Genomic DNA, 57,671 nt, shown 5'->3' with positions numbered 1-57,671 from the left:
TTTTCAGACATTTCTTTGTAAATCCCTTCATTGAGGATAAGATCGCCGGTATTTTTGCTGAGATCTTCAGCTTTGATCAATAATTGAAGAGCAGTTTCATTTTCCTTCTTTTGTTTATACATTTCAGCCATTCCTTTCAAAGCAAATGCTTCAAGGCTTTTCGCCTTATTTTCCCGGGCATAGTTGGCGGACCGGATGAATGCCTGATGGGCTTTTTCAGATTGACCAAGGTTAAGATAGCAGTAGGCAATATTATAATAAACCACGCTCATGTTAGAATAAGTAGTCTGTGTATTTTTTATCTTTTCAAAATTTTGAATGGAGATTAGAAACTTTTCAAGGGCAATTTCAGGATTCGACTGGCTTTTATAGATCATTCCCCGGATGGCGTAACTTCTTGCTGTTTCAATATGCTTTTCAGGCAGATCATCCGGCAGTTTCGCCAGAAGCAGATCCGTTTCGTTAAGAGTTTCGAGACTTTTGCTGAAAAGTTCCATCTGCTGGTACTGTATGGCTGCAGAAATCAGTACACTGGTGCGGACTTTCAGGTCATTGGTTTTTTGAGCCGTTTCTTTAGCTTTTAAAAGATAGAGTAAGGATTGGTCAAAATCCCTTTTTGCAATATTGGCGGTAGAAAGCAACTGATAAATACTGATCTGCTTATGGATATCCTGTTCTTTTGTCAGAAGATTTTTTCCGATTCTGATGGCATTATCCGGATTGTCATAAATTTCAAGGCGGGCTTCCTTCATCAGAGAGTCAAAAGTAATTTTCTGTCCTGAGACCGAAATCTGAAGAAACAGAAGAATTGCGGAAATGATTTTTAATACAACTTTCATAATGTTCTGTTTTTACTGATTTTCTGAATATAAACATTTGGTGACATCCCGGTTACGGATTTAAAGACAGTTGTAAAGGCGCTGTGTGAAGAAAACCCTGAATATTCTGCCAGATAGCTTACCTTATAATTTAGATAGGCAGGATCTGTTTTCAATAGACGTGCAATATGGTTGATTCTTAATTCATTAATATAACCGTTAAAATTTTTCCCTTTGCTGCTGTTGATTACCTCGGAAAGATATTTTGTATTCACACCCATTTGTGAAGACAGCATGGAAAGAGTCATGCTTTTGTCGAGATAACGCTGTTGTTTTTCCCAGTCTTCCAGCTTCTGAAGGATTTCATCTTCCTTTTCTTTGGAAATTTTATTCGGATCTTTTTCAAGAGGTTTAATGGCCGCAGCTGTTTCTTTTGGAATATTCTGTGAGGCTAATTCCTGTTTTTTCTGTTTTTCAAAAAATTCAGACTGTTTTTTAAGGTCTTTATGACTGCTTTTTAGAAAAAGAAAGTAAGCCAGAAGTCCAATGATAATGATCAGGAAGCCTGCAGAAATCAAGCCTGTCTTTTTCAGCTGTTTCTGCTTCTGAAACTCCAGATTATTATTCTGATTGGTTTCCACAAGCTTTACAATATACCGGATGCCTTCCTTGGTATTTGAATCTATTTTGGTCCGGAGTTCAGTATAAAGTTTGTTGTACTGATGATATTTTTCATCATTGCGGAGTGCAAAATAATTTTTAGACAGAGATTCATAAATCTTTATCTTTAAACTGTTATAGGGAATATTTTCTATTTTTAAAAGTCCTTTTTCAAGAACTCCGGCGGCAGTGCTATAATCTTCTTTTAAAAAATAATACCGTGAAAGGTTTTCATAAGCCAATGCCTGAAGAAAATGATAATCTTTACTTTTTTCTGCCATTACAGCAGTAGTTTCCAGAATGATTTTGGCCTCCTCCAGTTTATTTTGTTTCATTAAAAAGGAAGCTCTGAAAATTCTGTTCTCTATTTTTAAAATGTGGTTTTCCTGATTATTAAAACTGAGATAATGATCACTTTTGATGAGGTTTTTCAAAGCATCATCATAATTCCTGTTAATGCCGGAATTAAGAGCCTGGAGCTGGTAAAGTTTACCTGTAATTACATTTATCTCCGGATTATCACCTTTTAATAATTTATAATCTGCTAAAAGGCTTGAAATAATCTGTTGGGACTGGTTGTAAAGGTCCAGATTCTGATACTGGTCAGCAAGATTATAATCACCTGCGATCTGCAGGAAATAAGACAGCTTTTCCTTTTCCCGGGAATCTTCTTTCTGGCTGTAGATATTAACGGACTGCACATAATCTCCTTTCATAGCATAAGCCTGGGAAATGATATTCTGCAGTACAATCCTGTGTTCCGGATTCTGATCACTGATGAGCAGGCTTTGGGAGTAGTTGATACATTCATCAGGATTCTGATATAATTTCTGAAAAGCTTTGTCAGCCAGAATACTGAAATCGGGTCCCGACTGTCCTTTGATAAAAACTGAACACAGAATAATGAACAGAAATTTGATGTTTTTACCCAAAGTGTTTTGGTAAAACAGTGATTTTTTTTTGTTTTTTCTTACAGCTTCGTTATGATCTGTCCTCAAAATAGATTTTTGTTATAGGGTTGTATTTTAATGATTTATATTTTTTACTCTTTTGAATTTCACGAATTGTGTAAGTCAAAGTCTTTTTAAAAGGTAAATATAATATTAATATTGTTTAAGCCAATTCAAAATATTAAACTTAAGTAATTATGAAAAAGATTTACAAAATTTCAATGAAAGCTTTATATACTTGCTTTCTGTTTGGGTTTGCAATAACCAATGCCCAGCTCACAGTAATGGCATTGGGAAATTATACAGTAGGCGGTATTTCTGATGGTGGAATTGTCAGCATGCACACAAGTGCCGGTCAGATCTATAAGTGGGATGAGCTCAATGGTTTGGTTCAAATAGGCTCTATATCCAACGGATATCCCGCGGCTGGAAGAACGCTGATCACTGCCGACGGAACTAAAATAGGTTCTTCCACCACTAATACCGTAACCGGTTTTAATGAAATTTCAACTTACAGCAATGCCTCATCGTCATGGAGTAATCATGGCGGATTGGTTCCTACCGGTTGGGACGGCCACGTAAGTTCTACCTGGGGAATGACTCCGGATGGAAATACCATTGTAGGACTGGGTTGGCTTACCGCGGGAACGGCTCACGCTGTAAAATGGAATGCTGCAACAGGAGTAACCGATCTTGGAAGCATTGTTCCCAACAGAAGCTCAAGAGCCAATGCCATTAATTCTGATGGTTCAGTAATTGTCGGTTGGCAGGATCAGGATACGGGATACAGAAGCGGTGCCAAATGGGTAAACGGGGTAGAAAGTTTTATTACAGACAATAACGGTGATTACGTAGGTGAAGCAGGAGATGTTTCTGCTGACGGAAGTACAATCATAGGTTCTGCAATGCCAAATCCATACGTATGGAACAGTGTTAGCGGCCTTACATACATAACCCATCCAAATTCCTCAGCCTTCTTCAGAGGCGGAGCTACCGGAATTTCTGCCGACGGTAAAAAAGTAGTCGGGTTTTTCAGACCTTTCGGGGGGCCTCCGATGTCCGGAGAAGGCTTTATATGGACAGCAGCAGGGGGACGTATCAACCTGAATGATTATGCTGTAAGTATGGGGATCAATACCCAAGGAGTTAGTATGGGGCTTCCTCTGGCTATTTCAGAGGACGGAAAGCTGATTGCAGGGGTAGGAACCAATGCGTCCAATCAGATGGTTGCATTCTATCTGGATCTTTCGAAAGTACAGCTTTCTACTAATGAAAGTACAAAACACAACAATACGATATCCGTTTATCCAAATCCTGTAAAAGATGTTCTTTATATCAAAGGCATCAGCAAGATTGATAGAGTGGAAATATACAATATGGTCGGTCAGAAAGTAAAAACAGACAGTGCTGTAGAAAGCAGGGTAGATGTTTCTTCTTTATCAAAAGGAGATTATATTCTGCAGATTTTCGTGAAGGGGGAAGCTTCACAAAGTTTTAAATTTATCAGACAGTAAAAATAAAATTAGAAACACTTAGAAGACTTGACCAAAAAACTCGCAGAATTTCTGCGAGTTTTGTTTTTATGAATTGAAATTATTCTTCGTCCTCAATTTGATCCTCATCTTCTTCATCCTCGTACTGCTCAAGGTAATAGGAAAAGCTGAAATCTTCTGTTTCATCTTCCGCATCTTCAAGAGTTGTAAGAAGATCTTCAAAAATTTCAAGCTGGTCTACCGTCATATTAACGAACTCAATGTGAAGTGGCAGTTCCAGTTCTCCTGTAATGACATCGGACAGCGCATCAAGATTATCTCCGAAATATTCAGGAAGGGTAATTTTTTCCTTTAATTGAGCGTAGAAATCTTCATAATCGCCGATGTCTGTAAAATCGATATATATTGTCTTCATATAGAATTAAATTTCCAGTTTTTATTGATCAAAAATGTTTTGCACTTGTTACAGAAATCTGTTTCCTCATCAGTAGGATTTCCGCCTTCTGCATCCCTCATAAAACATGTTTTTTCAGGACAGTGTTTCAGTCCTTGTGTATGGCCTAGTTCATGAATGGCTATTTTAAAGAACTGCTCATCAGTATTATTTTTGTTAAGCCTGAATTGAGAAGCTACACATGCTCTTCCGGGTCTGTAACCCAATCCCATGATTCCGTAGTCTTTTATTTTTCCTTTGGTGACGCTAATGTCTTTTGAAGTCAGTCCAATAGTTACAAAACCTTCTTTTGTCCTGTCATCCAGAAATTTAATGATAGAATCTGCTCTATAACGGTTCCTGTCTTTGTAGTAAGCATTTTTTGGAAGATCAATTGCATCAAGAATTTTTACATTCGGATAAATCTTCTTTATATCTTCCGCTGTTTCAGTTACATTTTCAGAGCTAAAATCTTTGAATGGCTGAATCAATATGGTTATGGGTTTACTGCTTTTTATAGATTGCGGTTGTTTTTCTGAACATGAAAATGCTAAGAATAACGTTCCTGTAAAAGCATAAAAACTACTGCTTTTCAAAACTCTTGTAATGGTTTTTAGTCAGGTAAACATCACCGTTCCGGGTAAAAATGATCCGGTCTGCATTTCTGTTTCCGCAGCTGTAATTAACATCGGCTTCATAATACTTTTCACCTTGGGGAAGTTGACTTTCCCGGTTTCCGAACTTATCACCACCAATCGCTCTGCCCGGTAATACTTCACAGAGATTTCCTTTTGAAGCATTCCAGCCTAGTTTTCTTGCTTCATTTTTAGTAATATAATAATCGGGAAGCCTGTGGTTCTGCTTCACATAATTAATGACCGTTTTCTCTTCTGTCAGTTGATCAATAGACTGTGAGGAAGAATTTTCATTAGTACTTTGAGAGCCCGGAGAAGCACTTCCATAACTGGTAGTTTCTGTTTTTACAGTCTCTGTATGCCCTTTTTTGTCCGCAATGAAATTATTGTAGATATACATCACAGACATTCCGAAAAGGAGTCCCAGACAAATAAAAAATACTGACCTTATTTTACCGTTCATATATAAAATTATTAAAACTGATCATTTCTCCATTCCTCGGGAATATCACAAACCGGGATAGGATCTATTTTATGTTTTGCTGCTTTGTGCATTCTATCGAAAATTAAAAACACCTCTTTATCGCGCCCCTCATAATTATCTGCAGTTTTGGTTCCGTATTCCTTCTGAATCTTTTCCAATTCAGGATAAGTAGCCCCGATTTGCTGTTCATCCGTTCTGTCTACATCCCAAAGTCCGTCTGTAGGAATTGCTTCCTGAATATTTTTAACCAGATTTAAAGCTCTTGCAAGTGCATATACTTCTGTTTTGTATAGATCTGCGATAGGGGAAACATCTACACCGCCGTCACCGTATTTTGTATAAAACCCGATTCCGAAATCTTCCACTTTATTTCCTGTTCCGCACACCAGAAGACCGTTGATCTGGCCGTAATAATATAAGGTAAGCATTCTGAGGCGTGCTCGTGTATTGGCAAAAGCAAGCTTTTCATTAGGATAAAGATCATCCTTAACATCAAATGTTTTGTAAAGTTCCTCAAAAGCAGGGGTAAGATTTACGGATATAGTTTCTACATTGGGAAACTTAGATTTCAGATCATTCATATGCTCCCACGCACGGTTTACCTGATCTTCTTTCTGACGTATCGGCATTTCAATCAGAAGTGTTTTTAATCCTGTCATGGCTGCCAGAGTTGAAACTACACCGGAATCCACACCTCCGGAAACACCTATTACGTATCCTTTTACATTAGCTTTTACAGCATAATCCTTTAACCAGCTTACAATATGATCTATTACTTTTTGAGTCTGCATTATTTATTTTTTTAGTCTATTCCAAATTCTTCAGGGTATTTTACTACGCCTTTTACATTTTTTAATCCGTCTTTTATCAGTTCTGCTGCCATTCCATTAACCTCCGGAATTTCAAACGGAAAAGTGATTCCAAAATTACTGGTTTTTTCGTAACCAAACTTAGGATAATAATTTTCATGCCCGATTAGAATAACCGAGCTGTAACCTAATTCTTTAGCAATTGAATGTCCATACAGGATAAGCTGTCCTCCGATTCCCTGATTCTGAAATTCAGGACGTACAGAAACAGGAGCCAGAGCCAGCGATTCGAAAGTTTCAGAACCGTTTTCTATCTTAAGTTTTGTAAACAGGATATGGCCGGCAATCTCACCGCTTTCAGTTTCGGCAACAAGAGAAAGTTCAGGAATGAAAGCATCAGATTTCCTTAATTTTTCCACAAGGAAATGTTCCTGATGGTCGCTGTGTTCCATATTTCTGAAAGCTTCTTCCGTAAGGGCGAATACTTTTTTATGATCTTTTTCCTCTTCCTGTCTTATCGTCAGCATGCTATTGAAGATATTTTTCACGCGTGAGTTCATACCAGTTACAAATTCCGTCAGGTTCTGTGAATTCACCTGTTTTTTCAAAGCCTAATTTCTTTAAAATATGATTGGAGCCTTCATTTCCGGAATGGGCATGTGCATAGATTATATCTGCTTTCATATCATGAAAACCCAGTTTCAGAGATGCTTTTGCAGCTTCCAGTGCATAACCTTTTCCCCATGATTCAGGTAAATAACGGTATCCAAGATCAAGCACATTTTTATAACCGTTGACAGCCTCCGTAAGCAGTTTAAGGCCGCTCCAGCCAATCAGAAGTCCGGTTTCCTTTTCAATTACCGCAAGCCTTCCTGTGCCATTTTCTTCATATTGTTTCTGAATCATTTTGATGACACCCAATGATTCACTTTGTTCCTTAAGTACCGGAACACCTATATATTTCATTACTTCCGGATTGGAATCCAGTAAAAACATACGTTCAACGTCTGTTTCTTCAAGTTTTCTTAAAATTAGTCTTTCTGTTTCTAGTCTCATGGTATTGGTTATTGTTCAGCCCCAAAAATGGTAACATCAGTTTTCATTCCTTTCTTAATATCTGACTCCTTCATTTTATTTCCACCTATATTCAAAGTTTGAAGGCCCGGGTTTCCGGAAATATCAAGTTTCTGAATCTTATTGTGTTCAACATTTAATTTTCTTAAATTTTTGAGCAGAGTGACATCAATTGTTTTTAATTGATTTAAAGATATGGTTAATTGGTCGATTCTTGGAGTTCCCTTTAACGAAATATTCTCCAAAAGATTATTGTCAAGATACAGGGAAGCTAAATTTTTAAGACCTTCTGCTTTGAAAGAAGATATCTTACATCCGGTACAGGAAAACAGTTCGAGACTGGGCAAACCTGTAACAGACACATTCGATATTGCGTTATCATCAAGTACAATCATCTTAGCATTGCTGAAAAGCAGCATATCATCAGCTGATGTGATGCCTTTCTGAACCAGAAACAGATTGGTAACCATATCTGCCTCCAGTTTTTCCAGTGAGCCGTTTTTGTTAAGATCAAAATTTTCAAGAACAGCTTTTTCAAAATTCTGGTCCTTAAAATTAAGTTTTTGGGCACAGAAAAGAGAAAATCCTGAAATAATAAGGCCTAGTGTTGTAAATATTTTAATTTTCATCATCGGTTGTGTTTTTAATCCTTATTTTTGTACACATTAATTTCATGTAAAAATAATGAAGATTTTTAGAATTATTGCCCTTTCTTCTATTTTAGTTCTCTCTTTGGATTCCTGCAAAAAAGAATCTGGAAACCAGTGGAAGGTAGAAGTGAAAGCTCCTGCTGAAAAAGTTGAATTGACGGATATTTCCAAAGAATTCTATAATCAGAACATTCCTTTGGATCAGTTTAAAGCTAAATTTCCATGGTTTCAGGGAACGGTTTCCGATGCGGATTTTAGCAAAAGGAGAGCTGATGCAGAAGAAATCAAGATCTATAAAGAAGCTGCCGGTAAAATAGATCAGGCAAAACTTCAGAACGAACTTCAGGATTTATTTTCTCACATCAGATTTTATTTTCCACAATTTAAAAGCCCGAAAGTTTACCTTTTTTCATCGGCATTGCAGATGGTTCAGGATCCTATTTTCTATGATTCAAAAGGGAATCTTCTTTTTATAGACATTACCGGATTTATGGGTGATGGTAATGCAAATTACAAGGGACTTGAACTGTATTTCCAGAAATCAATGAATCCGCAGAACATTGTTCCAAAAGTTTCCCAGATTTTTGCAGAAAGCATTGTAACCGAATCCCCGGACCACCAGAAATTCATTGATCAAGTGATTCTGAACGGAAAAATCATGATACTTCAGGATGCATTCCTTCCTGATACACCAGATTATCTGAAAATGAGTTATACCCAAAAACAATATGACTGGGCTGTAGCGAATGAAGCCAACATCTGGAATTATTTTGTAGAAAGCAACCTTATTTTCGGTGATGATCCAAGGCTGGTGGAACGTTTTATTTCTCCCGGACCATTCTCTAAATTTTATACAGAAATTGATAACGAATCTTCCCCTCAGATCGGAATTTTTACCGGATGGCAGATTTGCAAAGCCTATTTCAGACAAAAGCCGGAAACCAAGCTGGTGGATTTTTTAAAGCTTGATGCTACCAAGATCTTCAATGAAGCAGTGTATAAACCTAAAACACCGTAATAGTTAAAATAAATGATAACCTTCAACGTAATTTGGAGGTTATTTTTTTAATTTAATACCCTCTTTACTGATGAAGATAACTTCCCAGAAATTTTAGATAAGCTGTAAGAAGTATTAACTTTGCGGAAAAATTTTAGATTGATATGAGAAAAACTCAGATTACAATAGATGTAGAGCTGGATGAGAACCACATTCCCGAAAATATTACATGGAATGCTCAGGACGGTGGTGTGGAAAAGGAGGAGACAAAAGCTACAATGATCTCGGTTTGGGATGACAAAGCAATGGAAGCTTTAAGAATTGATCTCTGGACAAAAGAAATGCCGGTAGATCAGATGAAAATGTTTATCCACCAGATTTTAGTATCTTTAGGAAATACATACCAGAGAGCAACTGGAGAAGAAGATGTTGCACAGTGGCTTGAAGAGATTGCAGAAGAATTTGCTGTAAAATCTGCGATAAGAATGTAAAACCGCCGCACCAATCACAAAATACTTTCAAAGAGCCTTGATTTTTTAGGACAGGCTTATTAAAAATAAAAATATTATGAACTTTAATACAAAAGTAATTCACGGAGGGCAGCATCACGAGTCTGCAACAGGTTCTGTAAATGTTCCTGTATTTTTAACGTCTACATTTGCACAGAAAAGCCCGGGAGTACATTCCGGATATGAATATTCAAGAGCAGCCAATCCTACAAGACAGGCCTTGGAAGATTCTTTGGCAAGCATTGAAAATGGAGCGAGAGGTCTTGCTTTCGGTTCCGGACTTGCAGCTATCGACTGTGTTTTAAAATTACTGAACCCTGGAGATGAGGTAATAGCTGTAGATGATCTTTACGGAGGTACTTACAGAATGTTTACAAGACTTTTTGAAAAATATCAGCTGAAATTTACATTCGTGAATTTTGATGATGTTTCTAAAATTGCTGATGTTATTACAGACAAAACCAAACTGATCTGGGTAGAAACTCCAACCAACCCTTTGATGAAACTGGTAGATATCAAAGCCGTAGTTGAAATAGCAAAAGGAAAAGATATTCTGGTTGCCGTAGATAATACTTTTGCGACACCATACATCCAGAGACCTATTGATCTCGGAGCCGATATTGTAATGCATTCCGCTACAAAATATTTGGGCGGACATTCCGATGTTATTGCAGGAGCATTAATTGCAAAAGATGCTGAGTTGGGAGAAAAACTTCACTTTATCCAGTTTGCAAGCGGTGGTATTCTAGGACCTCACGATTCTTATCTTGTTTTAAGAGGAATCAAAACACTGGCATTAAGAATGCAGCGCCATTCAGATAACGGACTTGCTGTAGCAAAATATCTTGAAACTCATCCGGCAGTTGATAAAGTGATTTATCCGGGACTGGAATCCCATCCTCAATACGAACTTGCCAAATCTCAGATGAAAGAATCAGGAGGAATGGTTTCCTTCACTTTCAAATCAGGGAAGAAAGAAGATGCTGTTAAATTCCTTGAGAAAGTAAGAGTTTTCACTTTGGCAGAATCTTTAGGCGGGGTGGAATCTTTAGCAAATCATCCTGCATTGATGACACACGCTTCTATTCCGGCAGATAAACGTGAAGAGCTAGGTATTACAGACGATTTGGTTCGTTTAAGCGTTGGTATTGAAGATGCAGAAGATCTTATTGCAGATCTTGAAAAAGCCTTTTCTTAACCGATTAAAATAAATTATAATGAGAAAGATCCAATTTTTCCTGATCTTGAGTTTTTTCAGTCAGATTATATATTCTCAGGTAAAAACTACCGATGAACTGTATAAAACAGCCAAAAAGCTGGACAGCCTGATATTCGATGTTGGATTTAATAAATGTGATCTTTCTCATTATAAATCTATAGTCAGCAACGATCTGGAATTTTATCATGATAAAGGAGGAATCACTTCCGGAGAAAAAGCATTTACTGCTTCCATTAAAAATAATATCTGTGGCGGCCCTAATAAAGTAAGACGGGATCTTGTACCCAACAGTATGAAAGTTTATCCTTTATACAATAATAATGTCTTATACGCATTTGTACAGGAAGGGGAACATGATTTTTTCGAATTTTCCAATGGAAAATGGGTTCAGGGAAGCCGTGCAAAATTCAATATTTTATGGGTTTTGGAGGATAAACAATGGAAAATGAAAAGGGTACTTAGCTACGACCACCATTTATAAATCAATATGAAAAATACCAGAAAAGTCACTTTTGAAGATCTGAGTCAACTGGCGGAATTATTTGACCAATACAGGGTTTTTTATCACAAAGGATCTGATATCCCTTCTGCTGAAAATTTTCTAAAGGAAAGAATAGAGAACAAGGATTCCGAAATTTTTGTGGCAGAAAGTGAAGGTAAACTGACAGGATTTGTTCAGTTATATCCAATCTTCTCATCCACGAGAATGCAGCGCTACTGGCTGCTGAATGATCTCTACGTCAATGAAAATTACAGAGGAAAAGGTTATTCCAAAGAACTGATTGAAGAAGCAAAAGATCTTTGCAGATCATCCAACGCCTGCGGGGTTCTTCTGGAAACAGGAAAAGGTAATGATGTAGGAAATCAGCTTTATCCTGCGTGTGGCTTCGAGCTATATGATTCTGTAAATTTTTATGAATGGACGAATAAAGAGTAATTAAAAATGAAAAGAGAAAAACGAAAAATAAAAAGAGGATAGTCAGCTGTCAGAAATTTTTCATTCTTAATTTTTCACTTTTCATTCATCTATAACCAAAAAACAAAAATATGTCTGATTTTCAAAAATACATACAAAGATATTTAGACCAGATCCCTTCTGGAAACTGGATCGGGGAATTAAAAACTTCGGGAGATAAAACAGCAGAGCTGTATTCAAATCTTACAGAAGAGCAGTCTCTTTTTGCTTATGCTGAAGGAAAATGGTCCCTGAAAGAGCTTTTACTCCATTTATCTGATACCGAAAGGGTATTTCAATACAGGCTTTTAGCTTTTGCAAGAGGAGAAAAAGCCGGATTGCCGGGTTTTGATGAAGAACTGTATGCTTCCAATTCTTTTGCAGATAAAAGATCACTGGAGTCTTTACTGGAAGAGTATAAGCTTGTCAGAAAGTCTTCCCAGATTCTGATTGAAACGATGGAGCCATCTGCTTTGAAGAATATTGGGACAGCTAATGGAAATGAGCTGGTTGCAGAAACAATCGGAAAGTTGATTGTAGGGCACAATTATCATCATTTGAATATTATTGAAGAGAGGTATTTACCAGGATTGAAATAAAAGTATTTGAATAATCCGGATCCAAACTTAAATGATATATAAAATTTAACAAGGACGGGCATTAGCTCGTTTTTTCTTTACCTTTATACAAGTGGTTTACAACCCTGAAAAATTATGGAAAACATTATCGAGATATTAAAATCCGGCGGAACCATTCTTTATCCTACAGATACTATTTGGGGAATTGGATGCGATGCTACCAATATTGAGGCGGTCAATAAGATTTTTGACATTAAAAAAAGGGAAAAAAACAAATCGATGATTATTCTGGTGGAATCTGAAAAAAGACTTCAGGAGCTTGTGGATGTTCCCGAAATGGCCTGGGAAATTATTGATCTTAGTGAAAAGCCGGTAACGATTGTTTATGAAAATCCCCGAGGACTTCCAAAAGAACTTCTTGCTGAAGACGGAAGCATCGGGATCAGATTGATAAAAACTGATTTCTGCAAAAAGCTGATTACAAAACTGAACAAGCCACTGGTATCCACTTCTGCCAATTTCAGTGGAGACAAAAGCCCGCTGAAATTTTCAGATATTTCACCCGAAATTATTAAGCTGGTAGATTATGCTGTTGAGGAAGACAGAGAGAAAGTTTCAAAATATTCCGGTTCTTCAGTTATAAAAATATGGAATGACAACAGAATTAAAGTTCTTCGCGAATAAAATTCTGAAATAATTCTCTCAATTTAAAATCTTGTCAATGTATATCGGCAGGATTTCTTTTTTTTAATTTCTATCTTTGCATTCTTCAACTGATAAAAGACATGCCATGAACCACCAACAATTTGCTGAAGAATGGATCCGTGCCTGGAATTCCCATGATCTTGAAGAGATACTGTCCCATTACGCAGAGGATATTGAGATCACAACTCCAATGATTGTAATGGCTACAGGAGGAAAAGAAAGTACATTAAAGGGAAAAGAAGCCGTTCGGGAGTATTGGAGAAAAGCACTGGAAAAATTTCCAGATCTGCATTTCGAATTGATAAAATCAACAGCAGGTGTGAATTCTGTGGCATTGTTTTATAAATCGATTATGGATAAAGATGCTGTGGAAGTTATGTTTTTTGACGGTGAAGGAAAAATTAATAAAATGTATGCCCATTATGATTAATGGAAATATATTACTAGAAAGATGACCTATTATTAAGATGAAAATTAATCTTACTCAAAATAAAAATTTAAAATTATTCAAGATCATTGCTGAAGCTGCTGAAAAAAATAATCAATCAGTGTATATTGTCGGTGGCTATGTCCGTGATCTTCTGATGAAGAGAACAGCTTCCACAGACATTGATTTTGTGACGGAACAGAGCGGAATTGAGCTTGCACAAACTGTCGCAAAGGATATTGATCCGAAAATGAAGGTTTCAGTCTTCAAAACTTACGGAACAGCTATGATTAAATATAAAGATCTTGAGCTGGAATTTGTGGGTGCCAGAAAAGAAAGTTACACGGAGAACAGCAGAAAACCGGAAGTAGAAGGAGGAACACTGGAAGATGATCAAAAAAGAAGGGATTTTACTATCAATGCGATGGCAATTTCTTTAAATAAGACCAATTTTGGAGAGCTGATCGATCCTTTCGATGGAATCGAAGATCTTGAAAAAGGAATTTTAAGAACGCCTTTAGAACCTGCTCAAACTTATTCTGATGACCCGTTGAGGATGATGAGAGCGGTCCGTTTTGCTTCAACATTAAACTTTACTATAGAAGAAAAATCCTTGAATGCTATCAAGCAGGAAGCGGAAAGGATCAAGATTGTTTCCATGGAAAGAATCATGGTGGAATTCAATAAGATCATGATGTCTAAAAAACCTTCCGTAGGACTTGGATTAATGGAAGAAACAGGACTTTTAAAGCTGGTTATTCCTGAACTGATAGAACTGAAAGGAGTAGAAGAAGTAGAAGGACAGACTCATAAGGACAATTTTTACCATACTTTGGAAGTGGTGGACAATATATCTGAAAATACGGATAATTTGTGGTTGCGCTGGTCAGCATTATTGCATGACATTGGAAAGGCACCTACCAAAAAATTCGTAGAAGGCACAGGCTGGACTTTTCACGGACATGAGTTCTTAGGCTCAAAAATGGTGAAAACTCTTTTTCACAGACTGAAACAGCCATTGGGAAGTGATATGAAATATGTCCAGAAAATGGTAAAGCTTTCATCCCGCCCTATTGCTTTAATTACTGATGATGCTTCAGATTCTGCATTGAGAAGACTTCTGTTTGATGCAGGTGAAAATCTGGAAGATCTGTTTACCCTTTGCAAGGCAGATATTACAACCAAAAACTCTAAAAAACAGGAAAGATTCAAAAAGAATTTTGAATACGTAGCGGTGAAGATCAAAGAAGTGGAGGAAAAAGACCAGGTGCGTAATTTTCAACCGCCGATCACCGGAGAAGAAATTATGAAGATGTTTAATCTGCAGCCCGGAAAAGAGATCGGAATCCTTAAAGAAAAGGTAAAGGAAGCGATTCTGGAAGGGGAGATTGCCAATGATAAGCAGGAAGCTGAAAAATTTGTGATTGCTGAAGCTGAAAAATTGGGACTGAAGTATCATTAAACTTTTAATATATAAACGGCTACGGCGGGACAAAGTCCCGCCGTAGCCATTTCCCTTAATAAAATCAGGCCGCTTCTTCGAAGAAGCGGCCTGAAAAAAACACAAATGATGAAAAAAAATAAAAATTTATATATAATACCGAAGTATTAAATTTCTAGTTAGCATAAACTGAGTTTGAACCAATACCTGCAGTGAATGATCTGATCACAGATCCTGAAGTAGAATACACTACAATCTTACTGCCCTGGGTAAATCCATTTGAATCCGAAGTGAAAATTTTATCATTGATTACACTGAATCCATATAAAGGAGAATAATCATCAACCCCGTTAGCTACAGTGAATAAAGGAGATGCAGGCACTGTTGCAGCACTCATATCCATCCCGTATACTTTTTTTCCTGAAGTGAAATAAAATTTACCGTTCGCAATTTCAAGATTGGTAGCATTGGCAATACCTGTTAAAGTAGTGGTTTTTGTAATACTTCCTGTGCTTGAGATCTGGTAGATATAAGAATCAGAAGTTCCGGCAGCAATAGCATATACATTTTGATTGCTTGAAATAATCTTATTGATGTTTCCGCTTGGTAAAGTAATTGTAGACTGAACATCATTCGTAGAAGTATTGATATACGAAATCTTATTTCCATAACCGAATGAAGCATTCTGTACGAAGATATTGTTTCCGGCCTCTACAATTCTTTCAGCAGCATCTGTGAAAGATATTTTTTTGATGAAAGAGCGGTCTGAAGCTTTATAAATGCTTACAAACTTATCACCTAAATACTTATCGTTCGTTACATAAATGTTGTTATTGGCAAAAGCCATATAGCGGGGAGTGTTAAGCTCGGCTGTAATTTCACCGTTTGCTTTAAAATTGTAACGGTTTACAATTTGAATTTTGTTAGAATTATTCAGTAGCAGATAGGCATTTTCACCATTGAAAGCAATCATCTGTAAAACATCACCCAATTTCGCGCCTCCGTTATTCAGTGCAAAAACATTATCCTGCTTAAGGTTCAGGTCTGCGCTTACAAACGTTACGTCTCCTTCCGGTTTTCCGAAAGTACCTTCGTTAGCGATTAAAAAACCGTTGCCATAAAATATTTCCTGCTCATCATTATTATCACTGCTACAGGATACAATACCTAAAAGAAGTGTAAAAGCAAGAAGAAGATGTAGAAATTTGTTCAGTTTCATAATATTTTTAAGTTTAAAAATTAATTGTTGCATAAACACTGTAATTCCTTTTCGGCATCGGATAATAAGATACAGTTTGATAAACAGTGTTGGTGATGTTATTCACTTTAAACCCTAAAGTGTACTTTTTCAAAAGTGTGGCAGAAATACCTGTATTTAAAATAAAATAAGAATCAATCGCTGTGGATCTGTTCTCATCCGTAGAAGTATAAGTAAGACCATTGAATAACCCCTGAGCATATAACTTAAGGAAAGAATAACCATACTCAATATTTCCGACAGCTTTGTGAAGCGGAACGTACATCATCTGCATTTGTGTATCCTTGTTCACGGATTTTGAATATGTATAGCCCCCGTCCAGTTTCAAAGCATGCTTCCCGAATGTTTTGTTCCAGGTAATCTGAGATTCCAGACCATAATATTCAGCGCTGGATGTATTGAAAGGAGCCCAGTATCCATATGGAGTCGGAAGCCAGTTGATAAGATTTTTAATGTCCATATAATAAGGACTTAATACCACTTTAAAATCCCCGAAGCTGAACTCATTGTTCATATCAATATTCGTGGAAGTTTCAGACATTAAATCCAGATTTCCGCCCGGCTGCCAGTAGAGATCATTAAAAGAAGGATATCTGAAATTTCTTGAAAAACTTACCCCCACATGATACCATCTTAAAGCATCCCATTTTCCTGAAAAAGAATACAGAAGAGGTGACGAAATACCTTCTACAAAATCTTTTTTGATCCCCGCTTCGATACGAAGATCTTTTGTGGCAAAATACCTGATCATACCGGCTAAAGAACCTACATTCCTGCTGATAGTTCCCAACCCGGACTGATAACCTTCACCCTTATTCACCTGAAATTCCCCGATAGCATTAATATTAATCTTTGGAGTGATGAAATAGTTGAAATCATTTTTGAAAATATAATTTTTCCCTTCCGCTCCGCTGGTTTTAGGTAGATTAAGATCTGAAAAATACTGGAAATTATCCTCTGTGTAAGCAGCCTTTAGACTGTTGGAAAGATTACTTTTATTAATATCCCATGCAATCAGGCTTCTCAAAGTCTGTGCATTATATTTTGTTTTATTGCCGTTCTGCTCGAAAACAGGATAATGCTGTGAAGCATCAAACATCTGGTTCTGCCATGAAATGGTCTGGTGATCAGCGATTTTATAAGAAACGCCAATATTGAATGAAGTATTGTAGTACTTTCCGTTGATATTGCTGAACCCTGTACTTCCTACAACAAATTCAGGAACTTTATAATCATTTTGGCTCGTTAAATAACTTCCCGAAACCTTAACGCTTAACTTGTCATTACTGAAAGAAGCTTGGGCAAAATTATTATAAGTATCAAAAGAAGCCGCTTCCGAATAAACAGAAGCCTTAAATCCCCTGTTGAAATCCAGAATATTATTTAAATGAATACTTCCTCCGATAGCTCCGCTTCCATAAACAACACTTCCTCCACCGGCTTTTAAATCAATCTGGTCATATCCGAAAAGAGGTATATTATTTACATCTCCCTGTCCTAAAAAACTTGAGTTGATATTAATTCCGTTCCATACAAAAGCAGTTTGTTGGGCAGTCGTTCCCCTGAAAGAAGGTGAAGAAACAGCTCCACGTCCGTTTTCTTTAATGTAAATGGAAGATTGAAAGCGTAAAAGATCAGAAAGATTGGTTGAGTTTTTCTCGATGTCTTTTTGCGTAATTGTACGTACCGGATGAAAAAGCTTCACTTTGCTCATCTGGCTGTCAAAAATATAAATGGTATCAATCGCTTTCTCCTGTCCCAAAAGAAAGCTGCCATAAGATGTACAAAGCAGTAATAAAGACCTTTTTATATCCATACAATTTTACTTTTCCTCCGAAAGCAATCCGTTTTTAGTTATAATTCTGGCAGGTCTCCTGACTTTCGCTTTCTGTGCCTTCCCGTGTGAACAGTGACTTTTTACAGAAATTCTTATTGCGATCTACAGTTGCGGGGACAGTTTGGGAGTTACACCCAATTCCCTATTATTTCCAAAATGCTGGAAACCAAAATTTTTGCAAAGATAATGTTTTAAATGTATTTCACAAAAAGGGAAAAGTTAAAGGACAAAAGGGAATAATGAGTAGTGAATTTTGCTGCACACGACAGTCTATGAAAGATATTTACAGCTTTTCAAACTGACCACTCACTTGTGGAACAAAATTCACAATTGATGAAAATTCCTTTTACAAAAATGATGAATCAAAATAGAAAGGTAAAAGATCCTTGATGGAATGCACCTTCACCACTTCATCATTCATGCTTGAAAAATAAAGATCAATATTTTCGTCCTGTTTCGTTTCATATTCTATTAAACTTTGGCGACAGGCTCCACATGGCGGAATAGGAGGGTTTTTCTCATGGAATTCCTTAGGACCTCCCACTACAAAAATCTTTTTCACTTTTACATCAGGGAAGTTAGCTGCTACCCAGAAAAGAGTAGTTCTTTCCGCACACAATCCTGATGGATAGGCCGCATTTTCCTGGTTGTTACCCGAATAAATTTCACCGTTTTCCAGTAAAACTGCACATCCTACAAGGAAATTCGAATAAGGTGCATAAGCATTTTCACGGGCCTGTTTGGCACTTTCGAATAATTTTTGCTCTATATCATTCAGCTCACTGCTGTTTTTAAAATGCTCGTAACTGATCTGTATGTCTTTTTTCATATATTAGTCATGACTAAAAAAGGGGCGCTAAAATTACTCCTTTTTCACCAGTTGGGCAAGATTTTTATTCATCCATTAAATTGAAACTCAAAAACGTAAAATGTTATATACACCAATAAAATTCAGAAACGTAGAATTAAAAAACAGATGGGTAATGTCTCCGATGTGTATGTACTCGTGTGAAGATGGTTTGGCTAATGATTTTCATTTTGTACACTACGGGAGCAGATCTCAGGGAGGAACAGGACTTATTATGGTTGAAGCCACAGGAGTTGAGCCGAGGGGAAGAATTACCAATCACTGCATGGGTATCTGGAATGATCAGCAGGCAGAAGAACTCAGGAAAATTGTTGATTTTGTTCATTCCCGTTCGGAAAGTAAAATAGGAATTCAGCTTGCCCATGCCGGAAGAAAAGGATCTACCTGGAACAATCTGCAGATTCCTGTTGAAGAAGGCTGGGAAACTGTTGCGCCAAGTGCTGTTCCATATCATCCTACAGAAAGAATTCCGCATGTCCTGACTGTTGATGAAATCAAAGAACGGGTTCAGAATTTTAAAAACGCGGCAAAAAGAGCTGTAAAAGCAGGTTTTGATGTTATAGAAATTCATGGAGCTCATGGATATCTGGTTCATCAGTTTTTATCACCGCTTTCCAATATCAGAACAGATGAATACGGTGGAAACTTTGAAAACAGAATCCGTTTTCTACTGGAAATAATAGACGCTGTTAATGAAGAACTGGATGAGAATACAGCTTTATTTGTAAGAATTTCCGGTACTGAATATATCGAAAACGGATGGAATATATATGACAGTATAAAGCTTGCCCAAGTTTTAAAAGAACATTCCGTTGATCTGGTGGATGTTTCAAGCGGCGGGAATATTCATGGGGCAAAAATACCTGTATTTGATGGGTATCAGGTTCCTTTTTCATCCCACATCAGAAGAGAAGCCGGAGTAAAAACCGGGGCTGTGGGATTGATCACAAAAATAGAGCAGGCTGAAGATATTCTGGAAAAGGGTGATGCAGATCTTATATTTGTGGCAAGAGAGATTTTAAGAAACCCATATATTGCTGTTCAGGGATCATTTGACATGAAAGAAGACTGCTTCTTCCCCCATCAGTACGCAAGAGCAAAAATTTCATCATAACACGAAATGAAAGTGGAAGACTTTATGCTGACCTGTCCCAGCAAGAAATTTCTGGGAATAGAATGTTTGGGATGTGGTGCCCAGAGAGCAATTGTGCTTGTATTTGAAGGACGGTTTGCAGAAGCTTTTCATCTTTATCCGGCAGTTTATACATTGCTGCTGTTTTTTTGTACTTTAGGTCTGAGTTTTGTAGATAAAAAAAGGAGATACAGCAGTATTCTGATGATTATGATTGTAGTAAATCTGATTATTATGATCGCTTCCTATTATTATAAACATTTTTACATTCATTCTCATGGATGAAATAAAGCGATAAGCTATATTTTTTTAATGTTTAATTAAGAAGTGTAGTAGAAAAGTCGTAGAATTACTACAAAATGTAAAACTGTTTGATAAAAACTTTTTAAATTAGAGCATGAAGTCTATCTTTGTTAGACAAACTTTAGGAATTAGGAATAGTATAATCATTAATGATTAAAATATAAGAATATGGCAGGAAATTCAAGAGGAATTTTAAAATTCAATGGAGGAGAAGGGCAAAAGCTGTTAAAGCTTAATTACAGCGTATCAAGATCTACAGATGTTTCAGGACGTGTAGCGTCTGATCCATCGAATGCTTTGGTCAAAATAACAGTAGAAGCAACTGAAAAATCTGACATTCTTGAAAGTTTATTGAACAGTAAGTATAAGCCGACAAGCGGTGAAATTACCTTTAACAAATCCCATGAAGAAGGTACTTTGATTACTTTGAAATGGGAAAACGGATATGTGATCCAGCATGAAGTGGATTTTGATGCTGTAGACAGCAACAGTATGCTGGTTAGCTTTGTAGTAAGCGCGGAAAGCATTAGCTACGGAAATTCACTATATGACGGATTCTGGCCATTAAGCTAGGTCCGCAGTAGTACAAAATACAAAGAGACTGTCCCACCAAGACGGTCTTTTTTTACCTGTTGTGAATGCTATTTGCTGACAAGGACTTTTTGTTTATTTTCAAAAACTCCCGATTGGATGAATAATATACACATTTTAACGCAAATCACTTTATAAAATATGTCTAATACACCTGAAAAATCAAAAGGGAACAATTTTCGTCCGGCACAGAATGCAGACGGAGTGTCCGAAAATCATCATGCCGGAATCAACCGTCTGGTAAAGCTTTCCTTAGTCATAGAAGGAACAATTATCAAATTTTATAAACATTTTAAACTTAAACAGAGTACCCAAAATCATCACGAATTTACCCTTACCCTTGCCCATGATGCTTTAGGCGACCGCCAGACCCATTCGCTGGAAGATGCCAATAAATTTCTGGGAAAACGTCTTACAGCGGTTATTTCCTATAAAGATATAGATAACAGCCCGGAGAGAACTTTTGTAGGAATCATTACAGGAGTAGCCTTTAGCCAGGAAAAGATGAGCCTTGGAAATATTGTGCTTACAGGATGCAGTCCTACGATTCTTTTGGATGGTGCTTCGCATATTCAAAGTTTTGGTGGAAGTCAGCCGGTCAACATTGGAATTATTGCAGATGAAATTATCAAGCAGGGAATTGATAAAGGCCGATTTGATGTCAGGGTAGAAGCCAATAATTTTTCCCAGATCATATACAGCAGCCAATACGACGAAACCCACTATAATTATCTGGCAAGAATGGCTGAAGCGTATGGTGAACAGTTTTATTACGACGGTGAAGTTCTTCACTTTGGGAAACTGCCACCTCAGAACAAACCGATTATCCTTACTTACGGAAGCAGTGCCAACGATATTAAGGTTGAGTTGAAAGCAATGCATACCAAGCCACAGTTTTACGGATACAACAGCAATAAAAACGAAAAACTTACTTCCGGTTCTACACCTATCCAGCATGTAAGTGATATTGCCAAGACGGCTTATGACCATAACAACAATATTTATAAAACACCTGCACTTCAGATAGCTCCAATCAAAGCAACCACACACCTGGATGTAGAATATTCCCAGAAAAGTGCTTCAGGAAGTGTAGCCGTGAATGTTTTTTCTATTTCAGGAAATACAACAGTTCCATTCCTTCATCCGGGATGCATAGCTGATGTTCAGATGAGAAAACAGGATTCCAATGAAACCTCCTATTTTACGAGAATCATGATCACAGAAGCGGAACATGAGATTGATACGATAGGACATTATACAGGAAGTTTTACAGGAATAGCAGCAGATACAGGATTTCTTCCAAGACCGGAATACAAAATACCAAAAGCTGAACCGCAGACTGCAGTGGTAATATCAAATACAGATCCGGAAGGGCAGGGAAGAATACAGGTACAGTTTGACTGGCAGACAAATGATACCACTAATTTTATCAGGATGATGAGTCCTGATGCGGGAGGAACAGACCAGATTACACAAAACAGGGGATACGTTGCTATTCCCGAAGTGGGAGATCAGGTGATGGTCAACTTTGTTCACAGCCATCCGGACAGACCTTTCGTAATGGGAGGGATGTTCCATGGAGGAGTGGCTTTAGGCGGTGGAGTCAATAACCATCTGAAATCTATCCAGACGAGAAGCGGAATCAGAATTTTGATGAATGATGAAGAAGGAAGTGTAAAGATCATGGATCCAAGCGGAAATATCTATTTCATGGACGGTGCCGGAAATATCAGTATGAAAGCCCCTAAAAATTTCAGCCTGAACGCTGGAGATAATATCAATATGACTGCCGGAAAAGAAATTTCCATCAGTGCAGGAGAAGGCATTAACAGTTCTGCCAATAAAAGCATTATTTCTACCGCAGGGAAAGATATTGTACAGACAGCCTCCGGAGATATCCGTGAATCTTCAGATACCAGATCTGAAATGGTGGAAAAAGAATTCAAAAGGCAGTCTGAAACTTCCAATGAGATAGCCGGTGAAATATCCATGTTCAGCGAACTTGAAAACATGACAATGCAGAGCGGTAAGATTGTGGAATTCAACAGTGCTGAAAAATCAAAACTTTTCTGATATGGCGATCATCAAAACAGCTAAGAATATACAGATAAAAGTCACGGACTCTTATCAACTGAATGTCGGTAAAAAGGTTGAAAAAATTGCTCAGAAAATTAATGTGGAGGCACAGAAAAATAACCTTGTTTTGGCAAGCAACAAGAAAATAATGTCTCATGGAAACAAGTAAATTAAGAATCCTGATTCTTTTTATTGTAAGTAGTTTCTCATTAATCAATTGTCAAAATAAAAAAATGGAACAGAAATACAGTTGGCTGGGAACCCTTTCGGCACCACAGGAATACCCGATGGAAATTTACAGGGGAGCCATCATTGCAGATGATTTTACCTATGATTTTGATGCCATCTGGGGTACACAGAATACAGGCTGGGGAAATGAGGGCGGAACAATGAGTGTAGAAACCGGCCAGATGGATATTCCCAATAAACTGGAATTTACATGGTACTCTTTGGTTGAAAATAAATTTTATACCGGAAAATGGGACCTGGATAAAGAAAAAATAAAAGATCTTTTTGATAAGGGTTTCACGGATCAGGATAATGGCAAAAAAACGACATACAGTAATTTTATTGTAGGTCTTGCACCAAAAGGACGTGTGGTTCTGTGGGTCAACGGTCCGGGAAATCAGAAAGAAGTAGGGGTTTTCCAGGCTCATGATACCATTATCACGAAAGAAAAGGCATATGAAAATGCACAGTACATGCTGAAAGACGGCTATGCGGACAGAATGTTGAAAGATCCCTCTTATGAAACCTTTAAACCCGAAATCAGGGCTAAAATAGAAAAAGATGGATATCCTTCTCCGGACATCTATGATATATACAGAGAAAGATACAGTTGGAAACCTTCAGTGATTTTGCCGGAGGGCAGTGAATGGATTGATTTTGGGTTTACCAATTATAACGGTGAACAGGAAAATCTCTTCGGAGAAAGTCTTACGGCTGATACTTATAAAAAAAGGGCTGTTCCAAAGTTCTGCGGATTTTACTGGAGAGATAAGAATAAAAACAGATATGCAGTTTGGGTAGATGCTTTTGATGAAAAAGAAATTTTTGAATTATTCCGGAAATTGGGAAAAGAGAAAAATATAAACTTTGTTATCAAAGTCAGTGCAGATAATGCCGGAGCTGCTTTATCATTAAAGAGCGACAGTGAAGAGGTACCCGTTACAAAAGCAAAGATCAGGCTTTCACGTAAAATAGAATAAGCAGAATTCCTTTAAAATAGTCTGTCAATAAAAATAAAATAAGAACCATGCACAATAATAAATTTGGAGATTATACACCGGAAATATCCAAAGAGGAAGTATTAGACATTACTCTTGGGGTATTTTTTGACGGGACTCTGAACAATAAAACCAATACTACAGAAAGAAAAAACAAAACTGCCGATTATAAAAAAAACGGTGGCAAGCCCAGTGATAACAACAGTTATAATAACGACTGGAGCAATGTAGCAAGGTTATGGGACAATTATGATAAAAATTTTGGCATCTATATAGAAGGAATCGGTACGGAAGATAAGGAAGAAGATTCTATGCTTGGTTATGCCTTTGGAACAGGTGCTACGGGGATCAGATCAAAGGTAAGAAAAGGCTGTGAAGAGATCGTAAAAAAAGTAAAAAACATCAAGAATGCAAAAAAAGCAGATAAAATTGCAGTTCTTACTTTTGATGTTTTCGGTTTCAGCAGGGGTGCTGCTGCTGCCCGTAATTTCGTACATGAAATAGGAAAATCAGAATATAAGGCGACCACTACTACTGTTTCATATGAGGGTATGACGGTAACTTCCCGTTATGACAGCGACGGAACAGGGGTAGAGGGCGAAGAACTTCCAAAATGGGGGCATCTGGGGCTTAAACTGGAAGAAGCCGGAATTAAAATTGATGTGCTTAAAGTAAGGTTTCTGGGAATTTATGATACCGTTTCGTCTTATTCCAAAAACTTTTCTGCCACACCGAATTTTCATAATGATGTGAAAGAATTGAGCCTGAATGATATCACGAGGGCACAAAACGTCATTCATTTTGTAGCTGAAAACGAGCACAGGGAGAATTTTGATCTTACCAATGTACTTGTAGGTATAGAGAAAATATTTCCAGGTGTACATTGTGATGTTGGCGGAGCCTATGAAGACGGTCCGGAAATCTGGGAAGAACTTGAGACATCCTGGACCACGAGTGCGAAATTAAAGGAATTTAAAAACGAGCTTGTAGCAGAATCCTGGTATAAAGAAGAAGAGCTTACCATTACTCCCGGATTTTACCTGGCATTAAGGGGAGAACGTAAGCTTATTAAAAAAGCATACAGCTATATCCCCTTACATTTTATGGCGGAATATGGGGTTCAGAAAACAGTTCCTCTTACTATTAAAAAAATTACCGACGAAAAATATTCCGTTTCATCCGATGAACTGCTGGTAAGAGTAAAAAACCGTTTGAGACCTTATGCTATGGGAGACGGAAAACAATACATCTTTAAGAGGTATAAAGAAATTGAGACCACCTACGGAGGAGCATCAATACCGCAGCAGAAATATGCAGACTATCAGAGAGAAATGAAAGAGCAGGATGACCTCAGAATACTCAGAAATAAGTATCTGCACCGTTCAGCAAGAAGAGAAGGTATAGGAATGGATCCTACATCAGACAGAGTAAGAGTACACCATTAAATAAACATTAATACAATTTCCAGATAAAGAATACTGATGCCGGATTATTTATGCAGAAATTTAATATACATACCATTCAGAAAGGAGAAAGCTTAAAAAGCATAAGTTCACTCTATAATTTGGATACTGAAGCTTTAAAGTTATTTCATAATAACCACGGCAGCGTAAAAGATATGATCCTGATTGAGCTTACAGGCCAGAAAGAACTTTTTCTTCCCAGAACTGTTGTAACAGATAAAAGCAGACTGGTAAAATTCGGGAGGGCAAACAGTTTGATTTTTCAGCCGGAAAATTCATTCAGTAAATATGGAACTACTATTACCATTGAAAACGGTGAGTATAAAAACGAACTGAAATATGAAACTTCAGTACGCTGGCTGAAAAAGGAGGGTGGACTTCATTTTTTTGAAATAGACAGGACTTCAAACCTGTATCTGAATGAAGAAGAAGTCAATGAAATAGCTGATCTGCTCGCCTATAAAACTTCAAAAGTCTTATATCCGCTACAGATCAGTGTAGATGAACAGGGAAAATTCAATGATGTAGAAAACCTTTCCGTATTTAAAGAAAGATGGTCTGCTGTAAAAGAAGAGGTTTATAAAGAATTTGACGGAGAAACAGTTGATACCTATTGTGAAAAGATAGAAAAAGTAATATTTGAGCCGGATGCGATGGTTCTTTATCTTAAAAATGATTATTTCATCAGAACGTTATTCTTTGGAATATATCAGCGTTTCGGGCCGGATTATCAGATAGAAATGGATGAAAGCTTTCCTGTCGTGAATAACCCTGTAGAACCGAAATATGAAATTAAATTAGAGATAGATCCGCTGAAAGGCGAATCCGATTTGGTTAATATAGAAGGGGAAGGAAGACTGAATGATGAAAGATCAGCATACGATTTTATAAATAAAGCGCCCTTTTCAATGATCATTGAAGACAATCCGGTGATGAATCATAAAGGAAATTTCAGAATAGTCGCCTATCTGCACGGAGAAACTTTACTTCTGAAATCCATGTATCTGGAATGCAGCATAGACCTTGAGAAGAAAAAGAAGATATCCATAGTAGTTGCTGAATTACAGACAAATTAAAAAAAACGTAACAACATGAAAATTCAATTAAATCATAAACTTTCCATATTAGTCTTTATACTGAGTTTCAGTCTGTATTTTGGGCAGAAAACAGAATTTAATATCCCGAAAGATATTGAGACCTTACAAAACTCTGTTTTTTATTTTCAGAATGATTTCACCAAGGATGAAGCTAAAGCTGCTGCTGCCTCAGATAGTGATTTCTCTACCACTGTTGATCTTTACAACCTGAAATATGATACGGATACCAAAAATCCTTATCTGGATCTGGCCTTGAAAAGCGGTTCCAGGCCCAAACAATTCATCCAGCAAGCTATCTGGACTGTCAATATGAAAAAAATGTCCTCAAAAAGCACAAAAGTTACTGTTTCCCTTGACAAAATAATCCCGGACAGCTGGTCTAAAAAAGAAGTTGATACAAAACTGACAAAATCCACGGGTATGCTTGAGAAAGAAATCAAAGAATTTCTCTTAAGCTATGAACCATCGGCTATGGATGCAGCAGCTGCGGCAACAGGACGGGCAGCAGCTGAAATTGCCAATTTTGAAGAAAAAGCAGCCCAGAAAAAGATAGTATCAAAAAAACTACAGGCTTTATTTAGCAAAAAACAGTTTATTACATTGCCTGCTTCATCAGACACCTTTACAAAACTTCTACAGGTAGATCCAGGTGAATTGGAATGTAAAGACTGTAAAAACGGAAAATATTCCAACTGGGATTTTGATGATTTTAATATGATCTACGCCAATATGAATGGCGGTGAAGAATATTACGCCATCCAGTACTACGGCAACGATAGCGTTTCAGGATTACCTTATGAACTGGTATTCAATGAGAGTTCACCATCAGAATGCAAGCAGAAATTTGCAAGATATAATGCACAGCTTTATCAAATCACAGTTGATACCGATGAAAATACATCTAAAGCATTAACCGTTGTTACTTTTAAGATGAATTCCTCTTTTGTCCGTCTGGAATTCGGGAACGAATATTTAAGCAGATTAGTAATTTCAAATAAAGAATTTTAGCCATGGCAGAAAAACATATTGTAGTACAGGGTGCTATGTGCAAATGCCAGTTCGGACAGGCTCCGGATAAGCTCAAAGTGCTCTCGCATCAGAAAGAATATGCTAACGATAAAGATGCCTCCAAAAAACTGATCGTCACAACGAAAGAAATAGGAGGGGCAACATTTGAAAAAAATACCTTTGGAAACTGTATAAAGATGGGAAGCCCGCCGCCACCCTGCAAAATTATGGTTACCGAGTGGCAGAATTTCTATGATAAAGTACAGCTTAATAACAGCGGATATATCATTTTAGAAGACAGCAAGGCAGTTTGTGCCATTGCAGGAACTCCTTGTATTGAGATCATAGATCACGGACAGAGAACGGAAGGAAGCCCGCAGAACTTCAAAAATGCTGATCAGGATGTACAGCAGCAGATCAATCTGCTTGTAGATTCCGAAGAAATGTATAATGAACAGCCTGATTACGGAGGGCAGGATAGTGCAATCTAAATGATAAAGAAATGGCAAAAGGTGTAAAAAAAATAAAGATTACAGGTGGTAATTATTATCCTAAAATGTCCGTTCCGGGTCAGAGAGTTACTATTGTACCCAACCAGGATGTAACTTTTCAGGTCGGGGAATGGCTGCCGGATACAACTGCGGAAGATAAAAAGAAACCTGTGATCTGGATGAGGCAGACCAACGACCGCAAAATTATCATCTATCAGGCGCCTTCTTCTACAGGCTATAAATTCAGTATTGATAAACAATATTGCGGAACTTATCAGTTCTATATTGAAGCCAGTTTTTCAGGTAAAAGAGATCCCAAAAATAACGTAGGTCTTTATGTGAAGGGCTGGTGCGAACCCAAAATAATGACCAGTAAATGGACTACTCAAAGGGGAAGTAAAAACAGCATTAAAAATCAGAATAAAGCCAACTATATTTCCTACGGACACATCGTTTATCTTAACCTGACAACAGAAGGTCTCAACGGAAATAGGCTTACTGTAGAACTATGGAACCAGCAAACGGCAAAAGCAGATAAACTGATTCATACCTACAATAATATACAGGTAATAGATGGGGAAGTCAATTTAAAAATAGAAAATACCTACTCCTGGATGGCCTACGTGGATAACATTCAGAATGTGGAAGAATTTTATATAAAAGTACAGGACCCCGCTTCCAAAAAATATATTAAAGATAATCGGGGTGATGATCTTCATGCCATCTATCTGAATGTCAAAAATAAAGTGATTACCACCAATGCCAACGTCAGCCAGAACCAGACCCCTACAAAAGTATACAAACCCGATGTAAATTCCGTCCGTCAGGAACCCTGTCGTTTTGAAGTAATAAAAATTACAGAAACTGAAGTAAAAGACGGGAAAGCCAGTAATACAACTGTATTGGCTTTTAATAACGGTAAGGGAATAAAAAAAGCACAGTCTGCCAATCTCCAGGAGCGTATCGAAAGAACCATTTATTATAAATTTGATTCTACGGTAATAGACAAAAACGGAGAAGCCATACTCAATAATGTACTCAAGTTTCTTCTGGAACACAAAGACTCAACCATGAATCTCAGCGGTTATGCCTGTGTTATCGGGAAACAGAATTACAATAAAGGATTATCCCAAAGAAGAGCCGATGTTGTAAAGAAATTCTTTGCAGACGGAGGCCTTGATCCCAACAGGATAATCTCTGTAGGTAAAGGAGAAGTAGACCCTACCGACGATAAAATGGGTAGGGACAATATCAGGTTTAAAAACGAAAAAGATTACGAAAATAACCGAAGAGTAGATATTTCTTTTGTATTTAATGCCCACGATGCCCAGACCATCAATTATGAAGTAGTAGCTCCTACAGAATCCACAAAAAAGAATATTACTATTGGCATTACAGGATTTGATACCAATGAATGCTATCGCGATAGCAAAGGCAAGCATAAAAAACAAATCCTGATGGTTGATGTGGGACAGGCAATAGACAGCGGAGATACCAAGCAAACCTTCAGCCCGCCGTCCTTCAACTATAAGGTGTATTCCAATATATCAAGGTTAAATGCTGCTCCTATACAGTATATCTGGCCTATAGCCACCAATCCGAACCAGTTTCACATGCACATTCACAGCTGCAGGTATTTCAGCAATGAAAAGAGAACGACGGTTTTAATTAAGGCATATCCGGATATAAAATGGGAACTGGCACTGGAATTCCAGGTGAATGTATCCAATTATAAAGCTGCTAATATGCCTCCTGGAAACATATATGCCAAGCATCAGGAAAAATCCAGACAGGCAGGGTACAGAAGATGGAGACTGAATGAAACCGGAAAAGTACCGATTTCCATAGGAGTGGGATTATCCGCAGAATGGGACGCCGGAAGAGAAAAAAGAAGCTTTACCAACGAATTTGCAGATAAAATAGAGCTGGTTGCTAAAATGATCGCTACAGCTGTGAACATCGTTCAGAATGCCATAAACTATGCCCAGAGCGCTGCGAAACAAACTGCAATTCCGGTTGGCTTTAATGTCAGATACCCTAAGTTTACAGTCGTTGGAAAATGGTATCTGGAAAGAATTAACGAAAGAACTGCTTTGAGCGTGATCGGTGAAGTAGGATTTGGCTTTAAACCTCTCATAGGAGCAGAAGTGGTTATCGATATCATTGGAGCTGCGATTGCTGTAGCTTCTTACGGAGCCACAGGTAATCCTGCCGCCGCAAGAATTATTAATAAATTCAGGGGCGGATTGGAAAAGCTGGGCGCTTCAGTTACCTTTACAGCCACATTTTACGGCGAGCTTGAAATCATGGTTGATGCTCTGAAAATCGACAGCATCAATGGGATCAATATGCAGGGTAAAACCACAATCGGAGGAAAAATGGGAGCTACCATAGAACTCAGCATCAGCATTGAAGTAGGAACTGTAAAAGGAACCAAAGTAAAACCGATTGTTACATTTAAAGCAGCTGCCAAAGCAGATTCTTACTTTGGAGGTGATTTTGTAATAGATTCAGATTCCACAGGATTATTTATCCAGCCTATTCTGAAATTTTCAGGAGTGGTTCTTTCCGTAGAAATAGAAGGGGAAGTAGGATGGTGGAAAAGTAACTTCAAAGTAGAAGAGAAGGTAATGAAAGAAGAAACCTACTATATGGATAAAAAATATTTAACTTAAATTCAGGTATGCATAATTTTAAAAAACCATTATATTCCGTTTATCCGAGAATGTATTGCTCGGGAACCATTTATGTAAATGATGTTCCGGTTATAGATTGGTACGGAGATGAGACAAAAGAAGGAGGATTCGGGGGAGATACCATGATCAACCAGGCGTTGCTGCAGAGTGGAAAATACCAGGTAGTAGGGAAAATGTATCCGCGTCTGGGGAAAAATATGCTGGATGAAGATGATACGATGTCTGTAGACTTCTTTTGTGCAGATTTTGATAACTGGAAAGCATCACGATTTTCATTTCATCCTAAAATGGAATCCCCATGGGACGGACTTACAGAAAACGTGAACCATCCCACTTTTAATGTCGCCAGTGAAATAGAAGTGGAACTTCCTTTTGTATTGGATGGATGGCAGCATTCCGTGGATTTTAAGGATATGAAAAAAGAAGACCTCTTTAATGATGTTCTTAACTATTATAAACGGATACGAGGTATACTTCTGGAACACAATGCCGGAAAATACCTGGAAATGTCCCATGAAAAAATGAAACTTCAGGAACAGGCTTTATATTATACGGAAGACAGGAAGAAGAGATTTCTGGACAGTGCAAATCAATTATTTTCTCAGAATTTGGCTGTAGAAGAGCTTAATGAAGCAGATTTACAGTTGGAAATCATGGGCTACGGAAAATTGGTAAGGCTTATGAAAAAAGACGGATCACAGCCCCTTCAGTTCAAAAGCCCTGATCTTGAAAAGCAGGGAAATATCGAAATGGAAGTTAAGCTTCACATGAGAACAAGAGAAAAAGGCTTTAGTATTATTTAATTCATAAAGATGACTTTTTTTGGAGGTTTAGTAGCTGTAGTTGTTCTGTTTTCCTTATTTATAGGATACCGGATTTTTTCAAGGATTTCAGATAAAAAAGAGCATTCGGGAAGAAAAGGAGGTTTTTTTGAAAAGATTTTTCTTTTCCTTTTTATTGCTGTTCTGATGATCTCCATTAATGCGCTGACATTTATTTTATCCTACACCTTTTTCTGGGAAAAAGCGTACAGAACTTTTGATGAGCCGCAATATACAGCAACTGTCGTAGGCTATAAAAAAGAAATCACAAAAGCTAAAAACTTTCCAAGCTCTTCCACATACAGCGACAAGGTTATCTTTTTTCCAAAAGTGGAATATACTGACGCAGAAGGAAGGAAAATTGTAAAAACACTCGATATCACAAGCAATAATCCACCCGGATTAGGCGAGAAAATAAAAATTACGGATGCAAAAGACCGGGACAGCACAAATGCTGTAGAACTGGATTGGATCATGTTTGCAGCCGGATGTGTTTTTACCGGAGTTGCTGCATTATTTGCTGTACTGCTTTCCACTTACAGTACGTCATACAGCATGAAGAAAAGAGTAGTGTGGTCTTTGGGAGCAGGGGCGGCCCTTACATTGATCAATATATTCTGTATAGTATTCATATATTTGAAACAGTAAAAAGATCTTTTGCCTGCAAAAAAGATAAAGAGCGAACCACATTAATAAATCAAAATATAAAGTATTATGAAAAAAGGAAAGTTTTTAATATTGATTTTCGTTGTATTGATCAATATCTGCTGCGGAAATAAATCATTCGATCTGTCATCCGTTTCCTTAGGTGAAGATGCCAAAAAATATGATTTTGAAAATAAAGATTTATTTCTGAAAGATAAAGGCTCCAAGCCGGATGTAATACAATATTATGCCGATGAAAATAAAGGTTTGACCTATGGAAATATTCCTTTAGATAATACAATGGGTACAAGAATTACCGTATACAAAGGAAAAGTAGGGGCACTGGACACCAATGCCGCTGAAAAAAGCTCCTTGGAATTTGTTGAAAAAGTAGCTGCCAAACACGGAAAACCTACAGCTACAGTAACAGATCAGGCTACGGTGGATGCCAGGCTGGTAAAGCAGATTTTCGAAAAGTTAAAAAAAGTGTCACCAGATAAAGTTTCATGGAACCAGGGAGAGAAAAATTCATTTACTTATCCCACTTCTTTTTTCTGGGACGACGGGAAAAATTATTCAATACTGAGTATTTCAATTGAAGATGACGGAACAATCAGAAATAAATATGTGACCGTTACCAAAGAAGCATACAGAAATGATGTGGTTTTCGGATTAAAATATCCAACTCCACAAGGATCTCCGTGGTATAATTATATGAAATAAATTAGATTTACATTGAAATAATACATGTTTAAAAAAGCCGCATCATTACAAAATGATGTGGCTTTTTAATTATCAAAACTAAAAAAAATAAACCTTTGCGTTAAAAAACAAAAAACCGGTCCAAAAACATTGAACCGGCTAAATATTATCATTTAAAAATTTGATTATTTCACAATAAACTTCAGCATAGTCTCATCCAGCTTTAAAAGATAAACTCCCTGCACAAGATTTCCTGTCTTTATAGAATTTCCGTTTTTAAAAGGACTGCTGATCGTCTGAAGAGTTTTCCCCTGAAGGTTAACGATCTCTGCCTTCTTAACATTCTTGGTATCACCTTTTACAAAAATTTCCTGTCCTGAAATCGGGTTAGGATAAACCTGAAGTTCCTGAACGGCATTTGCATCAGTCGATATTCTTTGAGCCTGTTTGGCTGCTCCCGAATAACAAGTCCATTTAAGATCATCAATAGCCACTCTGTTGCTTGATGAAGTATTAACAAGGCTTACCGTAACATTCCCGGAAATATTGATATTATTGATTGTAGTAGTAGCTACAGTCGCACCGTAAGGGATTGTTCCTACCGTTGTACCATTTACTTTTACATCAAAAGTTCCGTTACTTCCTGAAAACTTAAGTTGAGTCGTTACTGTTAGTGATCCGATACCATTTGCTGAACTTCCCGAAGTTAAAGAACCGTTTCTTACCGTGATGGCTTGGCTGTTGATCGTTTGATCAGTTCTTGCATCAGTAGCAGTCCATGAAAGACCGCTTCCCGTCCAGGTTCTTGTTGTATAAGAAGCTTCGGCGGCTGGAATTGTTGCGAAAGTTTCATTCACGCAGTCTGTACCCGGAGTTGGTGTTCCCGGATCGGTAGTTCCCGGACTGGAGCCCCAGATTTGTCCTACATAATTAGGATTATCAATGAAAGGGTTTCTATTCCCCTGATAAGTATAAGAGGCATTATTTCGGGTGATCTCAGCTGCCGAAACAGGATCCTGATTGTGCCATGCAAGAAGAACATTCAGCTCCCAGGTCTGTAGCCCTGGAAATGTAGAACTTCCCAGCATATTACCCGAAGAAAAAGAAGAAAGTTTGCTCTGGTAACGGGTTACAAAATAGAAGATCATTCTCGCTACATCACCTTTGAACTCGTCAATCGGTTCAAAAACAGTTCCTGCGTATCCTGAAGAGGAAGAACTTCCCAGTTTTGAGCCGTTTTGTGAAGTAAATGTTGCTGAACCTACCTTACCGAAAGGATAATTGCTTCTCATTCCGTTCACTTTTCCGTCTGTTGCTCTGATAAAATGAATATCCGAAACCATTGGTGAAGCTTCACTGAATAAACTTTGAGGAACAATATGCTCTCTGTTATAGCAGTTGCCTTCTGTAGAATACGTACCGCATTGGTTGGTACCCGGTGTATATTTGTAAGGATCCGTTCCTGAAGGTTTTTCCGAATAAATATCCATGATCGAACCGTCATTTTCATAGTTCTTATCAATATCAGTCGTTTTATATCCTGTCCAAAGTCCACTGTAGCCTTTGTCCTGATGTCCGCTGGTGATAATAGAACTTAATGCCGTTTTTAGTGCGGCACCAGTCAGTCCGTTCGCTGAATTGTAATAACCTGCAGGGGCCTGAGCATTGGCAAGCCCGGCTATTACAGTACATAAGATAATTTTTTTCATACTAATAAAATTTCTGTAAGAATACTATATTTTCCTGAATAAAAAATTACATTACTGTTAATTTTAAAATGTAGAGCATGCAGTTTAGCTTAAGAGCTGGAACAGAATATATTAAGTCTATAAATATTTTTAATGGTTTAAATTTTTTTTAAAATAATAAATAAAAATCCGGTACAGAAATACTGCACCGGATTGGTATAATGATAATTGATTTAAATCATCTTATTTTCTCTGAGGAGGGTAGTTTTTCATGATTTCGGCCATGATCTCAGGAATCTGTTTTTGTTTGGCTTTTGGAGAATCTACGGAAATTCCGCTTCCGATACCCTGCCAAACCAGTTTGTTTGTTTTGGAGTCGATGAGGTCAACGATTAATGCTCCTTCATTGTAATTGCTGGTCCATGTTCTGCTCATTCCTACGCCCCATCCGAAAGGGCCGCCCCATCCCCACATTCCGTAAGGAGAGTTATTGGTGATGTCTGTAACTTTTTTATGATTCGCTTTTACATTAACGATCAGATCCGGATTTTCCCCGGACTGAAGCCCTTTGCTCTGAAGCTGTCTCGATAATTCGTTTAAAACTCTGTCTTTATCAATGTCATTCAGTTTCAGATCGTCAATTCTGATTTTGTAGGTTCTGTAAGTAGTAAAATTAGCCGTTTCAGCATAATCTGAACGTACCTGAAATGGACTGCACGATGTAAGGCCTAATGCAGCCGATGCTAACAAAATAAAAATATATTTTTTCATTTTATTTATTTTTTTTATCGTTTTTAATAAATGTATCAGTCTTTTTATCGTACCCGTAAGGACAGTGTCTGCATCCGCTTTTACAGCAATATCCTCTTCTCAGATGGAATTTTTCCGTAAAAACCTTGTACCCCTGTTCATTATAGTAGAAGTCTTCACCTTCTTTGATGTCATATTGGGCCATAAGTTAAATCTCTAAGTCAAAAAACTTTATATTTGTTAGTATGATAATTATATGCCAAAAGCCATTAAGAAAATTAAAAATTAACGGCATTGCTCTCTTTCCCTTTATCTTCATTAGGAAACCCGAAGATAAGGAAAATAAAGTACTTATCAATCACGAAAAAATCCATTTAAGACAGCAGCTTGAAATGCTTGTTATTTTCTTTTATATTGTTTATGTCATTGAATATTATTACTGGTTTTTTAAACTGAAGGACAGTTTTATGGCCTATAAAAGAATCTCATTTGAAAGGGAAGCGTACGCAAAAGAACATGATATGGATTATCTGAAGCAGAGAAAATTCTGGAACTTCAGGAAGTATTTGTATGAAAAATGAATTTGTCATTAAACATCAATAGAAGTGAGGTTTAACCTGCTTGAAAAATATGAAACAATCATTGGATTTTAGATAAAATCTAAGAGATAACACAAATTTCACAAATCCTTTCACGAACGATCACAAAAATAGTCTGGGATACTAGGAACATTATTTCAAAATCTGTGCAAATCTGTGTCATCTGTGGTTAAATTCAATTCCTTTATCATCAATTTGAATCATAAAATTCATTAAAAAAATCTTTTACTAATTTTGCAGACAATAGTTAAACAATAAAAATGCTATTAAAAGCTCCGGCAGAATCAGTTCCTATTCAGGAAGTACCTATTGACAATAAGAATATAAAACTCTTCATCAAAAGGGAAGACCTTATCCATCCCCAGATCTCAGGAAACAAATACTGGAAACTGTTTCACAACATCAACAGTTATCTGGAGAAAACCCCTGAAAATCCTTATATCATTACTTTCGGAGGTGCATTTTCAAATCATATTGCTGCGGTTTCTGCTGCCGGAAACTTATCCGGTATCCCTACATTAGGGATCATCAGAGGTGAAGAATTGCAAGATAAATGGCGGGACAACCCAACTCTTCTTCTGGCAAAAAGAAACGGTATGAACCTGAAGTTTGTAACCCGGGAAGAATACAGACATAAAGAAAAACTAACCGAATTTCTTTATAAAGAATTTCCGGATGCCTTGATTGTTCCTGAAGGAGGGACCAATAAAGAAGCCGTAGAAGGCATTAAAATGATGCTCAATGACCATACAAAAGATTTTGATTATCTTTGCACCGCAGTAGGAACCGGAGGAACGGTTGCCGGAATTGCAAAATTTTGTGAAGAAAGTCAGAAAGTTATAGGATTTAAGGTGGTTGATGATGCTTCACTGGAGAATAAAATCTCAGAATTAACTTCCGGACGGAATTTTAATCTAATAGATTCATGTTTTGGTGGTTATGGTAAAATAAAAGATGAAAACATCCGTTTTATCAATGATTTTAAAGAGAAGTACGGTATTCCTTTGGAACCGGTGTATACAGGAAAAATGATGCAGAAAGTTTTTGAACTGATAGATGAAGGATATTTCCCTGAGAACAGTAAGGTTTTGTGCTTTCATACCGGCGGACTGCAGGGAATTGAAGGAGCTAATCTGCTTTTGGAAAAACAGAATAGAAATTTAATTATATAAGTAAAAATTGAAAAACATGAAAAGACTTTTCTCAATCGTAAGCCTTTTAGTTTTATCAAAATTCTCAGCCCAGACTTGGGCGACTGAAGACCAGTACATTCAAAAATTTGCTAAATATGCAGTGGAAGAAATGGAAAAATATAAAATTCCTGCTTCTATTACATTAGCCCAGGGACTTCTGGAAACGGGAGGAGGGCAGAGCAGACTGGCTCAGGAAGGTAAAAATCACTTCGGAATAAAATGTAAGGAAGACTGGACAGGAAGAACCATGAAGCATACAGATGATGCTCCCAATGAATGTTTCCGTGTCTATGACGACCCAAGACAGTCCTATGAAGACCACTCTATATTTCTGGCCACAAGAAAATATTACACGAATCTTTTCAACCTGGATATGAAGGATTATAAAGCGTGGGCTTATGGACTAAAAAAAGCAGGGTATGCAACCAATCCACGCTATGCATCCATTCTTATTGGTAAAATTGAGAAATACAGACTTTATGAGTATGATGATACCAACTCTAAAGAAGTACTGTATGCCGTTCTTAAAATGTATCCGGATCTGAAAGACGACAGAACATTTATGGCTCAGCTGGAGCCTTCAAAAATGATGACTAATAAGGCTAAAGATCCTGTTACTGTAGAAGTTCCTTATAAACAAACCTCTTATGCGCAACAGCAGAAAAGAGTGGAGAAAATCAAGACTAAAGCTGAAATTCTTAACTCAATTCTTATCAAAAGCCACCCGAATGAAGGCTTAAGGTATATCGTCATTCCTGAAGATACTACCATTAAATTCATAGCCGATAAATTCAAAGTAAGCGAAAGCAGACTGATTAAGTGGAACGAGCTTGACAGTAATATTTTAAAGAAAAATGACATTGTTTTCCTGGAATCTAAAAATTCTGACGGAAATACAGCTACCTATAAAGCCGAAACAGGTGAAGATATGCATGATATCGCTCAGAAATTCGGAATCAAATTAAATAAATTATATGCTAAAAACAGAATGGATGAAGGACAAAAACCTTCTGCCGGCCAGCTGATTTATTTGATTGATAAAAAACCAAGAAACTAATTTTTGTTGCAGGTTTCCGTTACCAGCTAACCATAGAAACCTTCAACTCTTAACTAAAATATGAAATACCAAAGAAGTTCGGCCTTATTTGATGAGGCCTACAAATACATTCCGGGAGGGGTAAATTCTCCGGTGCGCGCATTCAAATCAGTAGGAGGAGTTCCTGTATTCATGAAATCTGCCAAAGGAGCTTATCTTACCGATGCGGATGATAATACATACATCGATTATATCAATTCATGGGGGCCTGCTATTTTAGGCCATACTCATCCCGAGGTATTGGAAGAGCTGAAAATTCAGGCTGAAAAAGGCTTTTCTTTCGGAGCACCCACGGAACTGGAAACAGAAATTGCAAAATTCATTGTAGAAAACGTTCCTAATATTGACCAGATCAGAATGGTTTCTTCAGGTACGGAAGCCTGTATGAGTGTTGTAAGACTGGCAAGAGGTTTTACAAAAAGAGATAAGATTGTAAAATTTGAAGGCTGTTATCATGGTCATTCAGATTCATTTTTAATCAAGGCAGGAAGTGGAGCCGCAACTTTTGGAAATCCGAATTCTCCGGGAGTTACAGAAGGGACAGCAAAAGATACTCTTTTAGCCCGTTACAATGATTTCGAGCAGGTAGAAGATCTGTTCCGTCATAATCAGGGACAAATTGCTGCCGTTATTATTGAGCCGGTTGCCGGAAATATGGGCTGTGTACTTCCTGAAAATAATTTTCTTCAGAATCTGAGAAAAATCTGTGATGAAAATGGTGCTTTATTGATTTTTGATGAAGTAATGACAGGTTTCAGACTTGCTTTCGGAGGTGCTCAGGAACTATATAATGTAAAAGCCGACCTTGTTACTTACGGAAAAGTGATCGGTGGCGGTCTTCCGGTAGGTGCCTTCGCTGGTAGAAATGAAATTATGGATCATCTGGCTCCAAAAGGGGGAGTTTATCAGGCAGGAACATTGAGCGGAAATCCATTGGCGATGAGAGCCGGATTAAAAACATTACAGCTTATCAAAAACGATCCTGAATTCTTTAACAGAATCAATAAAACAACAGAAACACTGGATTTCGGAATAGGTAAAATTCTGAATGAAAAAGGAATCGCTCATAAGATCAACAGAAAAGGATCTATGATGTCTGTATTTTTCCATACCAACAGGGTTTCTAATTTTGATGAAGCAGCAGATTCCAATCATTCTCTGTTCAATAATTTCTTCCATCAGATGCTTCAGAACGGAATATATCTCCCGCCAAGCGGCTATGAGACCTATTTCATCAGTGATGCAATCAAGGATAAGGAAATTGATATGACGCTTGAAGCAGTAAGAAATTTTGACTTTTCTTAAAATCAAAAAATAAAACTATAATTAAGACCGGATTTATGATCTGGTCTTTTTTATTTTAACCACAAAATGGACAAAAGTTTTTTAACATTTAGTTATTTTGAATTTAAAAGCTAGAAGAAAGAAGATCACTTAAGCTTTCTGAAAATTAAAAGGTTTCCATATGACTAATATTCGTAGAATCCATATTCCCCTCCTTTGGAGGGGTGGCAAAAATTCAAAGAATTTTTGACGGGGTGGTTAAAACAACTAAGTACTCTGATAAATCATACAGACATTGTAATAAACCATACACATCAATCATCCCCATTCTTTATATTTTTGTCATAAATAGACTGGAAATGAACACCTCAGGCAATACAATATCCCGTAAAGATTTTATAAAAAATTCAGCACTGGCTGCTGCCGGACTTACTTTAATGCCCAATATTATGTCCGCATCTCCATTATCTGACAAACAGGATATTTCAGTGAAAGGAAAATTGAATCTGAAAAACGTCCGTCTGGAGACAGGCTTTGAATATGAAGAAGGGGAGGTAGTTGCAACTAAAACCAATTTATTTTGTATAGAAATTGAGTATGGAAAGATCAAAAGCATTACTCCAAACAAGCCTAATGCCAAAGCTGTTGATGCGAAAGAAATGCTAATGCTTCCTGCCTTTAAGGATATGCATATCCATCTGGATAAAACTTTTTATGGAGATAAATGGCAAGCTGTGAGAAAAAGGACCGGTGGAATAAAAGGTATGATTGCACTGGAACAGAAAATGCTTCCTGAAATGTTGAAGAACTCAACATTCAAAGCAGAAAAGATGATTGAATTGTTACAATCTAAGGGAACTTCATTTGCCAGAAGCCATGTCAATATTGAGCCGACTTCCAAACTGGATTCGTTAAAAAATCTTCAGAAAGCCTTGGAAAATAAAAAGAAAAGTTTTGGAGCAGAACTGGTGGCTTTTCCGCAGCATGGTGTATTTTATACGGATTCTGTACCTTATCTGAAAGATGCAGCTCAGATGGATATTGATTTTATTGGTGGAGTAGATCCGTTTACCATTGACGGAGCTATTGAGAAAACGGTTGATTTTACAGTTCAGCTGGCTTTGGATCATCAAAAAGGAATTGATATTCATCTTCATGAAACCGGTGAGTCGGGATTAAATACTGTTGAACACTTAATTAAAAAAGTCAATGAAAATCCTACTCTGAAGGGAAAAACCTACCTGAGTCACTGTTTTATTTTGGCAAAATTAGATAAATCCAGACAGGAAGAAATTGCTGAAAAACTGGCAGCGGCCCGGATCGGAATTGTTTCTACCATTCCTTTCGGAAATCTGGTGATGCCTATTCCTGTCTTATACAAGCATAATGTAACTGTACTGACAGGTAATGACAGTATTGTAGACCACTGGAATACTTTTGGAACAGGAAGTGTGCTGCAGAAAGCGAATCTGATGGCACAGCTGTATAGCTACTCTACAGAATTCTTACTTTCAAGAAGCCTGAAACTGGCAACAGCTAATGTTCTCCCGTTAGATGATAATGGAAATCAGCAATGGCCGAAAGCCGGAGATCAGGCGGATTTTGTTCTGATGAATGCCAGTTGTTCTGCAGAAGCGGTGTCAAGAATTTCAGATGTGAAGTCGCTGGTTTATCAGGGTAATGTTGTTTATTAAACCACCCCGTCAAAAATTCTTTGAATTTTCGCCACCCCTCCAAGGGAGGGGAATTTGGATTCTACGAATATTAGTCATATTGAAGCCCTTTAATTTTCAGGAAGCTTAAGCAATCTTCTTGCTTCTAAGCTTTTAAATTTAAAATAACTAAATGTTAAAAAAACTTTTGTGCCTTTTGTGGTTGAAAAATTAAAGTCTGATTAAGATGAAAATATCTCCCTCCATTCAGATTTCCTGCATAAATTTCACTAATTTTAGGAGAAAATCAGGATACGTGGGTTATCATACAGATCATTTTCCAATCTTGGGAATTCAGGAGTTCAGCGAAAACCCGCATCAGGGCTGTCATTTGCTGTTTAATGAACTGCATGGGGAACGTTCTATTGATGAACCTCACAAGCATGATTTTTTTATCATTAATCTTTTTGAAGAAGGAAAAGGCAGTCACACTATTGATTTCGTTGAACATAAAGTAGGAAATTGTCAGATTCACCTTGTTTTTCCGGATCAGGTACATCATTGGGTGATCGAAAAAGAGACGGTAGGCTATCAATTGATGATCAGCCGGGACTGGTTTGAGAGTTTTCTTCCTTCATTGAGGTTTTCAGCTTCTTATTACCAGAATCATCCGGTTATTAATCTTTCCGGGGAGATTTTTGAAAATTTTCTGTATGAGTTTCAGGCGATTCAAAAAGAAATGAGCGGGGAAAATATATTTTGGGAGGTTATCCAGAAACGGAGTGAACTGATCGGCTTATTGGTCAGCAAATCGGTGGAGGGAGCTTTCAAAGATTTTGAAATGTATCATTCCAATCCTATTATATCCAGATTTTTACATCTTATTGATGAGCATTTCAAGACGGAAAGGTCAGTTTCTTTTTATGCGGATAAACTTAATATTTCAGCTAATTATTTAAATATTGTCTGTAAAAAAAATCTGAATTCTTCCGCTTCTTCTCTTATCCAGAGCCGTATTCTATTGGAAGCAAAACGTCTTTTAAAGATATCCGAAATGTCTGTAAAAGATATTGTATATGACCTAGGGTTTTATGACCATGCCAGTTTTTCCAAATTTTTCAAGGCACAAACGGGAATGACACCTTCACAGTTCAAATAATAATCTGTACAAAACAAAGCATAATTGATACATCAGCTCTGAAACACGGCTGATGTAACTTTGTCCTGTTAAAATGAAAGTCATGCAGTTTCCCTATCAGTTAACAGCAAAAGGAACATATTCGCTGAAAAATGTCCGTCTTGAAACGGGGTTTGATTATGAAGATGAAGAGGTGATCCGTACCAGGACGGAGCTTTTCAGCATTGAAATAGAAGCAGGAAAGATTAGAGTCGTAAAGCCTAATGACCCTTCTTCCGATGTGTTGGATGCGAAAGGCTTTCTGATGCTTCCTGCTTTCAGGGATATGCACATTCATCTGGATAAAACTTTATATGGACTTCCGTGGCAGGCACTTTCTCCGAAAAGAAGAACGGTGAAGGATATGATTGCTTACGAACAGGAAATTATCCCCGAACTTTTAAAAACATCTGTGGAAAGGGCAGAGCAACTTATCAGTCTGTTGCAGCATTATGGAACTCATTTCGCGAGAACCCATTTTAATATTGATCTCACTTCAGGTTTGAAATCACTTGAGAACCTGGAAAGAGCTTTGGAAAATAAAAAAGATTCCTTCAAAGCCGAGCTTGTTGCTTTTCCTCAACATGGTTTGTTCTATACAGATACAATTCCTCTGATGAAAGAAGCAGCACAGCTTAAAAGTGTAGATTTTATAGGAGGACTTGATCCTTTAAGTATTGACGGGACTATTGAAAAAGTACTTGATTTTACGATACAACTGGCTTTGGATCATAAAAAGGGAATCGACATTCATTTGCATGAAGTGGGGGAGTCCGGGATGAAAACAATTAATTATCTCATTGATAGAGCAATTGAAAACCCGGAACTGAAAGGGAAAACATTTATAAGCCATGCTTTCGCTTTGGGACATCTTTCACAAAAAGAAACGGAAAGAATTGCTGAAAGACTGTCAGAGGGAGAAGTAGGAATTGCGTCTTCAGTTCCTTTCAGAAGTACGGTTATGCCTATTCCTGTATTGAAAAAATATGGGGTGAATATTCTGATCGGAAATGATAACGTACAGGATTACTGGAGTACTTTCGGATCTGGAAATATGCTGCAGAAAGCCAATCTAATTGCAGAATTATATGGATATGAAACGGAATTTGAATTGTCAAGAACACTGCAGTTTGTTACTCAAAGTATTATTCCTTTGGATGAAAACGGGAAACAGCAATGGCCTAAAACAGGTGACGATGCATCCATTGTATTGATTAATGCTTCATGTTCTGCAGAAGCTGTTTCCAGAGTATCCAAAACAGAGGCTCTGATGAATGACGGGCATCTCTTTTGGAGATATTAGTTAAATATATATTTTTTATATACTTGTTCTTTTGAATAAAGCCATTTGGATATCCTGATGGCTTTTTCATTATTTATACAGAAATCAAAAGCCACCAGGAAAATTCCTGATGGCTTTTTAATTTGATATGAAGAAACTAGTTACTTATTGTAATCCTGCTAAAAGGTTTACTCCGTCTACTGTAGCCCATGCTCCAGGAGTAAGAGATACTTTTGAAACGGTAGCTGTATTAGTGAAAGTTTTTCCACCGTTCGGAGCAAATGCATACCCCCAAACACCTGCATTATCAGAGTTTAGGTAAGTAAGGGGAGCAACCACTACTTTTCCGGTGTTTACCTGGCTTGTTTCAGTCGCTGCATCCTGAATAAGTACTGCATACGCTTTTTGAGTTCCGATATTTTTATATCCGCTGATATAAACATTTGAGAAAATTCCTGTTCCCTGCTTTTTGAACTGAATAGCAGTAATTTCAGGAGAGTTAGCTGTCTCAGGAAGTGTATTTGCATCTCTGATCAATGTGATGTTTGAGATTTTCGGTGCAGTATTATCAGCATTACCTGAAGATTCAATCTCCATTCCGAAGTTTCCTGTACCAGTCTGGAAAGCATACCAGTTTGTATTGTTCTGTCCGCTCCATGCATCCTGCCAGTCGAAAGAGTCATCATAGTTACCGTAAGAAACGATATTCTTTGCGCTTACAGTACCTCCGAAGAATTCATAACCGTCGTCTGTACCTTTATATGTAACAAGATTTTCCAGAGTAGTACCAGCTCCTACAGCATAGAATGTCATAGAGTTGGTTTCAGAAGTACCGTCACCGATCTTTTTACCTGCATATTCAACTCTTACAAACTTCATTGTTCCAGAGTTTGAATTTGCATCACTTCCTCCGTAATATACGTTGTTTCCATCCTCAGAAAGGGCCTGCGTATTTCCGTTAATTGCTTTAATCGGAGCACTTCCGTAGATCGTGATACCACCCCAGTCACCAGGGGTTTTAGTAGAAGTAGTAAATACAATCGGCTCAGCAGCTGTACCTACAGCATTGATTTTTCCGTCCTGAAGAATTACCAGACCACTTGTTTTGGATGTTACTACATTGAAAGTAGCGCCTGCTTCAATAGTGATGGTAGCGTTATTTGTAACTTTTACAATTCCGTCTAATGTATAGTTTCCTTTTTTGATAAGGAGATCTTTTGAAATAGTTCCTGATAGTGTTCCGCTTCCGCTTAATACCCCTTCAGTAGTTCCCGGAGTAGTAGGGGTAGTAACCGTACCTTCTCCCAGGCCATCATTTACATCGATAGTACATGAATTTAAGGCCAATGTTAACACTGCTGTTAACGATAATAATGATAAAACTCTTCTTTTCATTTTTATACTTTATTTTTATTTTTTTATTAAATTGTTTTAGAATGTATATCCTACAGTAAGATTGAATGTAGTACCTCTGTAATAGTTGGTAAGCGTGTTGTTACCCTGTTCAAAATTGGTTGGGAGATAATTTTTGTCCCCAATCAGGATTTTATATTTGCTGTCCAGGATATTCTGTACTGCAAACTTTACATTCCAGTTCTTTGTTAATTGTCCCTGGTATACAAAATCTATCTGGTTAAATGGTTTTTCATAATAATTATCTGTACCTGCACCTCCTGTTGCATAAATTTTACTTCCTGATACATTATAAACAAGAGAGAATGTGTGGGCTAAATTGTTACGGTTTTTCAATTCATACTTTAAGTCGGCATTGATGGTGTAAGGAGCGGCCCCCTGTAAACCTCTTTTACGTAATGTTTCTCCTGTAATATCAAACCAGTCCGGCCTTTCCATATTTAACTGTTCCTGGCTTCTTTCTACATTTGAATGCATAATAGTTGCATTAGCTCCCAAAGTAAAGCTTCTTAAAGATTCAGATATTCTGCCCAGACTTAAGATTCCTTCTAATTCTATCCCGAATAAATCTGCTTTTTTGGCATTGAAGAAAGTAATGGTAGAACCTGTTGCATTTCCTGAAGCTACCAATGAACGTTCAATAGCGTTGTCGATTCTTTTTGCGAACAGGTTTACAGCAAACATCTCTTTATTGGTTGGGAAATATTCCCATTTCAAATCGAAGTTGTAGTTTTCGCTGTTTTTAATTTCAGGATTACCAACAATATTTACGTTATCCGGATTGATATATGTGATAGGCATAGTCTCAATAAGGATAGGACGTGTAACTGTTTTGCTGAAAGAGAATCTTAAATTGTTTTTATTGTTAAGAGCTTTTTTTACCGATAATGACGGTAGGAAGAAGTCCTTGTTTTTATCAAGGTTGATCTTAGTTTCTGCACTCTGTTCCGAATAACGGATCAGGGTCATATCATTTTCATATCTTGCTCCCAATAAGATATCCCAGGAATCATTAGGTTTTAAATTAACGTTGGCATATCCTCCGTTGATGATCTGGTAGAAACTTGAATAAAACTGTGAGATATCAGATCCTTCCTGGTAGTATAGATCTCCGTTTCTTAAGGATGCATTAAAAGTATCCTGAGGCGTATCAACATTAATAACAAAGGAAGAAGATGAAGTAGCTGTACGGCCAAAAATAAATCGGTAAGAAGTTTTTCTGAAATCTGAGAAACCGTTATAACCCAATGCAATCTGAATAGGGAAATCTTTTCTGTCCCCTTTTTCTCCCAAAGACAATTGATATTCTGCAAAAGCTGAACCATAGAATCTTGAATCAACATCCAGATACTGACGGATAATGTTATTTCCACCGTAACGCATGGCTATATTGCTGTCTGAAAGGAAGGTTCCTGTAGCAGGGTCAATGCGGTTACCTTCTATGATTTTTCTGTCCGGCTGCTGATAGTTATTGATTACATAACTGGCCCCGGCTTTGATTTGATGTCTTTCATTAATTTTCTGGGAAGCAGTTAGCTGTAAATCCAAAAATCTTGAAACATCCAATTGGTTAGTTCTGAAGAAGGTAGTTTTGTTAAGAACCTGTCCGTCTTTATAACCATAATTATCTTCTATGATATTATTTACATTCTGTAGGTAAATAGTGTTTAAGTTAACGTTTGTTCCTTTGTTTTTATACCCTAAACCTAGTAAAACCGAAGATTCTATTTCGTAATTATATTGCTTACGGTTAAGAAAGTTCATATTTTCGATGAATGAACCTCGCCCCTGTCCTTTGAACTGGTTGTTATCACCATCTTTATATTCAAATTTGCTTCCCTGGTTTAAGGAGAATAGAATCCCTAAATTCCCTGTTTCACCCATCTTCACTTTCTGTGCAGTTGTAAATCCAATGCTGGTATTAGGCATTGATTTTACGTTGTCCACATTCCATGAATCCTTAAATGAATTTAAAGCCTGGTCAGGTGTAAATTTATAGTTGTCCGGTCTTGCATTTCTGATCTCATCAGGAAGTCTTCTGTCTCTGGAGTTTAAACCCAAATATCCGTTCATTCCGTCTGCTCCCTCAGCCACTTTAAAATTATTCCTGAAAGTACTTAAAGTATTCACTCCTACACTGAATTCCACTTTAGTAAAAGGCTTATCAATCGTAAGGGTTTCAATATCAAAAGTAGCACCCGCAAAATCCCCGTAAAGATTGGAGTTGAAAGTCTTATAGATATTCAGTTTTCCTACTACATCAGTTGGAAACTGTTTCAGGGCAATGATCTTCTGGAACGGGTTGTTCGAAGGCGAACCAAGACCGTTGATCAATAAATAATTGTATCGCTCCTCAAGTCCTCTTACGAAAAGTCCTCTTCCTTCTACCGTAGTGATTCCCGTCACTTTCGTAAGTCCCTGTTCCACGTTCGAGATCCCTTTTCTGGAAATCTCTTCAGCACTTACAGCCTGTTTTTGAATAACCGCTTTTTTTTGTTCTCCCAATACCGCAGTTTCAGTTTTCTTGTTACTGCTTCCCTGGATTACTACGCCATCAATTTTTTTCTCCTTAATGATCGTGTCCTGCTTCGTTTCCTGAGCGTAAAACATTGATCCGGATAAAAATACGACTGCAATGCTAAGTTTATTAATTTTCATTATCTTACTTACTTTATTTACTAGATTCTTTCGGTGCAAAGGAATAAAAGATTAGTGGGGTAAGTGGTTTAGTGAATTTTAATTTTTTTTTAACTAAACATTAAGAAAAGGATATTATTGTTAACTTTATGTGAACGATAATACATTTGTTCATCTGTGCTTTAAAATTTATTAACTTTGACTCAGTAAAAATTTAAAATGAACCAAAAGAAAATACTCTTAATAGACGATGAACTGGATATTTTAGAGATTCTGTCTTACAATCTGGAAAAAGAAGGTTATGATATCTATACAGCCACAAACGGTAACGAAGGTATAGATAAAGCTAAAGAGATCGTCCCGGATCTTATCTTACTGGATGTTATGATGCCGGAAAAAGACGGGATCGAAACCTGTCAGGAACTTCGAAAAGTAAAAGAGCTGCAGAAAACACTTATTGTATTTCTTTCCGCAAGAAGCGAAGAATTCTCCCAGCTGGCAGGATTTCAGGCCGGAGCCAATGATTATATCGTAAAGCTGATCAAACCGAAAATTCTTATCTCTAAAGTAAATGCTTTATTACAGCTGACTTCTCAGGTCTCAGATAATGCTAAACTCATTGAGATCGGTGACCTGGTAATTGATAAAGATAACTTCAGGGTTTCCAAAAGCGGACAGCAGTTCCTTCTTCCCAAAAAAGAATTCGATTTACTTTATCTTCTCGCTTCAAATACCGAAAAAGTATTCAAAAGAGAGGAAATTCTTGAAAAAGTATGGGGTAATGATGTGATCGTTGGAGAAAGAACCATTGACGTCCACATCAGAAGATTAAGAGAAAAACTGGGAATTAATACCATCCAGACTTTAAAAGGAATCGGTTATAAGCTTATCGTTTAATAACTTAAATTCCTATCTTTACATAAACCTATAAAAACTTGTAAAATTGAAATTTTACAGACTTACACTCGTCGCCTCGTGTCTTCTGACACTGGTGATGTTTCTTTTAGTGATCATCTTTGATTCACTGAAGGATATCTATTACCGGACTCCTTTTTTCAAAATAGGTCTTTTCACCTGCCTGGTCCTTATTTTTATGATCAATTATGTCGTTCTTGAACTTCTTTTCAATTACTACGGAAAAAAGCAGGTCCGCGGACTTTCACAAATGCTTCCGCAGGAAATTGTTCATGATAATGACGAAAACATTACCATTAAAGAACTGGGTGAAAGATTTTCGGATCTTAACCAGCAGCAGGTAACGGAGATCGATATGATGAAGGAAATGGAAAGCTACCGTAAAGAATACATCGGAAATGTTTCCCATGAACTTAAAACACCGCTGTTTTCCATTCAGGGATATGTGGAAACCCTCAGAGACGGTGGTGTAGACAATCTTACCATCCGTGATAAATATCTGGAAAGAATTGATAAATCTGTAGAAAGACTGATTGCGATCGTTACGGATCTTGATATGATCAACAGGCTTGAAGCAGGAGAGATCAGCATTGCCACTTCAAAATTTGATGTTAATCTTTTAATCAAAGAAATTTTTGAGCTGCTTGAATTTGAGGCAGAAAAGCATAATGCTACACTGCAGATTCAGACCCTTCATCCACAGATCTTTGTTGATGCCGACAAACAGAAAATTTCACAGGTTTTTATCAACCTGATTTCCAATGCTATCCATTATGCCAACCGGCAGGAAGCAAAAGTAGCTGTAAAAACCAGTGTCCTAAAAAATAAAGTACTGATTGAGGTCATCGATAACGGAATGGGAATTAAAGCGGAAGCCCTTCCAAGAATCTTCGAAAGGTTCTATCGTGTGGAAACCAGCAGAAGCAGAAGAGAAGGTGGTTCCGGCCTCGGTCTGGCTATTGTAAAGCATATTCTGGAGGCTCATAACGAAAATATTACTGTAGAAAGTGTTTATCTCGAAGGGACTAAATTCAGTTTTATGCTTGAGAAAAGTAAATAATTCTGGTAAAATGTAAGAAAAAAAAATATTTTAAAAAATCCTGAAATATTTTTTTGTCACATGTCATTTATTATATATTTGCAACAGAGATTTATCATAATAATTAAGGCAAAAAAAGTAATTTAAGAAACTGATATGGTTTACAAGATCCGCGTAATATTAGATGCGAAAGAAGATATTTTCCGTGATATTGAAGTAAAGGGAAAACAATCACTATGGAACTTACATTTGGGAATTAAAAGTGCGTTCAGTCTGCAGGGAGACGAGCTTTCTACTTTTAATATGTTGGAGGATGACGGAACAATTGTTAAAAGCGTTCCCCTTGAAGATATGAGTGACGATGGTGATGGAGAAATTATGTCGGATGTGTACATTGATGAAGCTTTTGGAAATGTGGGCGATAAAGCTCAGTTCCAGTATGGGCTTCTTGATCTTTGGGAATTATACTGCGAACTTGTAGAAATTATCGAAGAAACAAAAGGCGTAAATTATCCTATTACAGTATACAGATTCGGAAATGTTCCGTTGAAGGCTCCAAGCAAAAGCGGAAACGCCGGAGGATCCAAAAAAAGATCAGCAATGCCACTAATGGATGATGATTTCAGCTTTGATGATGACTTTGGAGGAAACAACAGTTTCGAGGACGAAGATGATGACAACTTTGATGATGAGGAAGAGGAAAACTACAACGATGATGTTTTCGATGAAGATGATGACAACGATGATGAAAGATAACATCTGAATAACAATATAAAGCCCTGGATTTTTTGTCCGGGGCTTTTTTATGCCTATAGTCAATTTCTTTTCTTAGATAAACGTTGAATTTTTTAAGCTATTTTTAAATTTTGAAACTGGATATCCATCACTCATCTTCTTCATGTTTAAAAATTTTCTTACAAAGCAAAATTCACGATTAACTATACACTTTTTCCTTTCCACTTCTTCTCTTTTCTCTGCCTCTAACAAAAAAACATTCCTTACTTTTGCTAAAAATAGATGAATGAAGAAATTAATTCTATTAGCAATAATTGGCCTGGGAATTGTTTCCTGTGCTACTCAAAATACGAAAAACACTATGGATCTGCCGAAGGAATGGAAGCACACGACCAATATTTACGAAGTAAACATAAGACAATATACACAGGAAGGAACCTTTAAAGCATTTGAAAAAGAAATGCCCCGTCTGAAAAAAATGGGTGTAAAAACCCTTTGGTTCATGCCAATAACCCCTATTGCCCAGCAAAATAAAAAAGGAAGCTTGGGAAGTCAGTATGCAGCCTCAGATTATACCTCAATTAATCCGGAATTCGGAACAATGAATGATTTCAGGCATATGGTGAACGAAGCCCACAGATTAGGGTTTAAAGTAATCATAGACTGGGTGGCCAATCACACAGGCTGGGATCATGTCTGGACAAAAACACATCCTGAATTTTATTTAAAAGATCCTGACGGAAAATTCCACATTGCTTCAGGAATGGATGATATTATTGAGCTTGATTACAAAAATCAGGAAATGAGACTGGCAATGATCGATGCCATGAAATTTTGGGTAAAAGAGACCGGTATTGACGGTTTCAGATGTGATCTTGCGTCTTGGGTAGAAGTAGATTTCTGGCAGCAGGCACGTCCCGAGGTGGAAAAAATAAAGCCCCTTTTCTGGTTAGGAGAATTTGATGAAATAGAAAGCCCTGAATACGGAAAAGTATTTGATGCCAGTTATTCATGGAAATGGATGCATAAATCGGCAGATTATTATAAGAAAAATGAGCCCCTACAGGAGCTTAAAGACCTTTTGAAACAGTATTCAAATATCGGGGATACTTCAATGAGAGCCTGGTTTACAGCCAACCACGATGAAAATTCCTGGAACGGGACAGAATACGAAAAATATGGAGTCATTACAAAACCTATGGCTGTATTTTCTGCAACATGGAATGGCGTTCCTTTGTTATATTCAGGTCAGGAACTTCCCAATATGAAGAGACTTGAATTTTTTGAAAAAGATGTGATCAAATGGACCAATACTTATCAGATGGCTGATTTTTATAAAACCTTACTGGAATTAAAAGCATCCAATCCTGCATTAAGAGGAGGTAATACTAATGTTTCTACCTATCTTTTAAATACCACGGCTAACGACAAAATTCTCGCTTACGTCAGAAAGAACGGAAAAGATGAGGTGCTGGTAGTCCTGAATATGTCTAAAGAACCGGTAAACTTTACCATTGAAGATCAAAACCTTTCAGGAACTTTCCGTAATGTTTTTGATAAGACCAAAAAGGATTTTGACAGTGGAAAAGATTTTACATTCAAAGTTTCGGATTACGCGGTTTTTGAAAAGTAAACAGGAATGAACTGCAGGCTTGAAACCATCAGAAAGGGATACTTTTTCTAAGATGACTTTCAACCTTTTAAAATATTCAATAGGAGCGGGCTTTAGCCCGCTTATTTTATGCATATTTGCAATTGGCTTCAGCCCAAAGGATAAAAGAATGATTGATTAAAAAATGAACGAAATTTCATGATATGAATAAACAGGAATTATTAAACATCATAAAAACAAAAATCACGAATAAAATTCAATCTTTTGAAAATCTGATTGCAGAAACCCGTGCCTCTAATAATGATACCAAAAGTTCAATGGGTGATAAATATGAAACAGGGCGGGAAATGCTTCAGCAGGAAATTAATAACCTTCAGAGACAGCTTAATGAATCTTTAAACCAACAATCCGTTATTCAAAAAATATCCGTTGAAACTTCAGACAAAGTGCAGAACGGGGCTTTGGTGAAAACAGATAAAGGTTTGTTTTACATTACGGTATCTGTGGGCGAAATTATTTCTCAGGATCAGAAGATCATGACGGTTTCTGCAGAATCACCTCTTGTAAAGGCAATGTCAGGAAAAAAAGAAGGCGAGACTTTCGCCGTTAATAATATGACCCAGACTATTCAGAAGATTTGGTAAAATCATTTTATTGAATTCCGGGAATAAAATTTTTTCATTCTTTTAATTGAAAATCAAACAACTTGATATAGAAAGCATTCATGAAAATGAGTGTTTTTTTATGATCTGTGATAAGTGGAAATCGGTTAGTTTTTTCTAAATTTGAACCATAAAATCGCTTTCAGAAATGCAAAACTATCTAGAACTTTTACAGCATATTTTAGACAATGGAACGGATAAAACAGACAGAACGGGTACCGGAACCAGAAGCATTTTCGGGTATCAGCTAAGATATGACCTGTCAAAAGGCTTTCCGATGGTGACTACTAAAAAAGTACACCTGAAATCCATTATCTATGAATTGCTTTGGTTTTTGAATGGCGATACCAATGTTAAGTATCTCAACGATAACGGGGTAAGCATCTGGGACGAATGGGCTGATGAAAACGGTGATCTGGGACCTGTTTACGGAGCCCAGTGGAGAAGCTGGCAGGGAGCCGATGGAAAAGTGGTTGATCAGATTACTGAAGTAATAGGCCAGATCAAAAAAAATCCTGATTCAAGAAGACTGATCGTTTCCGCATGGAATGCAGCTGAAATTCCAAATATGGCCCTTGCACCATGCCACGCTCTTTTCCAGTTTTATGTTGCAGATGGAAAACTGTCGCTGCAGCTGTACCAGAGAAGTGCAGATGTATTTCTGGGAGTACCGTTCAATATTGCAAGCTATGCGCTATTATTGATGATGGTTGCACAGGTTTGTGATCTTGAGGTAGGAGATTATATTCATAGTTTCGGAGACGTTCATATTTACAATAATCACTTTGAACAGGTAAAAAAACAGCTTTCCAGGGAGCCGAGACCGCTTCCTGTGATGAAATTGAACCCTGAGATCAAAGATATTTTTGGATTTAATTTTGATGATTTCACTTTGGAAAATTATGATCCGCATCCGGGAATTAAAGCTCCGGTGGCTATTTAAACAGATTGAATATCCTGCTAAAGATGACTACTGATATGTAACAAAACTTCCTTTTTTATTACTTATCAGTTAAATCTCAAAAGGATGCTAAAAAAGTTAATTCTTCTTTCAGTAATCAGTATTTCAGGTACTGCTTTTTCTCAGAATAATGGTAGAGAAAAACTCGGGAATTATCTGGATTCTTTATTTGTACATCATAAAGTGATGGGAAGTTTTGCGTTTGCAGATAATGATCAGCCTACTTTCGTGAAAGTAGTAGGATTTTCTGATGCAGAAAAAAAGCAGAAAGCCAATATGAACACACAATACCGGGTTGGCTCAATCAGCAAGACCTTCACAGCAGTTTTGGTGATGAAAGCAGTTGAAGATAAAAAGCTTTCTCTTAACAAAAAACTCTCTGATTTCTACCCTGAAGTTCCGAATGCTGATAAAATTACCATTGAAAATTTACTGCAGCACAGAACCGGGATTCACAGTCTTACCAATGAACCGGAGTACTGGCAGTACAATACGAAATTTCAGACAGAAAGCGATTTGATCAATATCATCAAAAAATATAAAAGTGATTTTGAACCGGGCTCAAAATATGAATACAGTAATTCAAACTACATTTTGCTGGGCCTTATTCTTGAGAAGGTGTACAGAAAAACTTATGCTGAACTGATTAAAGATAAAATTGCAAAACCTTTACAATTGAAGCTGACAGAAGCAGGAGGGAAAATTGATCCTGCGAAAAATCAGGCAAGATCTTATCAGTACATTAATGGAAATTACCAGGTTTCATCAGAAACAGATATGAGCATCCCAATCGGAGCAGGAAATATTATTTCAACGCCAACCGAACTTCTGAAATTTATTATTGGGCTTGAAAATGGAAAACTGATCAAAAAAGAAAATCTGGATAAGATGAAAACTTTTGTTGATAATTATGGTTACGGCCTTATCAAAGTTCCTTTTGATGAGCATTCCGGATTTGGCCATACGGGTGGAATTGATAAATTCAGCTCGGTTTTATACTATTTTCCGGATCTGAAAACAGCAGTGAGCTTTTCAACCAATCAGTCTGATATGGACTCCAACGAAATTTCTATTAAAATGGTAGAAACAGCTATGGGAAAAGACTTTGAAATGCCAAGCTTTAAAACCCTTGAGATTCCGGAGGCTGAATTGCAGAAATTTACCGGGACTTATTCAACTCCAGATATTCCTTTAAAAATTAATATCTTTATTAAAGACAAAAAGCTGATGGCCCAGGCAACTGGTCAGAGTGAATTTCCTCTTGAAGCAACCTCGGATACAAGTTTCAAATTTGAAAAAGCCGGAATTGTTATCGACTTTTATCCTGCAAAAAAACAGTTTGTAATCAGTCAGGGAGGAACAAAAAATACCTTTACAAAAGAATAATATGAAATATTTAAAAATCAATACCGAAGAAACTGTTGATCCCGAGGCTTTAAAAAATGCAATCCTTCAAATGAAAGGAGTGATTTCTGTGGATATCATCGACGATGAAAATCCCGAAAGCGAGCTGAAAAAAGCTTTTGCCAAAACAAAAGAACAGCTGAAAAAAGGAGACTACGAAACTCTGGTTAATGATATTTTCGAGATAATAACAAAAAATAATTCTAAAAAATAATAAAGTAACAAATGAAAAAGGCAATTTTGTCCATTGCTATACTGGGAATTTTCTTTTCCGCAAATGTATCAGCACAGACCGAAACTTCAGGAAGAGAAAAAGCATACAGAGCCACACATACCAAAGTAACAGAACTTAAGCATACCAAGCTTAAAGTAAATTTCGATTATCAGAAAGAGCAGATGAACGGAGAAGAATGGCTGACTGCCGCTCCTTTTTTCTATGCTACCAACGAATTGACACTTGATGCGAAAGGAATGCTGATTCATGAAGTAGCACTGGATACAAATGGTAAAAAATCTCCTTTAAAATATGATTATAAGGATGATGTTTTAAAAATTACCTTAGATAAAACATATCAGAAAAACCAGGATTATACGGTTTATATCAAATATACAGCGCGTCCGAGTGAGGTAAAACAAGAGGGAAGTGCTGCAATTAATGATGCAAAAGGTTTGTATTTCATTAATGCTCAAGGAAAAGATCCCGATATGCCTACACAGATCTGGACGCAAGGGGAAACAGAATCTTCTTCCGCCTGGTTCCCGACAATTGATAAGTCTAATCAGAAAACAACTCAGGAAATCTATATGACAGTCCCTGATAAATACGTTACACTTTCCAATGGATTGTTGAAAGATTCCCAAAAAGAAGCGAACGGTTTAAGAACAGATCATTGGGTGATGGATAAAAGACATTCAACGTATCTTTTTTTCATGGGAGTGGGCGAATATGCTATAGTGAAAGACAAATGGAGAAACATCGCAGTAGACTATTATATAGAAAAAGAATACGAACCTTACGCAAAACAGATCTATGGAAATACTCCTGAAATGATCGAGTTCTTCTCTAAAAAACTGGGTTACGACTATCCCTGGGCGAAATATGCACAGATCTCAGGAAGAGATTATGTGAGTGGTGCAATGGAAAATACAACAGCAACACTCCATGGAAGTGATATTTTGCAAAAACCGGGACAATTGATTGACGAAAATACCTGGGAAGACACAATTGCTCACGAATTATTCCACCAATGGTTTGGAGATCTGGTAACGGCAGAAAGCTGGAGTAATCTGACTGTAAATGAATCTTTTGCGAATTATTCAGAATACCTCTGGAATGAATATAAATACGGAAAAGACCAGGCAGATTACCATCAGATGAAAGATGTAAACATGTATCTTACAACACCGGGAAATTTTGAGAAAGATCTTGTGAGGTTTAATTATGATTCCCGTGAAGACGTTTTCGATCTGGTTACTTATCAAAAAGGAGGCGGAATTCTTCATATGTTAAGAAATTATCTGGGTGATGATGCTTTCTTTGCAGGTCTGAATGATTATTTGAAAACATATGAATATCAGAACGGCGAAGCCCATCAATTAAGATTATCTTTAGAAAAAGTTTCCGGAAAAGACCTGAACTGGTTCTTTAATCAATGGTATTTTGGAAACGGAAACCCAAAAATTAAATATTCTTATACTTTCGAACCTGTTAAAAAACAAATTGCTGTTGTCATTGAGCAAACTCAGGATCAGCCTTTCCAGTTTCCTTTGGCAATTGATGTTTACGACAATGGTAAGCCTAAAAGATATAATGTTTGGGTAAATGCAACTGCAAAAAATACCTTTAATTTTGATGTTTCTAAAAATGCAGATTTAGTTAATATCAATGCAGACGGAATTCTACTGGCAGATATTACAGATACCAAAACTCCTGAGCAGAATCTTATGCAGTTTACCGGGTCCAAGGAATTTAAGAGCAGATATCTTGCTTTATCAGATATTAAAGATCAGGTAGGTAAAAACCCTGCAGCTACAAAATTACTTTCAGCGGCATTAAAAGATCCGTATTTCAGAACAAGGATCAAGGCTCTTAAGCTAATGGATCTTTCAAATCCTGAACAGATGAAAGCCTTAGGTTCGGATGTTGAAAAATTAGCTTCCAATGACCCGAAAACATTGGCTCAGGCTGCTGCTATTGCCGCATTGGCTAAAACCAAGGATAAAAAATATCTGCCGCTTTTTGAAAAAGGTGTGAATGCAGTTTCCAATGCAGTAAAAGGATCTTCATTAAATGCTGTTTTAACCCTTGATCCGTCAAAAGCCAACACACTGGCTGACAAAATTGATCTTGAGGGAGCTTCAGACGAATTGCAGGGACAGCTTCTTCCGGTTATTGTAAAAAATAAAGTGACCTCGCAAATGCCTAATATTGCTCAATTGGTGGCATTTTATCCCTTTATTAAGTTTCAGAATCCGGAATTGGGTAAATCTGCAGAAGAAGGCTATAACTGGATCATGAGTT

Annotated in this window: 57 protein-coding genes and 1 riboswitch (2 of these 58 cut by a window edge); of the genes, 40 read left to right on the top strand and 17 right to left on the bottom strand. The window is 37.2% G+C overall.

Annotation, left to right across the window (positions count from 1 at the left end; translation table 11 throughout):
* On the bottom strand, nucleotides 1–839 hold the 5' portion of the coding sequence (locus ACQWU4_RS06040) for a hypothetical protein (RefSeq protein ID WP_429934874.1). The gene continues 292 nt to the left of window position 1, outside the view; 839 of the gene's 1,131 nt are visible here — the first part of the coding sequence; the start codon lies at nucleotides 837–839; its stop codon lies off the left edge, out of view.
* Nucleotides 836–2,476: a helix-turn-helix domain-containing protein gene (locus ACQWU4_RS06035; protein ID WP_429934873.1), complete on the bottom strand. Its 1,641-nt coding sequence runs from the start codon at nucleotides 2,474–2,476 to the stop codon at nucleotides 836–838. The genes ACQWU4_RS06040 and ACQWU4_RS06035 overlap by 4 nt, the downstream gene beginning before the upstream one ends.
* Before the next feature lie 149 nt (nucleotides 2,477–2,625).
* Between ACQWU4_RS06035 and ACQWU4_RS06030 the strand changes: the two genes are divergently transcribed.
* The gene (locus ACQWU4_RS06030) at nucleotides 2,626–3,942 is read left to right on the top strand and encodes a T9SS type A sorting domain-containing protein (protein ID WP_429934872.1); all 1,317 of its coding nucleotides are present in this window, start codon (nucleotides 2,626–2,628) and stop codon (nucleotides 3,940–3,942) included.
* 79 nt (nucleotides 3,943–4,021) lie between these two features.
* On the opposite strand, the gene ACQWU4_RS06025 is transcribed toward ACQWU4_RS06030, so the two are convergent.
* The 7 genes from ACQWU4_RS06025 to ACQWU4_RS05995 are packed head-to-tail and all read right to left on the bottom strand — an operon-like array spanning nucleotide 4,022 to nucleotide 7,988.
* On the bottom strand, nucleotides 4,022–4,336 hold the full coding sequence (locus ACQWU4_RS06025; protein ID WP_429934871.1) for a barstar family protein: 315 nt from the start codon (nucleotides 4,334–4,336) through the stop codon (nucleotides 4,022–4,024).
* Entirely contained in the window at nucleotides 4,333–4,950 is a 618-nt protein-coding gene (locus ACQWU4_RS06020) for a matrixin family metalloprotease (RefSeq protein ID WP_429934870.1), read from the bottom strand. The genes ACQWU4_RS06025 and ACQWU4_RS06020 overlap by 4 nt, the downstream gene beginning before the upstream one ends.
* Nucleotides 4,937–5,452, bottom strand: coding sequence for a ribonuclease domain-containing protein (locus ACQWU4_RS06015; RefSeq protein ID WP_429934869.1), 516 nt, complete (start codon nucleotides 5,450–5,452; stop codon nucleotides 4,937–4,939). Before ACQWU4_RS06015 ends, ACQWU4_RS06020 begins: the two co-directional genes overlap by 14 nt.
* An 11-nt stretch (nucleotides 5,453–5,463) precedes the next feature.
* The gene (nadE, locus tag ACQWU4_RS06010) at nucleotides 5,464–6,264 is read right to left on the bottom strand and encodes an NAD(+) synthase (protein ID WP_429934868.1); all 801 of its coding nucleotides are present in this window, start codon (nucleotides 6,262–6,264) and stop codon (nucleotides 5,464–5,466) included.
* Between the two features lie 11 nt (nucleotides 6,265–6,275).
* Nucleotides 6,276–6,809 carry a GNAT family N-acetyltransferase gene (locus ACQWU4_RS06005; protein ID WP_429934867.1) on the bottom strand — a complete coding sequence of 178 codons (534 nt, stop codon included), beginning with the start codon at nucleotides 6,807–6,809 and terminating at the stop codon, nucleotides 6,276–6,278.
* Nucleotide 6,810: 1 nt separating this feature from the next.
* Entirely contained in the window at nucleotides 6,811–7,338 is a 528-nt protein-coding gene (locus ACQWU4_RS06000) for a GNAT family N-acetyltransferase (protein ID WP_429934866.1), read from the bottom strand.
* An 8-nt stretch (nucleotides 7,339–7,346) separates the two neighbouring features.
* Nucleotides 7,347–7,988 carry a leucine-rich repeat domain-containing protein gene (locus ACQWU4_RS05995; protein ID WP_429934865.1) on the bottom strand — a complete coding sequence of 214 codons (642 nt, stop codon included), beginning with the start codon at nucleotides 7,986–7,988 and terminating at the stop codon, nucleotides 7,347–7,349.
* 52 nt (nucleotides 7,989–8,040) lie between these two features.
* Between ACQWU4_RS05995 and ACQWU4_RS05990 the strand changes: the two genes are divergently transcribed.
* The 9 genes from ACQWU4_RS05990 to ACQWU4_RS05950 all read left to right on the top strand — a co-directional run bounded on the left by ACQWU4_RS05990 (nucleotide 8,041) and on the right by ACQWU4_RS05950 (nucleotide 14,858).
* Nucleotides 8,041–9,024, top strand: a complete 984-nt coding sequence (locus ACQWU4_RS05990) for a gliding motility protein GldB (protein WP_429934864.1) — start codon at nucleotides 8,041–8,043, stop codon at nucleotides 9,022–9,024.
* Between the two features lie 143 nt (nucleotides 9,025–9,167).
* Nucleotides 9,168–9,494 (top strand): gliding motility protein GldC, encoded by a 327-nt coding sequence (gene gldC / locus ACQWU4_RS05985; RefSeq protein ID WP_429934863.1) that lies wholly within the window; start codon nucleotides 9,168–9,170, stop codon nucleotides 9,492–9,494.
* A 73-nt stretch (nucleotides 9,495–9,567) separates the two neighbouring features.
* Complete coding sequence (locus ACQWU4_RS05980; RefSeq protein WP_429935079.1) at nucleotides 9,568–10,710, top strand: cystathionine gamma-synthase; 1,143 nt, start codon at nucleotides 9,568–9,570, stop codon at nucleotides 10,708–10,710.
* A gap of 19 nt (nucleotides 10,711–10,729) precedes the next feature.
* Entirely contained in the window at nucleotides 10,730–11,212 is a 483-nt protein-coding gene (locus tag ACQWU4_RS05975; protein ID WP_429934862.1) for a nuclear transport factor 2 family protein, read from the top strand.
* Between the two features lie 6 nt (nucleotides 11,213–11,218).
* Nucleotides 11,219–11,668 (top strand): GNAT family N-acetyltransferase, encoded by a 450-nt coding sequence (locus tag ACQWU4_RS05970; protein ID WP_429934861.1) that lies wholly within the window; start codon nucleotides 11,219–11,221, stop codon nucleotides 11,666–11,668.
* A gap of 110 nt (nucleotides 11,669–11,778) precedes the next feature.
* Nucleotides 11,779–12,285 (top strand): DinB family protein, encoded by a 507-nt coding sequence (locus ACQWU4_RS05965; RefSeq protein ID WP_429934860.1) that lies wholly within the window; start codon nucleotides 11,779–11,781, stop codon nucleotides 12,283–12,285.
* Between the two features lie 114 nt (nucleotides 12,286–12,399).
* Nucleotides 12,400–12,948, top strand: a complete 549-nt coding sequence (locus tag ACQWU4_RS05960; protein ID WP_429934859.1) for an L-threonylcarbamoyladenylate synthase — start codon at nucleotides 12,400–12,402, stop codon at nucleotides 12,946–12,948.
* 106 nt (nucleotides 12,949–13,054) lie between these two features.
* The gene (locus tag ACQWU4_RS05955) at nucleotides 13,055–13,399 is read left to right on the top strand and encodes a nuclear transport factor 2 family protein (protein ID WP_429934858.1); all 345 of its coding nucleotides are present in this window, start codon (nucleotides 13,055–13,057) and stop codon (nucleotides 13,397–13,399) included.
* A 37-nt stretch (nucleotides 13,400–13,436) separates the two neighbouring features.
* Nucleotides 13,437–14,858, top strand: coding sequence for a CCA tRNA nucleotidyltransferase (locus tag ACQWU4_RS05950; RefSeq protein ID WP_429934857.1), 1,422 nt, complete (start codon nucleotides 13,437–13,439; stop codon nucleotides 14,856–14,858).
* Between the two features lie 154 nt (nucleotides 14,859–15,012).
* Here ACQWU4_RS05950 and ACQWU4_RS05945 read toward each other — a convergent pair whose 3' ends face one another.
* From ACQWU4_RS05945 to cdd, 3 genes are all read right to left on the bottom strand, one after another.
* On the bottom strand, nucleotides 15,013–16,056 hold the full coding sequence (locus ACQWU4_RS05945) for a YncE family protein (protein ID WP_429934856.1): 1,044 nt from the start codon (nucleotides 16,054–16,056) through the stop codon (nucleotides 15,013–15,015).
* Nucleotides 16,057–16,069: 13 nt separating this feature from the next.
* Entirely contained in the window at nucleotides 16,070–17,911 is a 1,842-nt protein-coding gene (locus ACQWU4_RS05940; RefSeq protein ID WP_429934855.1) for a TonB-dependent receptor plug domain-containing protein, read from the bottom strand.
* A gap of 31 nt (nucleotides 17,912–17,942) precedes the next feature.
* Nucleotides 17,943–18,118, bottom strand: a riboswitch (cobalamin riboswitch).
* A gap of 160 nt (nucleotides 18,119–18,278) precedes the next feature.
* Entirely contained in the window at nucleotides 18,279–18,761 is a 483-nt protein-coding gene (cdd, locus tag ACQWU4_RS05935) for a cytidine deaminase (protein WP_429934854.1), read from the bottom strand.
* Between the two features lie 100 nt (nucleotides 18,762–18,861).
* Between cdd and namA the strand changes: the two genes are divergently transcribed.
* The 14 genes from namA (at nucleotide 18,862) to ACQWU4_RS05865 (ending at nucleotide 33,072) form a co-directional block, all read left to right on the top strand.
* Complete coding sequence (gene namA / locus ACQWU4_RS05930) at nucleotides 18,862–19,914, top strand: NADPH dehydrogenase NamA (RefSeq protein WP_429934853.1); 1,053 nt, start codon at nucleotides 18,862–18,864, stop codon at nucleotides 19,912–19,914.
* A 6-nt stretch (nucleotides 19,915–19,920) separates the two neighbouring features.
* On the top strand, nucleotides 19,921–20,217 hold the full coding sequence (locus ACQWU4_RS05925) for a DUF2752 domain-containing protein (RefSeq protein ID WP_429934852.1): 297 nt from the start codon (nucleotides 19,921–19,923) through the stop codon (nucleotides 20,215–20,217).
* Nucleotides 20,218–20,403: 186 nt separating this feature from the next.
* A complete protein-coding gene (gene tssD, locus ACQWU4_RS05920; protein ID WP_429934851.1) occupies nucleotides 20,404–20,808 on the top strand; it encodes a type VI secretion system tube protein TssD in 405 nt (134 codons plus the stop codon).
* A gap of 159 nt (nucleotides 20,809–20,967) precedes the next feature.
* The gene (locus ACQWU4_RS05915) at nucleotides 20,968–22,899 is read left to right on the top strand and encodes a type VI secretion system Vgr family protein (protein WP_429934849.1); all 1,932 of its coding nucleotides are present in this window, start codon (nucleotides 20,968–20,970) and stop codon (nucleotides 22,897–22,899) included.
* Nucleotide 22,900: 1 nt separating this feature from the next.
* A complete protein-coding gene (locus ACQWU4_RS05910) occupies nucleotides 22,901–23,071 on the top strand; it encodes a hypothetical protein (RefSeq protein WP_429934848.1) in 171 nt (56 codons plus the stop codon).
* Between the two features lie 64 nt (nucleotides 23,072–23,135).
* Nucleotides 23,136–24,110 (top strand): DUF2931 family protein, encoded by a 975-nt coding sequence (locus ACQWU4_RS05905; protein WP_429934847.1) that lies wholly within the window; start codon nucleotides 23,136–23,138, stop codon nucleotides 24,108–24,110.
* A 47-nt stretch (nucleotides 24,111–24,157) separates the two neighbouring features.
* Nucleotides 24,158–25,573, top strand: coding sequence for a T6SS phospholipase effector Tle1-like catalytic domain-containing protein (locus ACQWU4_RS05900; RefSeq protein ID WP_429934846.1), 1,416 nt, complete (start codon nucleotides 24,158–24,160; stop codon nucleotides 25,571–25,573).
* 50 nt (nucleotides 25,574–25,623) lie between these two features.
* Nucleotides 25,624–26,667 carry a LysM peptidoglycan-binding domain-containing protein gene (locus ACQWU4_RS05895; RefSeq protein ID WP_429934845.1) on the top strand — a complete coding sequence of 348 codons (1,044 nt, stop codon included), beginning with the start codon at nucleotides 25,624–25,626 and terminating at the stop codon, nucleotides 26,665–26,667.
* 15 nt (nucleotides 26,668–26,682) lie between these two features.
* On the top strand, nucleotides 26,683–27,696 hold the full coding sequence (locus ACQWU4_RS05890) for a hypothetical protein (protein ID WP_429934844.1): 1,014 nt from the start codon (nucleotides 26,683–26,685) through the stop codon (nucleotides 27,694–27,696).
* A 2-nt stretch (nucleotides 27,697–27,698) separates the two neighbouring features.
* Nucleotides 27,699–28,187, top strand: a complete 489-nt coding sequence (locus tag ACQWU4_RS05885; RefSeq protein ID WP_429934843.1) for a DUF4280 domain-containing protein — start codon at nucleotides 27,699–27,701, stop codon at nucleotides 28,185–28,187.
* 11 nt (nucleotides 28,188–28,198) lie between these two features.
* Complete coding sequence (locus ACQWU4_RS05880; protein ID WP_429934842.1) at nucleotides 28,199–30,862, top strand: OmpA family protein; 2,664 nt, start codon at nucleotides 28,199–28,201, stop codon at nucleotides 30,860–30,862.
* Between the two features lie 8 nt (nucleotides 30,863–30,870).
* Entirely contained in the window at nucleotides 30,871–31,686 is an 816-nt protein-coding gene (locus tag ACQWU4_RS05875) for a hypothetical protein (protein WP_429934841.1), read from the top strand.
* Nucleotides 31,687–31,695: 9 nt separating this feature from the next.
* Complete coding sequence (locus tag ACQWU4_RS05870) at nucleotides 31,696–32,352, top strand: hypothetical protein (RefSeq protein ID WP_429934840.1); 657 nt, start codon at nucleotides 31,696–31,698, stop codon at nucleotides 32,350–32,352.
* A 66-nt stretch (nucleotides 32,353–32,418) separates the two neighbouring features.
* A complete protein-coding gene (locus ACQWU4_RS05865) occupies nucleotides 32,419–33,072 on the top strand; it encodes a hypothetical protein (RefSeq protein WP_429934839.1) in 654 nt (217 codons plus the stop codon).
* A gap of 164 nt (nucleotides 33,073–33,236) precedes the next feature.
* Here the strand turns inward: ACQWU4_RS05865 and ACQWU4_RS05860 are convergent, their stop codons facing one another.
* The 3 genes from ACQWU4_RS05860 to ACQWU4_RS05850 form a co-directional block, all read right to left on the bottom strand.
* Nucleotides 33,237–34,760, bottom strand: a complete 1,524-nt coding sequence (locus ACQWU4_RS05860) for an endonuclease (RefSeq protein ID WP_429934838.1) — start codon at nucleotides 34,758–34,760, stop codon at nucleotides 33,237–33,239.
* Between the two features lie 222 nt (nucleotides 34,761–34,982).
* Complete coding sequence (locus ACQWU4_RS05855) at nucleotides 34,983–35,510, bottom strand: DUF4136 domain-containing protein (RefSeq protein ID WP_429934837.1); 528 nt, start codon at nucleotides 35,508–35,510, stop codon at nucleotides 34,983–34,985.
* Between the two features lies 1 nt (nucleotide 35,511).
* Complete coding sequence (locus ACQWU4_RS05850; protein WP_429934836.1) at nucleotides 35,512–35,694, bottom strand: DUF5522 domain-containing protein; 183 nt, start codon at nucleotides 35,692–35,694, stop codon at nucleotides 35,512–35,514.
* 40 nt (nucleotides 35,695–35,734) lie between these two features.
* Between ACQWU4_RS05850 and ACQWU4_RS05845 the strand changes: the two genes are divergently transcribed.
* From ACQWU4_RS05845 to ACQWU4_RS05815, 7 genes are all read left to right on the top strand, one after another.
* Entirely contained in the window at nucleotides 35,735–36,070 is a 336-nt protein-coding gene (locus ACQWU4_RS05845; protein ID WP_429934835.1) for a hypothetical protein, read from the top strand.
* 278 nt (nucleotides 36,071–36,348) lie between these two features.
* Complete coding sequence (locus tag ACQWU4_RS05840; protein ID WP_429934834.1) at nucleotides 36,349–37,260, top strand: 1-aminocyclopropane-1-carboxylate deaminase/D-cysteine desulfhydrase; 912 nt, start codon at nucleotides 36,349–36,351, stop codon at nucleotides 37,258–37,260.
* Nucleotides 37,261–37,276: 16 nt separating this feature from the next.
* Entirely contained in the window at nucleotides 37,277–38,338 is a 1,062-nt protein-coding gene (locus tag ACQWU4_RS05835; RefSeq protein ID WP_429934833.1) for a glucosaminidase domain-containing protein, read from the top strand.
* A 60-nt stretch (nucleotides 38,339–38,398) separates the two neighbouring features.
* Nucleotides 38,399–39,682 (top strand): glutamate-1-semialdehyde 2,1-aminomutase, encoded by a 1,284-nt coding sequence (gene hemL / locus ACQWU4_RS05830; protein WP_429934832.1) that lies wholly within the window; start codon nucleotides 38,399–38,401, stop codon nucleotides 39,680–39,682.
* 338 nt (nucleotides 39,683–40,020) lie between these two features.
* A complete protein-coding gene (locus tag ACQWU4_RS05825; RefSeq protein ID WP_429934831.1) occupies nucleotides 40,021–41,355 on the top strand; it encodes an amidohydrolase in 1,335 nt (444 codons plus the stop codon).
* 205 nt (nucleotides 41,356–41,560) lie between these two features.
* On the top strand, nucleotides 41,561–42,472 hold the full coding sequence (locus tag ACQWU4_RS05820; RefSeq protein WP_429934830.1) for a helix-turn-helix domain-containing protein: 912 nt from the start codon (nucleotides 41,561–41,563) through the stop codon (nucleotides 42,470–42,472).
* Between the two features lie 82 nt (nucleotides 42,473–42,554).
* Nucleotides 42,555–43,793 carry an amidohydrolase gene (locus ACQWU4_RS05815; RefSeq protein ID WP_429934829.1) on the top strand — a complete coding sequence of 413 codons (1,239 nt, stop codon included), beginning with the start codon at nucleotides 42,555–42,557 and terminating at the stop codon, nucleotides 43,791–43,793.
* Nucleotides 43,794–43,937: 144 nt separating this feature from the next.
* Here ACQWU4_RS05815 and ACQWU4_RS05810 read toward each other — a convergent pair whose 3' ends face one another.
* Nucleotides 43,938–45,167 (bottom strand): hypothetical protein, encoded by a 1,230-nt coding sequence (locus tag ACQWU4_RS05810; protein ID WP_429934828.1) that lies wholly within the window; start codon nucleotides 45,165–45,167, stop codon nucleotides 43,938–43,940.
* 36 nt (nucleotides 45,168–45,203) lie between these two features.
* Nucleotides 45,204–47,843 carry a TonB-dependent receptor plug domain-containing protein gene (locus tag ACQWU4_RS05805; protein WP_429934827.1) on the bottom strand — a complete coding sequence of 880 codons (2,640 nt, stop codon included), beginning with the start codon at nucleotides 47,841–47,843 and terminating at the stop codon, nucleotides 45,204–45,206.
* A gap of 198 nt (nucleotides 47,844–48,041) precedes the next feature.
* Between ACQWU4_RS05805 and ACQWU4_RS05800 the strand changes: the two genes are divergently transcribed.
* The 9 genes from ACQWU4_RS05800 to ACQWU4_RS05760 all read left to right on the top strand — a co-directional run.
* A complete protein-coding gene (locus ACQWU4_RS05800; protein WP_202089344.1) occupies nucleotides 48,042–48,719 on the top strand; it encodes a response regulator in 678 nt (225 codons plus the stop codon).
* Nucleotides 48,720–48,765: 46 nt separating this feature from the next.
* The gene (locus ACQWU4_RS05795) at nucleotides 48,766–49,797 is read left to right on the top strand and encodes a sensor histidine kinase (RefSeq protein WP_429934826.1); all 1,032 of its coding nucleotides are present in this window, start codon (nucleotides 48,766–48,768) and stop codon (nucleotides 49,795–49,797) included.
* Between the two features lie 135 nt (nucleotides 49,798–49,932).
* On the top strand, nucleotides 49,933–50,532 hold the full coding sequence (locus ACQWU4_RS05790) for an IS1096 element passenger TnpR family protein (protein ID WP_429934825.1): 600 nt from the start codon (nucleotides 49,933–49,935) through the stop codon (nucleotides 50,530–50,532).
* Nucleotides 50,533–50,797: 265 nt separating this feature from the next.
* The gene (locus tag ACQWU4_RS05785) at nucleotides 50,798–52,144 is read left to right on the top strand and encodes an alpha-amylase family glycosyl hydrolase (RefSeq protein ID WP_429934824.1); all 1,347 of its coding nucleotides are present in this window, start codon (nucleotides 50,798–50,800) and stop codon (nucleotides 52,142–52,144) included.
* Between the two features lie 182 nt (nucleotides 52,145–52,326).
* A complete protein-coding gene (locus ACQWU4_RS05780) occupies nucleotides 52,327–52,767 on the top strand; it encodes a hypothetical protein (protein ID WP_429934823.1) in 441 nt (146 codons plus the stop codon).
* Nucleotides 52,768–52,933: 166 nt separating this feature from the next.
* The gene (locus tag ACQWU4_RS05775; RefSeq protein WP_429934822.1) at nucleotides 52,934–53,728 is read left to right on the top strand and encodes a thymidylate synthase; all 795 of its coding nucleotides are present in this window, start codon (nucleotides 52,934–52,936) and stop codon (nucleotides 53,726–53,728) included.
* 84 nt (nucleotides 53,729–53,812) lie between these two features.
* Nucleotides 53,813–55,132, top strand: coding sequence for a serine hydrolase domain-containing protein (locus ACQWU4_RS05770; protein WP_429934821.1), 1,320 nt, complete (start codon nucleotides 53,813–53,815; stop codon nucleotides 55,130–55,132).
* Between the two features lies 1 nt (nucleotide 55,133).
* Entirely contained in the window at nucleotides 55,134–55,364 is a 231-nt protein-coding gene (locus ACQWU4_RS05765; protein WP_429934820.1) for a hypothetical protein, read from the top strand.
* 11 nt (nucleotides 55,365–55,375) lie between these two features.
* Nucleotides 55,376–57,671, top strand: partial view of a M1 family metallopeptidase gene (locus ACQWU4_RS05760; RefSeq protein WP_429934819.1) — the 5' portion only. The gene runs 215 nt beyond the window's last position; only the first 2,296 of its 2,511 coding nucleotides appear in the window; it begins with the start codon at nucleotides 55,376–55,378; its stop codon lies beyond the right edge, outside the window.

This window comes from Chryseobacterium sp. MIQD13, from assembly GCF_050496705.1.
GTDB lineage: Bacteria > Bacteroidota > Bacteroidia > Flavobacteriales > Weeksellaceae > Chryseobacterium.
This window is presented reverse-complemented; position numbering and strand designations above follow the sequence as displayed.

What these genes read in the sequence shown, in the direction of transcription:
- ACQWU4_RS05895 (WP_429934845.1), top strand. Translation starts at nt 25,624, where the DNA reads ATGCAGAAATTTAATATACATACCATTCAGAAAGGAGAAAGCTTAAAA.
- ACQWU4_RS05950 (WP_429934857.1), top strand. Translation starts at nt 13,437, where the DNA reads ATGAAAATTAATCTTACTCAAAATAAAAATTTAAAATTATTCAAGATC.
- ACQWU4_RS05890 (WP_429934844.1), top strand. Translation starts at nt 26,683, where the DNA reads ATGAAAATTCAATTAAATCATAAACTTTCCATATTAGTCTTTATACTG.
- ACQWU4_RS05960 (WP_429934859.1), top strand. Translation starts at nt 12,400, where the DNA reads ATGGAAAACATTATCGAGATATTAAAATCCGGCGGAACCATTCTTTAT.
- ACQWU4_RS05850 (WP_429934836.1), bottom strand. Translation starts at nt 35,694, where the DNA reads ATGGCCCAATATGACATCAAAGAAGGTGAAGACTTCTACTATAATGAA.
- ACQWU4_RS05965 (WP_429934860.1), top strand. Translation starts at nt 11,779, where the DNA reads ATGTCTGATTTTCAAAAATACATACAAAGATATTTAGACCAGATCCCT.
- ACQWU4_RS05875 (WP_429934841.1), top strand. Translation starts at nt 30,871, where the DNA reads ATGCATAATTTTAAAAAACCATTATATTCCGTTTATCCGAGAATGTAT.
- ACQWU4_RS05785 (WP_429934824.1), top strand. Translation starts at nt 50,798, where the DNA reads ATGAAGAAATTAATTCTATTAGCAATAATTGGCCTGGGAATTGTTTCC.
- hemL (WP_429934832.1), top strand. Translation starts at nt 38,399, where the DNA reads ATGAAATACCAAAGAAGTTCGGCCTTATTTGATGAGGCCTACAAATAC.
- ACQWU4_RS05860 (WP_429934838.1), bottom strand. Translation starts at nt 34,760, where the DNA reads ATGAAAAAAATTATCTTATGTACTGTAATAGCCGGGCTTGCCAATGCT.
- ACQWU4_RS05925 (WP_429934852.1), top strand. Translation starts at nt 19,921, where the DNA reads ATGAAAGTGGAAGACTTTATGCTGACCTGTCCCAGCAAGAAATTTCTG.
- ACQWU4_RS06015 (WP_429934869.1), bottom strand. Translation starts at nt 5,452, where the DNA reads ATGAACGGTAAAATAAGGTCAGTATTTTTTATTTGTCTGGGACTCCTT.
- ACQWU4_RS05835 (WP_429934833.1), top strand. Translation starts at nt 37,277, where the DNA reads ATGAAAAGACTTTTCTCAATCGTAAGCCTTTTAGTTTTATCAAAATTC.
- ACQWU4_RS06025 (WP_429934871.1), bottom strand. Translation starts at nt 4,336, where the DNA reads ATGAAGACAATATATATCGATTTTACAGACATCGGCGATTATGAAGAT.
- ACQWU4_RS05940 (WP_429934855.1), bottom strand. Translation starts at nt 17,911, where the DNA reads ATGGATATAAAAAGGTCTTTATTACTGCTTTGTACATCTTATGGCAGC.
- ACQWU4_RS05865 (WP_429934839.1), top strand. Translation starts at nt 32,419, where the DNA reads ATGAAAAAAGGAAAGTTTTTAATATTGATTTTCGTTGTATTGATCAAT.
- ACQWU4_RS05765 (WP_429934820.1), top strand. Translation starts at nt 55,134, where the DNA reads ATGAAATATTTAAAAATCAATACCGAAGAAACTGTTGATCCCGAGGCT.
- ACQWU4_RS05995 (WP_429934865.1), bottom strand. Translation starts at nt 7,988, where the DNA reads ATGATGAAAATTAAAATATTTACAACACTAGGCCTTATTATTTCAGGA.
- ACQWU4_RS05800 (WP_202089344.1), top strand. Translation starts at nt 48,042, where the DNA reads ATGAACCAAAAGAAAATACTCTTAATAGACGATGAACTGGATATTTTA.
- gldC (WP_429934863.1), top strand. Translation starts at nt 9,168, where the DNA reads ATGAGAAAAACTCAGATTACAATAGATGTAGAGCTGGATGAGAACCAC.
- ACQWU4_RS05915 (WP_429934849.1), top strand. Translation starts at nt 20,968, where the DNA reads ATGTCTAATACACCTGAAAAATCAAAAGGGAACAATTTTCGTCCGGCA.
- nadE (WP_429934868.1), bottom strand. Translation starts at nt 6,264, where the DNA reads ATGCAGACTCAAAAAGTAATAGATCATATTGTAAGCTGGTTAAAGGAT.
- ACQWU4_RS05825 (WP_429934831.1), top strand. Translation starts at nt 40,021, where the DNA reads ATGAACACCTCAGGCAATACAATATCCCGTAAAGATTTTATAAAAAAT.
- ACQWU4_RS05770 (WP_429934821.1), top strand. Translation starts at nt 53,813, where the DNA reads ATGCTAAAAAAGTTAATTCTTCTTTCAGTAATCAGTATTTCAGGTACT.
- ACQWU4_RS05870 (WP_429934840.1), top strand. Translation starts at nt 31,696, where the DNA reads ATGACTTTTTTTGGAGGTTTAGTAGCTGTAGTTGTTCTGTTTTCCTTA.
- ACQWU4_RS05775 (WP_429934822.1), top strand. Translation starts at nt 52,934, where the DNA reads ATGCAAAACTATCTAGAACTTTTACAGCATATTTTAGACAATGGAACG.
- ACQWU4_RS05900 (WP_429934846.1), top strand. Translation starts at nt 24,158, where the DNA reads ATGCACAATAATAAATTTGGAGATTATACACCGGAAATATCCAAAGAG.
- ACQWU4_RS05815 (WP_429934829.1), top strand. Translation starts at nt 42,555, where the DNA reads ATGCAGTTTCCCTATCAGTTAACAGCAAAAGGAACATATTCGCTGAAA.
- ACQWU4_RS05840 (WP_429934834.1), top strand. Translation starts at nt 36,349, where the DNA reads ATGCTATTAAAAGCTCCGGCAGAATCAGTTCCTATTCAGGAAGTACCT.
- ACQWU4_RS06000 (WP_429934866.1), bottom strand. Translation starts at nt 7,338, where the DNA reads ATGAGACTAGAAACAGAAAGACTAATTTTAAGAAAACTTGAAGAAACA.
- namA (WP_429934853.1), top strand. Translation starts at nt 18,862, where the DNA reads ATGTTATATACACCAATAAAATTCAGAAACGTAGAATTAAAAAACAGA.
- ACQWU4_RS05945 (WP_429934856.1), bottom strand. Translation starts at nt 16,056, where the DNA reads ATGAAACTGAACAAATTTCTACATCTTCTTCTTGCTTTTACACTTCTT.
- ACQWU4_RS05955 (WP_429934858.1), top strand. Translation starts at nt 13,055, where the DNA reads ATGAACCACCAACAATTTGCTGAAGAATGGATCCGTGCCTGGAATTCC.
- ACQWU4_RS05910 (WP_429934848.1), top strand. Translation starts at nt 22,901, where the DNA reads ATGGCGATCATCAAAACAGCTAAGAATATACAGATAAAAGTCACGGAC.
- ACQWU4_RS06030 (WP_429934872.1), top strand. Translation starts at nt 2,626, where the DNA reads ATGAAAAAGATTTACAAAATTTCAATGAAAGCTTTATATACTTGCTTT.
- ACQWU4_RS05970 (WP_429934861.1), top strand. Translation starts at nt 11,219, where the DNA reads ATGAAAAATACCAGAAAAGTCACTTTTGAAGATCTGAGTCAACTGGCG.
- ACQWU4_RS05805 (WP_429934827.1), bottom strand. Translation starts at nt 47,843, where the DNA reads ATGAAAATTAATAAACTTAGCATTGCAGTCGTATTTTTATCCGGATCA.
- ACQWU4_RS05885 (WP_429934843.1), top strand. Translation starts at nt 27,699, where the DNA reads ATGGCAGAAAAACATATTGTAGTACAGGGTGCTATGTGCAAATGCCAG.
- ACQWU4_RS06005 (WP_429934867.1), bottom strand. Translation starts at nt 6,809, where the DNA reads ATGCTGACGATAAGACAGGAAGAGGAAAAAGATCATAAAAAAGTATTC.
- ACQWU4_RS05820 (WP_429934830.1), top strand. Translation starts at nt 41,561, where the DNA reads ATGAAAATATCTCCCTCCATTCAGATTTCCTGCATAAATTTCACTAAT.
- ACQWU4_RS05790 (WP_429934825.1), top strand. Translation starts at nt 49,933, where the DNA reads ATGGTTTACAAGATCCGCGTAATATTAGATGCGAAAGAAGATATTTTC.
- ACQWU4_RS05905 (WP_429934847.1), top strand. Translation starts at nt 23,136, where the DNA reads ATGGAACAGAAATACAGTTGGCTGGGAACCCTTTCGGCACCACAGGAA.
- ACQWU4_RS05780 (WP_429934823.1), top strand. Translation starts at nt 52,327, where the DNA reads ATGAATAAACAGGAATTATTAAACATCATAAAAACAAAAATCACGAAT.
- tssD (WP_429934851.1), top strand. Translation starts at nt 20,404, where the DNA reads ATGGCAGGAAATTCAAGAGGAATTTTAAAATTCAATGGAGGAGAAGGG.
- cdd (WP_429934854.1), bottom strand. Translation starts at nt 18,761, where the DNA reads ATGAAAAAAGACATACAGATCAGTTACGAGCATTTTAAAAACAGCAGT.
- ACQWU4_RS05880 (WP_429934842.1), top strand. Translation starts at nt 28,199, where the DNA reads ATGGCAAAAGGTGTAAAAAAAATAAAGATTACAGGTGGTAATTATTAT.
- ACQWU4_RS05975 (WP_429934862.1), top strand. Translation starts at nt 10,730, where the DNA reads ATGAGAAAGATCCAATTTTTCCTGATCTTGAGTTTTTTCAGTCAGATT.
- ACQWU4_RS05855 (WP_429934837.1), bottom strand. Translation starts at nt 35,510, where the DNA reads ATGAAAAAATATATTTTTATTTTGTTAGCATCGGCTGCATTAGGCCTT.
- ACQWU4_RS05810 (WP_429934828.1), bottom strand. Translation starts at nt 45,167, where the DNA reads ATGAAAAGAAGAGTTTTATCATTATTATCGTTAACAGCAGTGTTAACA.
- ACQWU4_RS05845 (WP_429934835.1), top strand. Translation starts at nt 35,735, where the DNA reads ATGATAATTATATGCCAAAAGCCATTAAGAAAATTAAAAATTAACGGC.
- ACQWU4_RS05990 (WP_429934864.1), top strand. Translation starts at nt 8,041, where the DNA reads ATGAAGATTTTTAGAATTATTGCCCTTTCTTCTATTTTAGTTCTCTCT.